This is a genomic window from Methylorubrum subtropicum, assembly GCF_038442325.1.
Taxonomy (GTDB): domain Bacteria; phylum Pseudomonadota; class Alphaproteobacteria; order Rhizobiales; family Beijerinckiaceae; genus Methylobacterium; species Methylobacterium subtropicum.
In genome coordinates this window covers 1-57671 of sequence record NZ_JBBXMW010000017.1, presented here as the reverse complement: position 1 = coordinate 57671, position 57671 = coordinate 1, and the positions used below count along the sequence as shown (strand labels likewise).

Here is a 57671-nt window from a genome sequence, read left to right as displayed (position 1 = left end):
CACGATCGGCGCGTCGTCCACCTCCGTCACCTGCTCGCGGCCGGACGCGCGCCGGGCGCCCTCGGCGACCTGATCGCGCAGGTAGAGCTTCAGCTCGGCCCATTGGACGAGCCCGTCGCCGTCGCCTTGCGCCTCCTTCGCGTCGGCCTGTCCCGAGACGCCCATCAGGAAGCGGCTGGTGAGGAGGCCGAGGCGGTTCGCCTCGTCCCAGTTGGCGGGCGTGGCGCCGGAGGTGGCGACCACCCGCACGATGCCGCTCTCCGCCTTCGGCTTGGCCGGCGCGAAGCCCGGAGCCGAGACCGCGAGCAGGCTCTCGCCCTTGCGTCCGGTCTCGCCGGTGAAGCAGGCATCGACCATGACGACGAGCTGGCGCTCGGGCCCGATCTTGCGCTTCACGAGGTCGAGGTTGCGGTAGAGCGTCTCCAGGCTGTAGCCGCTCTCGCCCTGGTTTGGGTTGCCGTCCTCCGGCAGCAGGAAGGGCTGCTTGGTGGCGAGGTCCGGCACGCCGTGGCCGGAGAAGTAGACGAAGACGTTGGAGCGGCCCTCGCGCACGCTGCGCCAGAGGCGCCCGGCCTGCGGGTTGCGCTCGGTGCCGAAGGCTTGGTTGAACTCGTTGAGCGTCGCGTCCTTGAGGACGAAGACGTTGCCCTCGCGGTAGCCGAGCCGCCCGATCAGGTACGAGCGGATCGCCTCCGCGTCGTTGTGGGCGTAATCGACCGGCACCGTCTGCTTGTAGCTGCGGTTGCCGATCACCACCGCGACGGAGTCGGCGTTGTCGGCGAAAGTCGCCGGCGAGGAAGACGGATCGGGGGCGGCGCGGGCGGGAGGACCGGAAAGGCAGGCGAACCCGAGGAACGCGGCGGCGTAGAGGGCGATCCGCCGCGGGGCGGGCGCCGGGGCCTGTCTCGGCATCAGGGTCCTCCTGCCGGCTCGCGGGCCGGATCGTTCGTCCTTGACAAGGGGCACGCCCGAATCCGGGCACGGCACAGGGTTAGCCGCCAGAACCCTGAGAAACAATGCCGCCCTCATCCGCCCGCGAACAGCGCGAGGACGAGGCTGAGGGCGGCCAGATGCAATGGCGAGAGGGCGGTGAGCAGCATGGCGGCGCCCCCTCACGGCAGGTAGAGGCCGGAGCCGCAGCGGCGCACGCGGCGCGCCTCGACATAGCCGGTATAGCGGTTGAACACCTCGACGTTGCGGTAGAGGCAATACCGCCCTGAGTTGCGGCCGTTGTAGTAGACGCCGCCATTGTCGAGATCGACGCCGATGAACTCCTGGTTGCCGCGCGGCGGGGCGCTCTCCTGAGCGGAAGCTGGGTTCGTGGCGGTGAGAAGGCCGGCGGCGGCAAGTACGAAAATCATCGTCCGGGTCATGATTACATCTCCCTGTTTGGGCGGTGTTTTCCGCCCTCGACGGGGGCATGGGCCGGCCAGAGCGGCTTTCGCCGACGCGCCCGAAAAGTTTTTCGGATTTTTCGTTCAGGGGCCGGCGCCCCGCGGCGGAGCGAGGCGTGGCGGCGTACCCGCTTGACATAGACGCAAACTGCATCTTAGTTATTCGCACGATGCGAATAAGAGGTGGCCATGAGTGAGGACGCGTTTCTCGCCGCCTACGATCCGGACGCCTACGGGCGCCTCGCGCTCACCGTCGACGTGGTCCTGATGGGGATCCGAGACGGGCAACCGGCGGTGCTGCTCCTGAAGCGCGCGGAGCCTCCCCAGGCTGGGCTGCGGGCGCTGCCCGGCGGCTTCGTCGGCGTGGAGGAGACGCTGGAGGCGGCAGCCGAGCGGGTGCTGTGCGACAAGGCGGGGCTCTCGGGCTTCCATCTCGAACAGCTCTACACCTTCGGCGCGATCGGCCGCGATCCGCGGATGCGCATCGTCTCGGTCGCCTATCTCGCCTTGCTGCCGGAGGCCGCGTTCGCCGCCGCGCAAAGCAACGGAGCGGGCCTGCTTCCGGCGGTGATCGAAGTGCCCTGGGCCGGAGAGGCGGGCGGCCCGGTCGCGGTGCGGGCGCCTGACGAGAGCGGTTCGCTCAGGCTCGCCTTCGACCACGCCGACATCCTCGCGCTCGCGATCCTACGGCTGCGGGGCAAGCTCGCCTACTCGGGCGTCGGCTTCGCGCTGCTGCCGGAGCGCTTCACCCTGCGCCAGCTCCAAGCGGTGCACGAGGCCATCCTCGGCACGCCGCTCAACAAGCCCGCCTTCCGCCGCCGGATGCTCGACCGCGGCTGGCTCGAACCAACCGGGGAGCGCGAGGCCGGCACCTCGTTCCGCCCGCCCGAACTCTACCGCTTCCGCCAACCGTAAGGAGACTGCCATGGCCACGATCCGCAATCTCGGCCCGGTCGCCCAACTGCGCAGCGAGGCGAGCCGGCACGTCATCCGCTATCGCAACGGGCGCATCCGCCAGAGCGGGCGGGGCCTCGTGTTCTGGTTCCGCCCGGAGAGCGCGAGCATCAGCGAGGTGCCGATGGACGACCGCGAGATGACCCTGTTCGTGCGCGGTCGCAGCCGCGACTTCCAGAGCGTGACGGTGCAGGGCACGATCGGCTGGCACGTCGTCGACCCCGAGCTGCTGGCGAGCCGCATCGACTTCTCGATCGGCCTGTCCAGCGGCCAGTTCCAGGGGGAGCCGATCGAGCGGATCGAGGCGCGGCTGTCGGGAATCGCCGGTCAGGCGATCCTCCAGCACCTCGGCGCGAGCCCCGTGCGCGCCCTGCTCGATGCCGGGCCGGAGCCCCGTGCGCGCCCTGCTCGATGCCGGGCCGGAGCCGCTGCGGCTGCTCCTCGAAGCGGTGTTGACGGAGGCCCCCGCGCTCGCCGAGATCGGCGTCAGTCCGGTCTCGGTGCGCCTCACCAACCTCGCGCCGACGAGCGAGCTGGAGCGCGCCCTGCAGACCCCGACTTTTGAAGCTCTGCAGCAGAAGGCCGACGAGGCGACCTTCGCCCGACGCGCGCTGGCGGTCGAGAAGGAGCGCGCCATCGCCGAGAACGAACTCGCCACCCGCACCGAGCTGGCGCAGCGCGAATCCGGCCTCATCGCCCGCGAGGCCGAGAACGCCCGCGACCGCGCGGCGGGCCTGGCGCAAGCGCGCGGCCTGGAGGCGGCAGCGGAGGCCGAGCGCATCCGCCTCGTCGAGGGGGCGCGGGCCGAGGCCGAGGCGCGGCGGGTAGCGGTCTACCGCGATCTGCCTCCGACCACCCTGCTCGGGCTGGCTGCGCGGGAGCTGGCGGGCAAGCTCGACACGATCGAGCATGTTAACCTCACCCCCGATCTGCTGGCGAGCCTGATGGGTGAGTTCCGCCGGGCGGCGCCGCTCACCGCCCCCCGCTGAGGACGCGACGCGATGGCGGCGATCCCCCCGCGCGCCGTGTTCGTCACCCGCGACACGGATTACGAGTTGCTGCTCGCCCGGCACGCGACCCGCGGTCAGGCGAAGTTCTTCCTGGAGAGCCGCGGGCAGTCGCTCGGTGAGGTCGAGGACCGCCATGCCCGCTTCCACGCGGTGCTGGCCCAAGCCCGCGCCGCGGTTCCGGGGGAGTGGCGCCAGGCGCTGGCGCGGCGGAGCGACCTCGACCGCTTCCTGTTCGCGCCGGAGGACGTCGTCGTCGCCGTCGGCCAGGACGGTCTGGTCGCCAACGTCGCGAAGTATCTCGACGGGCAGCCGGTGATCGGCCTCAACCCGGCGCCCGACCTCTACGACGGCGTGCTGGCGCGGATCGGGATCGAACGGCTCGGCCCCCTTCTGCCCGCGAGCGTCGCGGGCGCGGCTCCGATCGAGCGGCGGACCATGGTGCGGGCCGTGCTCGACGGCGGGCAGCGGCTGCTGGCCCTCAACGAGATCTTCGTCGGCCACCGCAGCCACCAATCGGCGCGCTACCGAATCGCGGCTGGCGCGGCGGCGGAGGACCATTCGTCGAGCGGGCTCATCGTCGCGTCGGGCACCGGGGCGACGGGCTGGGCGCGCTCCATCAGCGAGGCGACCGGCCTCGGCTTTCCCCTTGGCCCGGAGGAAACGGCGGTCGGCTACTGGGTGCGCGAGCCGTTCTCCAGCGTAGCCACCGCCACGCATCTGCGAGCGGGGAAACTGCTCGCGGCGGCGACGCTGTCGGTGGTCTCACGGATGAACGAGGGCGGCGTGGTCTTCGCCGACGGCATCGAGCAGGATTTCATAGCCTTCGATTGGGGCCGGCATGTCGAGATCGGGCCGGCCACCCGGACGCTCAATTTGATCGCATCTTGAGGTCAGTGACATCTTGTCAAAATATTATTCGGGATGGTTTCGGATCGAATATCATCATTCAAATTCGGTATATATGTATGCGTCATTTTACAATAAATATGGATCGACGGACTTGAGCTTCCAGTGTTGATACTTATAATATTTCGACAAAATGTACAGTGACTATATTATAAAATGCGAATCTGCCAATTTTGCATTGTGTGAGTCGAGAATTTGATAATTTAGTTCCTACCATATGCTGTCTTGGAAATTACGACATCGTTCACACCTACGCAAATCATAACGGACGCGTCGCTGCGGCGGTGGGCCAACACACGGACGATCTGCACGTCGGGATCGCCCACCGACAGGGAAGTGCCGGTCGCCGAGTGGAAGCCGACAACGATGCCGGTGCGATTGTGATTGAGTCCAGCATAAAGGCGTTCCATCTCGAAGATCCTGGCGCTCGCCCGGACGAAGTTCAAGAACGAGGCGGGTGGCAGCGGATATTTGAAACTCCCGCCCACCGCCCAATTTCCAGTCGTGAAGGCGCAGCCGTCGATGATGTCATAAGCACAAGCATCGCTTTTGGATCTACCGTACCGACCTCGGCACTCGCCGGGTAGGTCAGGAAGGCGTAGAGGTCCTCATCACTATCACCGAATCGTCAAGCACACCCATGCTTGGTTTTCGCTTTCAGCGCCGTGCGGGACAACGGTCCGTATGGCAGGCACGATATCGGCTAAGACGGATATCGTACAAAAACAAGTCAAAGCCCAAGGTCACGGCCAGGATGGTTGGCTAAGAGTTTTGCGCGACGGACGTAGCCGTGCATGGTCTTGAGATCGCGGTGGCGCGAGTGTTCCATGATCGCCGCATCGCGCGCGCCGGCCCGGTAGGCCTCGGTGATGAAGCCTGCCCGGAAGCCGTGCGCCGAGAGCCGTTCGCGCGGCCCGGCCGACAGCCCCGCTTCGACGGCGCGCTTCTTGACGATGCGACCGATCGAATCCGGGTGCAGCCCCGCCTCGCAGACCGTGCCGTCGGCACGGATAGCGCGGAAGACGAAGCCTTCGGTCGGCGCTGCCGTCATCCAGCGGCGCAAGGCCTGCACGGGGCAGGTCGCGGCGTGTTCGCCAGAAGGGATCGCCACGATCGTTCCTTCGCGCTCCTGATCGCCCTTCGAGGCCGGCAGGAAGAGGCGCAGGCCGTCGGGCCCGAAGGCGACGTCGCCGGCCCGGACGGCGGCGAGTTCGGAGCGTCGAAGGGCTCCGGCGAAGGCAACGAGGAACAGAGCTCGGTCGCGGAGACCCGCGAACCCGTCGCAGATGGCGACGAGACGGCGGGTCTCGGCGACGCCGAGGGCGGCCGCCTTTCGCGTCGGTATGCCGTGACGGCGGAACAGGCCGCGCAGCGTCGCCCGGATGGCCGGATGCGCTCGAACCCAGGGATGGCCCGCGAGCTTGTGCGCCTGTCCGATCGTGACAAGCCGGCGCTCGATTGTGGCGCGGCCGTGGGTGGTCGCCATCGAGGCGAGATAGGCCGAGACCTGCTCAGGCGGCGCAGGCAGTGGTGCGAGAGCATGCGCCTCGCACCAGTCCATGTAGTGGTTCCAGTCCGCCCGGTAGGCGCGGCGCGAAGCGGGCGCGAGCGCCTCTTCCGCGAAGGAACGGGCGGCGGCGAGAGCGGTCGCGGGGAGGGTCTGCATCGGGTCGGCCTGGTATCCTCCTGCGATTCGTACGGCAAGGTCTGATAAGGAAGCGTTATCAGACCTAAGCTCTCGTTCAGAGCCGCCCGCGGATCACCGGGCACGTCCGTCGCAAATCGCAAAACACCTCCGAGTAGGGGAGGGCGCGGGACCGTACGAAGTTCCACGCCGGCCGGGCGATGCACCGAAAGATCGCCATACCGTAAATCCCCCGGCGAATCTGACCCGCGACTCGACTCTCGCTCGAGAATCGGTCCACGACTCGTAGCGCTACGAGTCGTGGATGGTGCCACCGATGCCCGACGTCCGTTCCCAGGCCCGCGTGAAGCGTCTGCGGGAGAGCCGCAAGGCCTCCGGCGAGGTCGAGACGAACGTCTGGTTGCCGGCGGCGGTGCGCGAGGCGATCGACGCGGCCGTCAAGGCCGGCCGGTTTCCTAATAGGCGAACCGCCATCGTCCACGCGCTTCAAAGCACGTTCGCGGAGATGAAACAGATGTAACCGGCAAAGCAAAAGGCCCCGGAGCTGGGGAGCTCCAGGGCCTTTGGACCTCAGATGCCTGGCGGGGAAGCCGGGGCGATCAAAGGCGATTCGCACCTCCTTATCCCCCGAACCCGCCGAGCCGTCAAGAACATCCTTCGGGGTGAACGGTCCCGCTTTGCCTCCAGGATGGAGGTTGAAGGTGGAGAGGGTTCATACCGGTGGGAGGCCGCTGACGCGTGCCGCTCTCGCCGGCCGGGGACGTGCGCTCGATGCGGGCCGCACAATCTCGAGACGCGAGCTCGCGGGTCACGCCCGCGATGCCGCCAAGGCTTTACGCCTGCGTCCGGCACTGCGCCAAGTACTCGCGGAGCTTGCCGCCGTTTGGGGCGAGCAGCCCTGGGATCGGTTGCTGGTCTGGCCATCAAACGAGCGTCTCGGCGAGCGTACGGGACTGTCGGAGCGGGCCGTGCGCTACGCGCTGCGCGATCTCATCGGACTGGAGCTGGTTACGCCCAAGGATTCGGCCAACGGGAAGCGCTACGCGATCCGCACGCCCGACGGCACGATCGTCGATGCCTTCGGATTCGACCTGACGCCTCTCGTCGCACGTGCCGGTGAATGGGCGGAGCGGTTGAGATCGATGGCGGCCGAGACCGAGCGCAAGCGCCGTTCGTTCGATCTTCTGACCGTCTGTCGCCGGGCATCCGAGGAAGCCCTCCTGGGTCTGGCTACACGATACCCGGAAAAGCTCTCTCACGACCTCGTCGCGCGGCTCGCGCACCTACAAACGTCCTCGCCGAAGCGTCGGAGCGGAAGCGATGTCACGCCGGAGCTGTTGGCAGCCTGGGGAGATCTTCGCCGTATTGCCGAAGAACGCTTCATGGAAGCCGGCTGTGCCGGCAATTCCAGCCCGCACAAAGAAACAGACAACGGATGCTCTAGCGATTCTTGTCCAAAAGGCTTCCCGAAGGAAGCTGACGCCGTTCTTCCAAACGAACGGGAAAGGGTGGATCTGGACCCGACGCTGGTGGCTGGAGCCTGCCCAATCATCACCGATTTCACCCCCGACGAAGACGTTTCTGCTGAAACGCTGGTGGTGCTTGGGCAAGATCTGCGTGGCTCGATCGGTGCGCACCCTTCGGCCTGGACCGAAGCGGTCGGGGACCTCGGCCGGTTGCGTGCTGCGCTCCTCGTGTTGATCGTTGCGCAGCTGCACGCGGATGATGCGGAGCGCGGCGAGACGAGGATCCGGAACCCCGGCGGCTACTTCCGCCAGCTTGTGCGGCTCTGTGCCGAAGGCCGCTACGATATCCCAGCTGAACTCATGGCGATGCGACGCAGGAGGATGACATGAGGGATGCCTATCCCGTGCTCAAACCCGACGATTAGACGCGACCCTGTGGCATTGTCGGAATCGTGAGGCAGTCGTCACTGCCAGTCGCCGCAATTCATGATTTTGATGCCCGTCCGCTCGTCGGTCGGCTGTCGTGCTGAGGCCGCCAGTGGGGCGGCCTACTGAGATCGGGTCGGTCATACCCCGCTAGGGAGGGCCAGCCCGAAGGTAACGCCGGTCGTCGGCGATCCCGCCGAAGTGCTTCATGCAGGACTTGATCCAATCGCGCTGCGCAGCCTGCACTTTGATGATAGTGAGGTGTTAGGCGTCGCGCGTCCTACCGGCGAGCTGCTGTCTAGGCATGCGCTGAAGCTGAAGGAACCCGACCGATTTCCGAGCCGACGATCCGCTTTCTCTGTGCCTACCCCAAAAGCAAGTATGTCAAGCTGATTACCTCTGCTTTCGACGGGCATCATACCTACGCGTTCTCTAACATCCAGGCCGTCGACGCGCTTGGCGTTGGCAGCGTCGTGCATGTCCAGTGGGAAGAATTCGCTCTGACAGGCTGTGCCGACGAGCTCGAGGCGAGGCGACGCGGCGAGCGTTTCGCCCATGTTCTCGAAGCCTACCAAAACCGTGGCGGGCGGGTGGTGCTGACCATTCACAATGAGGAGCCCCATTCAGGGGTATTCATCGATACCTTCATGATGCTGCGGCGTGCGGTGGGCCGACTGGCCGATCTCGTGCTTGTGCACGACGCACACGCCGCGGAACTCATGCGGCGGCAGATCGGCGACGCGGCTCGGATCGCGATCCTGCCGCATCCATCCTCCCTCGACGTCTACGAATCCGCGGCGACACTGACGGCGGCGCTTCCGGCAGCTCCAAGTCGGACCCTTCTGGGGTTCGGCGCCATGCGCGCGCAGAAGGGCTTCGCGGACATGATCAATCACCTCCCGCCCGAGTTCCTAGCGGAGAGGGGCGCGCGCCTACGATTCAGCGGTGTCGGCGACGTGGCCGCCTCCCTCGCGGAATGCCACGGAGACCGCACCGACATCGACTTCGACATCCGCTACGTGCCCGACGACGAGGTGCCGGCCCTGTTGCGTGGCAGTGCCGCCGTCGTTCTACCGTACAAGCGCATGCTGACCTCGGGCGTCGCCCTGTTGACGATGAGCTGCGGCGGTGTCATCGTCGCCCCTGATCTTCCACCAATGCGCCTTCTACTGCCGGAAGTGGGCCACAACTTGCTCTTCCGGCCGGACGACGCCGACGACTTCCGGCGCGCGGCCGATGCCGCACTTACTTTGAGCCAGGACGCGCGGCGCCTTCTTATTGCCGAGGGGCTCGACATCGCGCGGGCGCATCATCCGCGCATCGTCAGTGCACGGCTATCGACACACTATGATATCCTGCTCTCGCGAAAGGTTTAACTGCAATGACGGTGATGTTGCCTGATGGTCGCTTGTACGGCAAAACGCTGCTAGTTTGCGTTGGTGCGCAAAAATCAGGAACCACTTGGCTTCACGCCAACCTACGCCGCCATCCCGAAGTGTATCTCCCGCCGCTGAAGGAGATGCACTGGTTCGATGCGAGCTATCCGAAGCAAACCGAGCGACTTGAGCGCTACATGACGCGGGCGAAGCGAGCGATGACCGCACTTCGCATCGATAGTCCTCCGAACGCGTTCGATGAGGTCTCTGCCATGCTCGACTACTTCCAGCTGCTTGGCGGCGGCCTGACACTGACAGACTTCTTCGCACGTCACGTGCGGCCCGGCCACAGGGTGTTCGGCGATTTCACTCCAGCTTACGCGGAGATGGACATTGATGCGTTAATTCGAATGCGCGACGCTTGGCCTGATACGCGCGTCGTCTTTCTCATGCGCGAACCCGTGGCAAGGCTCGTTTCGGCTGCACGGATGAATGGGCGTCAGTTGGGTCGGCGGGCGACCGATACCGACGTTCTTGCCAAACTCAATAATCCGCGAGACGTGGCCTATTCACGCTACGATCTTCTGATCGAACGGCTCCTGTCGGTGTTTGGCGAGGGACGAGTCTACACAACCTTCTATGAGACCATGTTCAGGCCTCAGTTCAGCACTCATCTATGCCGCTGGCTCGGCATTTCCGACATGCCCTTCAACAACGAGGAGAGAGTGAACTTCGCGGCCGACCCCTATACTGTCGAGGGGCCGGGACTCCAAGCAGCGCGCGAAATTTTAAAGCCCGTCTACGATTACTGCGCCGACCGCTTCGGCGACGCCGTACCGGCAGAATGGCAACAGACGGGCTGAGCCAAACCAGCAAATCCTGAAGAAGGAACCGCCGCAAGGCACGCATGGTGACGGTGGCATTCGGGATTGGCGCTTCGAACGATGCCGTCTCAAGATTGCTCCTCCGATAACGTGAGCCGCGCCAGTACACGGTGCCGAACCTCGGGAATTCCTCGCGAGGCCTGCACGGTTCGCCACTGGGCTTCGCGCTCTTCGTTGGTCGCCATACGCAGGATCTCGCGTACGCCACCGCGACGCTGATCTGGCAGAGGATTCGTCACCTCAATGCAATCGAAGATGCCCAACCGCCAGTTCGTCTCCGAGCCGAGATAATGGCAGAACCACCAATCGATACCCCAGCCTATTAACGATCCGTCATAAATGTAGAGAAAATCGCGCAGCTTGTCGGCGCGGAACAGGGGGCACGTCACCTCAATGAATGTCGTCAATCGAACATCGCAGGTCGGATACTGTGAGTGTGTGATGAGGTGCGGAGCTTTTCCATTTTTGTTGAAGGACGGCTGCGCCGCCCACAAATCGAGCCGCTCGCTGATTTCGAATGTTCGAACAATCTGGTCGGAAGACATTATGATATCATCGTCGCAGGCCCAAATGTAACTGTAATTTTCAAACAAATCAGGACGCTTGTCAGCAAGCCATTTGAGATTCTGGAACTTCGATCCTTTGATCCGGATGCAGGCCCTGGAGACTTGCTTCAACTTTTCGAACTCGTCATCGCTGTCACCATAGAAGGCAATGATCAAGTCCGTTGGCACGCTGGTGCCGATTTGCCAATTAGAGACGTGGCTATGATCGCCGGCACTGGTGAAGATACACCAGCGGTTAGCCGGAGGGGACAAGTACGTAGGATGTGAGGCTTTAGGCTCCGCCTTCAGACGCCGACCGGCATGCCAAGCCAGGATCGTGCGTCCTTCGGTGTGTGCCCTGGCCGTTTCGATCAAGTTCCGCCGCCGCGATGCGGCTATGAAGGGGCAAGCTTCGAGCAAGGCGAAAAGGTCAACCATGACCTCTCCCGGAGCTGATACTCCAACGGCAGGGTCGATTCGTGCGCCGTTTCGCGCGTCGAGCGGAGCGTAGTTGGCGTGGCCGATCGAGGCCCAGTAATCATGGAATTTAAAGTCATCGCCTAGCGGGCGGTCGCTTATCTTCATCCAAGTGGCTGGCACGCCGTAGGCGTGGCTGACGATGAGCCCGTGCAGAGAGCTGGATAGGATGCGACGGCAAGAGAGCACAGCATCGATGACTTGCTTGATGCCACCGGTGATGTCGATCAAGCGCACGCTGGTGCCTACTGGAAGACGCGGAAGCGGCTCGGTCCCAGCCTCGCGAAAATGCTGAATGATGCCGATGTCGTAGCGCGGCTCGATCTCTGGACGGTAGAACAGAGGCAGCAGCAGGGCAGGGTCGCCCATTGGTAGTGCCGTGTCGCCCCCAGCCTCTGCGATTCGCCGTGCTGTCAGGGGACCGCGGACCGCGCGGATCCTGTTCACCGACGCACGCAAGGGCAGGCCCGCCTTGATGAAACCGCTGCCCCAGATCAGCGCTTCGGCACCAGCGCCTCCGAGGCCGCTTCCAATCACGAAATGCATCGAGGCGTTGCGGTCAGCATCAGGATGCGACGCGTTGATCGCCGGACGTCCGGAAAGCAGCTCCACGAGAAACGGGTTGAGATTGTCGCCCCAGTTATGACCGCCAGGCGCTGCATCGGGCCAACAGACGACAATCGGAACCCCGCCTCCAGCCGTGGCGGCGGCATGGGCTGCGGCGAATGGATCGAGGTCGGGCTCGGCCTCCGATAGGCGCGTCATCTCGACCGGTGCTACAAAGGCGCGCGGTTGCTCTTCTATCTCCGCCGGCATACGCGGCTTGGGCGTATCCATGTGCCAGCGCAAAAAGCTCTCGGCGTAGGTGGACCGCAGGATGTTGCTGCCGAAGGCGTCGAAGCCGCTCAGGGCGCTGGAAGTAAGCGAGGCAGGATGGCGCAGGCCCACCGTCAGCACATCGGGCGAGGTAACGACCGCATCGCTGCCGTACCGTGCGCGCAAGCGCCATTGGAACTCGGCATCGGCGCTGAATCGGACCGGATCGAAGCCTCCGGCTTCCTCGATGATCTTGCGGGAGAACAGGCTCGACGCCCTATTCTCCATTGGCGGCGTCTCCAATCGGCCGGAGCGGTCGATGCGGACCCAACGCGAATAGACGCACGCGATGCGTGGAGTGGCCTCGATGATGGCCATCGCTCGGCCAAGGCGCTCAGGATGCATCCAGTCGTCGGCATCCAGAAAGGTATAATAGTCGGCGGCTACAAGTTTCAGAGCCGAATTCTTGGAGCGGTAGACCCCAAGGTTTGCTGAATTCTCGATGATCGAAACCCGTGGATCGGCGGCGGCGATTGAGCGTATGATGTCGCCCGTACCGTCTTTTGACCCGTCATCGACAAGAATCAGCCGGAAGGCTTCGTATGTCTGCGCCAGCACACTTGCGACCGCGGAACGCAAGGTATCTGCCGCGTTATAAGCGCATAAGATCACGGCTAGACGCGGGGCGGGCGCGACAGCGGGTGGAGCCGGTGCCTTCTCCCGGCCGAACGAGGTGAGGATATCGCCATCCGCTGTCTTGCAGATGCCCAACTCCGACCGTGAAGCCAGCCGCAGGTATCGATCCATGGCACTCGCCCAGGCGACGCGGTCGCCGACACCGGCTTGGGCGTTGACGAGGGCGTGCAGCGCATTGAGTTCGTCGCCCATTGTGGCTTCCGCGCGGGCCAAGGCCTCGCCCGGGAGACCCGAAGCGACAAGCACGTTGCCGCGCAGGACCGCTCGCCCTTCAAGGCATCGTGCAAGAACGGGATCGGCCTCAATGCGGCGCAGTAGAGCGAGGGCCTCCTGCGGATCGCTCTTGGCGAGGAGTTCGAGATGCAGGACGAAGGCATGGCAATCGTTGGGCCAGCGCCGTTCGGTATCGGCCAGCATTGCGAGCGCCGCCTCCGAACGGCCAGCCTTGAGCTGACAGTGTGCTAGTAGCAGGCGCAGATCAATCTGAGCCGGACCGGAGAGCACGCGCTCGGCCTGTGGAGCCAACGAGGTCAGGATGTCGGCAGCCCTGCCCGGCACGAACGCGGTTAGCAGGGCGCGCGCGTAGTTGCGACCGAGTACGACCTGCACGTCATCGGAAAGGTTCGCCCCCCGGCCGCTCGCCTCCACCGCTTCAGCAAGGCGGATGATGGGGTGAATTTCTTTGCGCGCGTTCAGACTTTCGAGCGCCATGGCCAGGGCGGCTGCGTCGATCCGACCCGTCAGCACTGCCTCGCATGCATCGGAGTCGCTTCGTTCGAGAAAGCGAGCCAGGTCAGACGCTGCAAGCTCCGGCGGCGTAACCAAGCGATTCAACCGACTAGCTCCGGCGCGACGATATTTGCGGCATGATTCGGCGAAGAAGCACGCCGTATCCAATGTCTGGCCGGCTTACCAGCGCGCCGCAAGGACTCTGAGTCCGCTTCATGACCGTTTGTCGACCGGTTGCTTGAGGCGGCAGGCGAGCAGCGTCAGCGTTGAGAGCGGGCGGACGCACCGTCCTGGGCCGGCATGCACGTTTGCGCCTGGCCCTTCCCGGTGCGGCGGCGCGGCGGATCGGCCACGACGGCTGAACCGGACCGGTGCAGCAGGGCGAATGTCTGGTCACCTCGCATTCGCGGGCGGTCCACTATCGCGGCCGGTCGAGCGATACAGCCTGAAATCGTTCGCCTTGAGCAGATTGATGACGCAACGGGCGTCACCGAGGTAGGCGGCGACGGTCAGGTGCCACAGATCGAGGGCCATTCCGGAATCGCACGTGACCGTCTGGGCGGGCTGTGCCAGGTTGCCCTCCGTTGGCCAGGCGGTTCGATGGTGGAGCCATTCCCGGAACGTCGCCTCGTCGCGTTCGGACAGCGTTCTCGCTCGGCGCAGGGTGTGGACAGCCAGCGCGAAGCGCTGCAGCCTCTCCGTGTCGGCAGGGGCGGTATCCCACCTTGGTCCCGTCGGCGCCCGCGCGTCAACGAACCGAGTCTGAAGGAGAGTGACAGCGCGCTCGGCCCCCCGCACAGCGCCCATGAGCGTCGACGCGAGCGTCGAGCTGTCGATGTCGTCGATGGCTTTCTGCGCACGGGTCTGGTCGTCACGGTGCTCCCATGGTTCGCTGCCTTCCTCGCGACGGCCTGACCCCTCGCCCCCTTCAGGAGTCGACGGCTGAAGTCCGGCCTCCCAGTCTTCGCGCAGCAGGCGCTCATCCAAACTGTCGATCATCGAGAGGATGCCGGAGCGCCGCGCGCGACCGCGCAACAGCATCGCCTCTGCCGTCACGCGCTCCTGTTCGGGGTGCCCGGAGAACAGACGTGCGACCCAGCCGGCTTGGGCGAAACGACCGGCATCCAGGGATGGATCGGGCTGTTTCAGCTCCCAGGAATCGATCTTCCAGTAGTCCCATACGCCAGGTACGCCGAGGCGCATTAGAAGCTCGACCTTCGGCCGCGTTCCGTAGCGGAAACGTTCGTCGAAGGTTTCGCGTGCATCGGACCGGAAGAGTACCTGCGGCTCATGCGTGGCCGGGACCACGAAGTCAGGCTCAAGAAGCGCGGCGTTGTCGATAATGCGCGCCATCGGCACGATGAAATAGGGAAGGTCCGGCTGCGCCAGGACATGCTCTCTGAGTTGATCCCAGGCGGAGGCGGTGAAGAAGCAGTTTCCGTCGAAGGGGAGCACCCAGCGTGCTAGGGAGCGTCCGAGGTTTAGCGCATGGTTGCGCGCACCGTTGTTGTTCATAACGTAGAGGTTCTTGAACTCGTAGGTCTTTTCGTTGATCCGCTGTTTCTCCAATTCCGACAGTGCGTCCCAAGCCGGCCCTTCGAGGTATCCTGTCTTGGACATGTGTTCGAAGCTCCACCCGACACGGCGATAGGCGTCGGCGTCGAACGGAATGCGGTTGTAGCGCCGTCCATGCCGTTCGAGCAGGCCGATCAATTCGGCTTCGACGCGCGGGCATACGATGCGGTTGAGGATCCAGACCTTGCTACAGCCAGTGAGCTGCGGCTCATGCTCCAGGATGAAGCGCAGATTTCGTACCGTCTGCCCGCTCTCGTGGCGAGGTGGAAGATCGTTGCCGAGGATGCGTAGCAAGACGAAATCGCTTTGTACGGTCACGTCATAGCCTTCCAATGCGTGCGATACCTCGTGGATCGCCCCTCAATCTATTTCATCAGCACGAAGCAGTATCTTTCCCGACGCCCGTCTCGCTGCGGTGCGGATATCGCACAGGCATGTTGGTGCGGCTCAGTCTGGCGTGCCGATCCGGGAGGGCCGGTTCCCAGTCATGCGTCGCGTGCGGCTCCGACGGGTCGAACGTGGCCGAATATCGGTGCGGCGACCCCTTTGGCCGGGACGCCTCGGAGCACCGGACATCTAGTCTGAGGGTATGTCAGGCCATAGAGCCAGTCGTCGGCATCTTCGCGTACGGCGATCCATGCAGCGGTCTTCATGAAAATTGTCTTTGCCACAGCTCGTCTACGCTGCGAGATATAAGCCATAGCGGCGGTCCCGATACCGGCCTTCGCGACCGAACGCTGATAATCGAGCGCACACAAACAAGCCACAAAAATGAACGAACGCTTCCTTCTCTGGCCGTGCCCAACCTGCTTGTATGAGGCTAGGCACCGTATCAGTCCCGCATGAGGCCACCGGTGTGATCGAGCTCGCCCGAATCGAAATGCATGTGGCTCACAGCTGCAACCTAGCGTGTGAGAGTTGCGCGCACTTCTCCAATCAAGGTCATAAGGGTCTCACCAGCCTTGAAGAGGCAGAAAGATGGATGGCTAGCTGGGCGCCGCGGATCGCGTTGAACGAGTTCTCACTTATGGGCGGCGAGCCCGCCATTCATCCGAATTTCCCCGAGTTCCTTCCGCTGGTTCGGCGGCATTGGCCGGACGCGCGTATTCGTCTAGTCAGCAACGGCTTCCTCCTGGCTCGGCACCCCGACTTGCCCCGTGTCATGGCTGAACTGGGAAACGTACGCCTCTACGTTTCGATCCATCACGATTCGCCCGCCTATACGGAGCGTCTTCGCCCAACGATGGAGATGCTCGACGAATGGCGAGCCAACTACAATATCTGGATCGGTACGTACGCATCTGCGAAAAAATGGACGCGCCGTTATCTGGGCGAAGGCTCGGCCATGCGGCCCTACGCGGACGGGCTGCCGGATCAGAGCTGGGAGAAATGTCCGGCTCGCTTTTGCATGCAACTCTTCGAGGGAGCGCTTTGGAAATGCCCTCCTTTGGCGTACCTGCGGATGCAGCACGAGAAGTATAAGCTCGACGATATCTGGGCGCCTTATCTCGCCTACGAGGCCCTTCAGCCGGACTGTTCCGAAGCGGAGTTGCGAGCGTTCCTCGCACGCAAGGCTGAGAAGGTCTGTGGGATGTGCCCGGCCGAACCTGAGCGCTTCGATTTGCCGATACCAATCCATTCCGAGCGACGGCGTGAAGCATCGTAACCCAATCTGCGGTGTGCACACGGGCTTCCACGCCGGCTCTGTCCATTTCACGGTCCGCAGTCTCGGTGTCCTGATCCTGATCGGCAGTCATTAGCTGCAAAGTAGCAACGCGAAATCTGGGGGGAAGCCGCAAATCCTACTGGCGACGCGCTAGCTAGCCTGCAGCGTGTTCCCCGTCTTCCGAATAAAACGCCCGCACACCGGCCTTCGTACGGATCTGCGTCCTAGCAAAATCCCGCGTTCCGCCGGATGCGTTACGTGCCAACAACCTAGTTGCGCTCAGACACATCTGTCAGTTCGGTTAGGCGCTCAAAGCCGACCGCTATCAATCGTCTATTTGACCTTTTTACGTCTTTCAGACGTAGTCAAAGTTAGCTCGGACTAGTTTAAGTCGCCGAGGTTGATCGGCCGACATTTGAGCCAAGACCAACGGCCTTGCAGAGATACGCCGTGTTGTCGGGAGCGCATAGCCAAGCTTGTCGATATGCTTCTCCTGCCTCCGGTCGCTGTCCAGCTTGAAGGTATGCGGCGCCGAGTAGTGCCCAGGCAAGCTCTCCAAAGAGCCGCAGGTCGTAGGCGACTAAACCGATTTCCAGAGCGCTGGCATCAATACCCACCAGTCGCCGGCCCTTCTGTAACGCGTCTTCTGCATCGCCACGTAAAAGAGAAGAGCGACCTGCGAGATAGAGTGAGCCAAAATCGTCTGGGTCTTCCCGCAGCAGCGCCCCGATCAGGTGAGTGGTGTCCTCGCCCCTTTCAATGAGAAGGCGCGTGAGCGTCTGAGCGAGCTGACGCCGATCCATACGATCCTTGTCGGTACCGACGTCGCGCGTGGCCGCCAAACCCCGTCGACAGATCGTAACAGCTTCGTCGTGGCGTCCATCCAGCGCGAGCATCTCTGCGAGATGATGCCAACAATAGGCGCGGCCAGGGCACGCCTCCACTTCCGTCTCCAGCAACGGAATGTTGCGAACGACCTTGTGGGACTGATCTCCTTCAAAGCCAAAATGATCAATACAGACCGAAGTTACGGGAATCTTTAAGCGATGCTCTTTAGCATACGAGAGGAGATCCGGTACCATCGTCTCATGGATCCGCCCCCGGAAGCGGATAGCCGGGTCCGATCGAAACAAGCGCGGCTCGCGGTAGCAAGAATAGCCGGGACGCGGTCGGAACCGCACATAGCCGCCAGCGTGTTCAGCCAGATTAAGAACCTGCCCGATCCCGGCCCCGCCCGGTACGGACACCCTCTCGTCAGCGTCGATATAGAGAGTCCAAGGAGTCGTGACTCGTTCGAGCGCCTCATTCCGAGCTGCAGCAAAATCGCCGTTCCAAGTGAACGACGACACGGCAGCTCCGGCGGCATGGGCGATATCGATCGTATGATCGGTCGATCCAGTGTCGACAATAACAACTTCATCGACACAGCCTTCCAGGCTGCGAAGGCAACCCGGAAGGAAGCGCTCTTCGTTGAGAACGATGAGCGCGGCCGTAACTGACATCCGTCAGATGTTGCCGATCATGCTGATCGGGCCGGTCTGATCATGCCCCGAGATCGGGAAGGACTTGACGGCAGGAGCCTGGTAACGCGTGCGCGCCATGATGCTCCGAGCCCGATCACTCACCACCCGGCCGCGAGGCGCCGGGGTTGCAACCTGCTCCTGTTTCTCGACAGCGTTCGACTGCATGTGGCGTCTCCCATTCATAGAGAAATTCCTGACGCACCTCGCCCGGTTCGTCAACGCGCATGTGGAAGATCTGCGTGGCAATGAGAGCAGCAGCCGAGATGGGATCCCCCATCGTCAGGCGGAACGCATGAGCGTTCTCGCTCATCGTGCGAAGACCAATAAGCGCCCGCACGTCGGGCCGCTGCGGATGCCGCGTGTTCCGTAGCAGGTGGGCGAACGCCGTCTCGGAACGAAGACTCGTGATCGCCGAGCGACCGCCCTCGTTGCGTTCGACGAACAAGACCACTCCGACCGGCCCCTCCATCACCGACCACTCGACGCCATCCATACGTGGGTCGATCGCGCAGAATGCTGCGTTGGGATTCAAGTCGGCGTCGGCGTGCAGCGTGGGCAGCTCGCCGTGGGCATGCGAGAGACCGACCGCGGCGAGGCGGAAGTGCCTCAAGCGGGGTTTGGCCGGATGGGCCACGACTCCGCCGACGCGCAAGAAGATACGGGCGATCCCCTCGAACGCGGCACCGCGGCGGATCAGGGCGACAGCGAGATCGCTCAGGTCGCCGTCAAACTCCGTGACGAGCAGGCAACGAACCTCACCGATGCGAAGGATGCTCCCATTCAAGGCCGCCGTCGGCCCTTCGTCCGAAGCTGCCAGACGGTAGATCGAGTCATCGAGGGCTCGAGCGAGCGCGCGCGCCGATCCGGTCGCTTGGCGCCCCCAAGAGCAAGTCATCGACAACAATCCGTCGCTGCGCAACTCTACGTCGATGATCTCCGTCCGCTCCGTTGAGGTCGGAAGACGTGGATCGGCATGCAGGAAGGCGAAGCAATCACCCGGCAGGGGGCCGCGCAACAGGAACGTCCGCCTGAGCGTGCGGGCTAAGATCATCCCAGCCGGCGGATCAAATGCTCTGCTTCGAGACTTTCGAGGCACTGCTCCACCTCGTCGAGCGGTGGTGCATCGAGCCCGAAACCGTCGCTCAGTTCCCCCGCAATGTCTGCGAGGCTGCTTCCGCCCTTACAGAGTTCGTAGACGATCGCCGCGGTCGGATTCAGGAAATGCACCCGGTCGCGGAGTTCGTCGTAGAGGACATACCCATCGCCTGCCTCGAAGGTTTCGAGTGCAGATGTATGTTCGAATCGCGTATCGGCAGGCACTGCTTTCTCGACTTTTTCCTCTCAGGGGATCGTCTCACCACAGGGATGCCAGAAGCGCAAGCTGCCGGGCAAGGCGAGCGATCACCGCCGTCCGATCGTACAGCATGCGTGCGATGGTCCGGCCGGACGCTTCGCGCACGCTGCGGCCTTCATGGTCCCGCAGGGCTTCGGCGCAGGCTATCGCAAAGTCGGGCGTGTTACCCGCACTCCAGCCGGCTTCCGCCAAGCTCCTGTTGACGCTTGCCTCATGCGTGACACACGCGACGCCGTGCGCGGCCGCCTCGATGATTTTGGTCCGTGCTCCGCCGCCGAACCGCATCGGAGCGATGGCGACCGTCGCTCGAGCATAGAGTGGGGCGGTGGCCTCGAACCCGCCGACGATCTCGACGCAGGGACGCAGGCCGAGTTGCAAGACGCGGTGCGGCGGTCCGTTTCCCGCGACGACGAGGCGAAAGCCACGCGGCACGCGCAGCCGTGGAGCCACATTCTCGGCGAACCACAGTATCCCGTCGACATTGGCAAGATGACCGAACGCCCCCACGAACAGGAGCGTTCGCCCGTCGTGGCGCCGCTTCGGCGCGCGAGGGATTTCCACGGCATTGTTCACGATGATCGGGTGCAGACCGGGATGGCGCCGCCGGAGCGTAGCCGCGTCGTTCTCGCAGGAGATGAAGGATGCGGACAGACGGCTCTGGTGAAGCGCGATGATCCGGTCCGTGGTGGTGGCGTCCGCCAGCAGCCAGGCGGCGTGCCCACTCTGACGACGTGCGAGCGCGATCCGTGACTGGCTGTGCGCCGAGCCAAATTCGTCCTCGTCGAGGTCGAGTGCAAGGGCCGTCGTATCCCCAACCGCCTGCGCCAGCGGCAGCATGTAGCTGCGCATTACGACGGCCAGATCGAAGGATCGCGTCGAAGCGAGACGGGCGACGAGTTTTCGGGCCTCGTCAGTTAGGCAGCCGCTCAAACTGGGGCGCCCGTAGGCCAGAAGGGCGTCGGCCCTCTCACCGACCGGTATGCGGCTCATCAGGGACAGGGCCCTGCAGGGATAGGCCGGCGCGTCGTGCAGGCGCGTCGTGTCCCGAAAGGCCGGAAGCGGAGCGGAAATCGCCCCTGCGACGGGAACCACGACGACGTCGACATCGGCGAAGGTTTCGGCGGCCTCGACGAAGAGCGAGACTCGCATCGCTAGGCCGTTGCCGCTTCTTGCCGGGCGGATCGGCGCTATCACAAGGACGCGCGGGCGCGGTTTCATACCTAGGTACATGGAACCGGACCGGTGCTTCTCTTCTGTGTCGCCGGTGGACGACCGCCGCCAAATCCCGTCCTTCCGTGTGCGTGCCATCGTCGATGCATCGGGCTCATCGGCGATCTGTATCATCCATCGTCGCCGTCAAAACTATAATTCGACTCTGACCAATTCCATCTTCTGTCGGGCGCCGCCGGGCGGTCGTCGGACCGCGATCCACGCCCCTCGATCAGGACCGACGCCGATGCGTGTTCCTCCGCCCAGCGCCCCCCACCGGCGGACTCGAACCTCGTCGAGTTTTGGAAGCGATCGATCAAGACCAGCGTAACAGGGTTGCTGCCGATGCAATACCAATGGACAAGCCCAGAGGTGCAATCGTCGAAGATGTCGCCGCCCTGAAGTAGGTCGAGTGCGACCGGGGCTTGGCCGGGCGTCATGAGTTCGACCGATCCCACCGCTGAGAGCCGCGCCTCCTCCTTCTGTGCCTCGGGCGAACGCACTGGTGCGTTGAAGACGCGACCGCTCCACGTGCGCCGCAGTGTCGCGAGAGCCACTTCACACGCCTCCTGAAAGCGAAAGCCGGGTACGGCCATCTGGGGATCTCGGTAGCGCCATTTTGCGCCGCATCGATGCTGGAACAGCCGTTCGCCCGCGAAGTCCCGTTGGAACAGACACCATGGCTGGTCGGTGTAGGGTAAGTGTGGAACCAAGTGGTAAGATTGGCCTGTGATGAAAAATCCCATCAGGAACAAATCTTTGTCACCATAGACAATGCGATAATAGTGTTCCCGACGTGTATTAAGAAAAACGATGATCTGCAGGGCGTCCCAAGCGCGGGATTTGTCGATCAACACCTGCCCGCTTTCCACGGCACGCGTCGTACGGGGCGGAAGGCCGCACGCGGCCCAGATCTGGTTTTCGGCCGAGATGGAACAGATGTCGGGCCAGAGCACCGCACCAGCCGCCTCGAATTCCGGCCACGCGAACAGTTCTGCCGGATCCCGTTCCGGCACGATGTCGGCATCGAGCAGCAGGACGCGCGCGAATGAAGAATGGGCTAAGGCGAAGCTCTTCAACTGCCAGCCGTCTTTGATCTGCACTCCTTGAGCTATCATGACGGCTTCCGCATCCACTGGTTCGGCCGAAAGATCGCGTAGTAGCCATTTCATCCGCGCCGACATCTCGCCCGCGCCGATATGCCAGACCTCGATCGGGAGCGCGCAGCGAAGGACGGTCCGCAGGAGGCGGATCAGGACGTATGCATTGGTGAAGACCGAGGCGCCTCCGGCGCAGACGACGATACCGTCGCGCCTGAAACGGCTCTGCTGGTAGGGCTCCAGCCTTTCGCGGTGGGCTGCGAGTTCGGCCGCGAGCGTGGCGGGATCGGTCATGGAGAACATCGCCGGTTGCTCGGAGGACATTGACTCTGGTCGGACCGATCCGGCATCGCATTTGCCGATGGCGAGACCTGCGGGGAAATCGTTACCGATGGACGAACCGTTGCTCGAAGCGCCCGTGGTTATTTTGACGCCGATTAAGGATTGCGCCTCCCACCTACCGGCATACGTCGAGCGTATCGAGGCCTTGCGGTATCCTGTCGAAGCCTTGTCGATCGGCCTCTTGGAGAGCGACAGCACCGATGCGACATGGCCTCTTGCGCAAAGCCTCGTGGAGAGGCTCGAACGGCGGTGCCATCGCGTCAGCCTAGTGAAGCGGGACTTCGGTTTCAACATGCCCGCCCAGGTTCCGCGCTGGATGCCGGCCTATCAGAAAGCCCGTCGCACGACGCTCGCCCGGGCGCGCAACCACCTGCTGTTCTCGGCCCTGCGCGATGAGACGTGGGTTCTGTGGCTCGACGTCGACGTCATCCGTTTCCAGTCGGACCTGATCCAGCAACTGCTGGCCACGGGACGCGAGATCGTTCAGCCGCATTGCGTGACACGCCCCGGCGGCCCGACCTTCGATCGGAACGGCTGGACCCATCACGGCACGCGCTGGCTCGAAAACTATCGCGGACAGTCTTTAGTGCGGCTCGATGCCGTCGGTGGCACCGTCCTGCTCGTCAAAGCGGACCATCACAGGGACGGCCTGATTTTTCCAGCATTCCGCTACGGCGTCTCAAACGAGAACGTTCGCCCCGTCCATTCCTGCTGGGAGCGCGGCGAGATCGAAACGGAAGGGCTGGGGATCATGGCGTCCGACATGGGAATTCAGTGCTGGGGCATGCCGGACCTCGAAGTCATCCATGCACCGGAGTAGACGGGAACACCCGCGACGTTGTTCCGGTGGATAAGCGTTATCAGAATGACCCGCGTAACGCAGCATGACAGCAGCAGCCATCCGCATGCCCTGCAACGAATCCAAGAGCCGATCGATCACATCACCGAGCGCCGCCGGCACATTTTCCATGAACCGATATGAAGCATGCCTAACCTGCTTGGGCTGATCTTATGTCCTTTCCATCGAGCGATGCGATGCATGCTTTTTCACAGAAAATCAAAGAACGTCTATTAAGTTTCTTGTGGACAATGGCGCCGGAGCGCTTGAAGGATTGGAAGAGACAAATCGACGCCGTGAGGCTCCGCTATCGGACTAGGCTGAACCGCGAGCTGAACCTTTTTAGGCCGGTGCGATTTAGCGAGAAGATGCAGTGGAGAAAATTATTTATTGAATCTGCGCTGTTTACGCAGCTGTCGGATAAAATTTCCGTGCGGCATTACATTGCCTCGCGCGGCCTTTCATCCTTGCTAATTCCACAGCTGTGGATTGGTGAGGACCCAAAAGATATTCCTTTTGATGAGCTTCCTCGGCCCTATATCATCAAGAGCTCGCATGGCTTCGGTCATACGGTGATTGTAGCGCAAGACCAAATCGTTGATCGAAATCAAGTCATAAACAAAGTTAGGAAGTGGCTGGCCCATTGCCACGGTACCGTTGCACGGGAGCCGGGATATCTCGACGTTCCCCGCCGAATTGTCATCGAGCCGCTCTTGGTCTCCTCCACAGGTCAGCCGCCACCGGAACTCAAGGTTTTTGTCTTCGACGGAACGGCCAGATACGCTCAGTACGTCGAATTGGGGCTTGATCGCAACCAATTGTTTGGATTCGTTGATCGAAATTGGCAACGGTATTCATGGCGCGGTCGATACAACCTCTCCTCACTTCCCGAAAAACCTTTGTGTTTCGATCTGGCGTTGGCGGCCGCCGAGAAATTGGGTGCCGAATTGGACCACTGTCGTGTTGATTTTTACCTTGTGGACGAATGTGTGTATATTGGTGAAATAACTTTGTATTCATACAGCGGAATGGTTACTTTGCAGCCCGACGATACGGATCTCGTGATGGGATCCTATTGGAATATACGTTGGCCAAGGACCAGAGCGTGGCTGGCAATCGCGACGCGTCGCTGGGGGCAGCCCCACCGTCGGATGTAAGTCGGCGTCGAAGTAGGCCTGACGCGTGACTATGTTCCTGTCACTGTGATTGATGCTCAATAGCCTGGGATTTGAGGTGGCGATGTGCGCTGATCGCGACACGACAGCAAAGCAGAGTTCTTCTATCTTATGAGGCCGTTGACGGCGGAAGCGCTCGGTGACGGCCGGCTTGTGCGGGTAGCGCTCCGCTCTGGATACAGGAACTGGCGTCGGATGGCGCTGTATCGGCCCTGTGTCTGGACCCATGACCAACCCTCACATCATCGTCGCCGGTACGCGCCGGAACCTGTCGCCCGAGGCGAAGCGGGCCATCCTGGCCGAGGCGGACGATCCCGCCACGACCGCCTCGGCGGTGGCGCGTCGACATGGCCTGCATTCCAGCCTACTGTTCCACTGGCGGCGCGCTGTGCTGGCCTAGCAGCAAGCCCGGACGGCCTTCGTCCCACTCGCCCTGCCGCCTCCCGCCGCTGCGGCTATCGAGAGGCCGGCCGGGTCGGGCATCATCGTGATCGAGCTGGCCGGCGGTCACCGGCTGCGGGCCGAGGCGGGTGCGGGCCTGACGCTGCTGCAGGGCGTGATCGCGGCGCTGCTCCACCGATGATCCCGGTCCCGTCCGGCTCGCGCGTCTGGCTGGCCACCGGACACACCGACATGCGCAAGGGCTTCGATGGTCTGGCCGCCCTCGTGCAGGACCATCTCTCCCGCGATCCGTTCTCGGGGCAGGCCTTCGTGTTCCGCGGGCGGTAGGGGCACCTGATCAAGGGCTATGGTGGGACGGCCAGGGCCTGGGCCTGTTCGCCAAGCGCCTGGAGAAGGGCCGCTTCGTCTGGCCGGCCACCGCCGGGACCGCGGCGGCGTTGACGCCGGCCCAACTCGCCATGCTGCTGGAGGGCATCGACTGGCGCGCGCCGCTGCGCACCGACCGGCCGAGGATCGCGGGCTGAGGCAGACCACCGAGGCGGCCGTATGCGGGACCGAGGTTGTGGGGAGCCCCCTCGGCCAGGCTCAAGCTGTTGGCGTGACTCTCGATCCTGCCCTGCTGCCCGACGACGTCGACGCACTCGAGCGTCTGATCGTCGGCATGGCGCGCGAGGCGGTCCAGGCCGACACCCTGGTCGAGAAGCTGTGCTTCGAACTCGACCGGCTGAAGCGGGCGCGGTTCGGCGCCTCCTCCGAGGAGATCGGCTAGCGGGTCGAGCAACTCGAACTGCTCATCGAGGCGCTGAAGACCGACGCGGCCGAACGCTTGGCCCCCGCGTCGGCCGTCGCCGAGGCGGTAGAGACCGCCCGCCTCAGGCCGGCCCGGCGGAGCTTGCCCGAGCACCTGCCGCGCAAGAGCGTGGTTCATGCCGCCCCCTTGCACCTGCCCCGCCTGCGGCGGGGGCTTACTCCGGATCGGCGAGGATGTGACCGAGAGTCCCGATTACGTGCCGGGCCGGTTCAAGATCGTGCGCCACATGCGCGAGGCGTTCGCCCGCCGTGCCTGTGAGCAGGTGGTGCAGGCGCCCGCACCCCACCACGCCGTTCCCCGCGGACGGGTCGGACCGGGGCTGCTCGCCCACATCGCTGTAGAGAAGTTCGACGATCACCTGCCGCTCTACCGTCAAGCCGAGATCTATGCCCGTGACGGCGTGGACCTGGCCACTTCGACGCTCTCCGGCTGGCTCGGCGCCACCGCGGCCACCTTTGAGGCCGCTGGTCGATCTGCTGCGCCGGGAGGTGATCGCCGGCTCGGCCGTCCTGCACGGCGATGATACGCCGATCCCGGTGCTGGCGCCGGGCAGCGGCACGACCCGGACCAGCCGGCTCTGGACCAATGTGCGCGACGAGCGCCCCCGCGGTGGCGCCCGTGCGTCGGCGGCCGTGCTCTTCGCTTCGCCCGACCGCCGGGGCGAGCGCCCGTTCGCCCATCTGGCGGGCCTCTCCGGTGTGCTCGTGGCTGACGGCTATGCCGGCTTCAATGAGCTCTACGAGGAAGCCCGCCCAGATGGTGCGCTCACGGAGGCAGCCTGCTGGGCACACGTGCGCCGCGGGATCTTCGACGTGCATGCCGCGACCGGCTCGGTGCTGGCCGCAGAAGCGCTGGTGCGGATCGGCACGCTCTACGGGATCGAGCGTGAGCTGCACGGCAAGACGCCCGACGCCCGCACCCGTGAACGGCAGGCCCGCGCGAAGCCGCTGGGGGCGACGCTGAAGGTGTGGGCGGAAAGCAACCTGACCCAGTTGCCCGGGCGGTCTGAACTGGCCAAGGCGCTACGCACCATGATGGCGCGCTGGCCAGCACTGACCCGCGCCTTCGACGGGCGCATCGCGCTCGACAACAACGCGGCCGAGCGTACGCTGCGCGGCGTGGCGGTCGGGCGCAAGAACGACCTGTTCGCCGGTTACGACCTCGGGGCCGAGCGCACGGCCGCCTTCTACATCCTGATCGAGACGGCCAAGCTGAACCGGCTCGATCCCGAGGCTTACTGCGCGACGTGCTCACACGCATCAGCCGGTTGGGATCGATCGTGGTGGCGCGCACCGCCGTGCGGATGGATGGCGGCCGTCGATTTGCGCACGGCATCGAGGACGGCGGCGCTGGCGTTCTCCATCAGGTGCCAGCGGTCGGCGACCTGGGTCGCCACGGGCAACGCCCGCGTCGCAGCCTCGCCGTAGCAACCGCCGCGATCAAGGGCGAGGACGGCGATCTTGGGATGGGCGGAGAGCCATGCCTCGACGGTGCCGCTCTCGCGATCCGACAAGAGGGCAAGCTCGCGCCGCTGCTGCAGATCGCAGATCAGCGTGCCGTAGCGGCGCCCGCGGCGGAACGCCCAACCGTCGATGCCGATCACGTTGAGGGGTTCCCTCGGCCTCAGGGCCCGGCGGCGCACGGTCCGCAACATCGTGTCCTGATCCGACGCACCGGAAACGGCGGACGCTGACCGTGTTGACGACGCGCCGGCCGGCGACTGACAGATCCGACAGGGTGCGAGTGTAGCGGCTGTGCATCCGAGACGAGATGCCCTCACACCTCGGACACCGGGCTGAGGCGGCTTTCGGCTGAGCGGTGATGGTCAGGCACGCTCCAACCTTGATGTGATCGATGACGAGATCTGGAGGAACGATCGAACCAACACGAAGGCTATGAGGCATGGCAGGATCTCCGACGGCTGAATCCGAGATCCATCAACCCGCCTGCACCAAAAGTGAGTTATAGCTAATTTTAGACGCAGATCAGGGGTTGATATTCCACGCTGTTCGACAGCCTATGGCAGTCGTCATGCAGCATCACCCCAGCCATTATGTGCTTATTATCGCAGATATATTGCATTGTTTCTCAAGTAGCACGATTCGCTTTGATAAGATATAGTTATATAACGACCGTCTTAGGATGCAGCCTGTCTTGCACATATCGGCGCATATCCGGGTCGTATCCTATTCGCTTTTTCATAGATTGATGCATGTGATAGATTTCGTTCCCTTGAGGGTCCTTTTGAAGTACCATGACTCTATCGAATATAAAACTTGCGAAGTATCTACTAAATTCATGGTCCCCAAGGCGACCATCTGATAGGCGGGAAAGCAGATGGTCGAGGTTTATCCTAAATGAAGGAATATCGCACCCAGCCATTGCGGCGAACATGCGGCCGAGCAAATAGGGCTCAGAACGACATAGACAAATCCCGAACGTCCAGTGATATCCGTGATCGAAAAGATAATGCACCGACGCCCACAAATCATACGATATGGCCATCAGACCGCTGTCTTCGGCGAAATTTTCTATATCTTGGAGCTTGCTACGGATGTGACCCATATTAACATTTTCGCTGAGAAGAGGCCGAATGTCATCCGCGTCGATGTTCCAGAACCAGCGCGATTTAGTCTGTGCAAACGGTGTTAAATTTGCTATACTTTCCCAACCCAACAGATTCAAGGGGCGACGCGATTGCAAAAATAAAGTATGCGCCTCGTTAAACCCGTCTCGAATGCTGTGGCTGGCGCTGGGGCTATATTGACTGTAGTGATCTTTGAGATTGAGACCGGTATCGTCGAGGACCACGATCCTGTAGCGGTCCGGATCATTGAAGCACTCCATCCAGAATGATACGAACGGATGGATATCGAATGGTCGCTTGACGCATTTCAAGAAAACGTCGATCCGGCCATCGGATCGATATACGGGCTCTTCGGACGGAAACGGACGCACCGACGGCGCAACTACGCTGTCGGTTACAGCCTGTTCGGGACGCAGCGCTCTCAAGGATTCGGCCCAACCCGGCCGGTTGCGGGCGCGGATACCAACATGAGATGTGATACGGCGAAAGCCGGCTGTCGTGCAGGCCGTGACTTGCTCGAACCGCCGAGCGTAGTGAAGGGCGGCTTCCATCGCATCGCGATGGACCGCAGAGGCGATTGCATAGTCCAAGATCGCCGCTTTGGATGTAATCGAGAGCCGCTCCACTGTCAGGTCGAGAAAGGCAATTGCGCAGGCGTCGCGCCCCAGCACGAGAAGATGCCGCAGCGCGCCGAGCACGGCCGCATCGAGGTAAAATCCGTCAGCTTCAAGAGCATCGGCTAGAGGCTTTGCAAAACTACTATCTAGACGACCGCAGTGTTCCGCAGCTCCTATTACCGCCTGGGTTACAACGCTGTGATGCCATACACCGCGCTCATACAAATCAACACTCTGTAAACTAAGCTTATTTGGATCTAATTGGAGTAGTTTTAGAACTTTCCTTCCAATTTTGACTGTTTTTTCGGCGTCTATATAGCTAAGATTCGTGATTTTTTTTAGCCTCTGTAACGTCAAGGAGGCGTCTTCGAACTGTCCTTGATTGCAGGAAACGGTTAGGAATGTTTCCAAGACGGATAAATCGGATGATATAAGCGCCAAGGGCCTTAGAAGGGCATGGCCATCTTTTGCATTGAGAGCACGTGACAGAATGTTTGCGAGAAAATCCTGGGTCATCGGGGTGCCTGACAGTGTTATAGTACGTTCGCGCGTCTAGAGTTGGCGAGCCGAAACGCCCTAAATTAGATCGTAAACAACTGCCTCTCTGGGTAGGTCAGCACGTAGAGTCTTCAAGATAAAACAGACCTAGCGCGTAAGCAGCGATGACGGAATCATAATCATCGACAGCAAATCCACTCAAAGATAGCCAGATTAGCGCATGAATGGTTCTGATTGCGGCCAAGTCATCACCTAAATGGCGTTCGATGACGGGTTTTAGATGCTTCCATCCATGGTTGTCGATGGCAATTTTGATGGAATTTCCATTAATATGCAAGTCAAACCGCTTTGAATTGAAGTTATCAAAGCCGCCGACGACGGAGTAGTAAAGTTTCGCCCAATCGTAGCGTGGATCACCGTACAGAGATAGATCTCCAAAGCGACCGCGTGGGTCAATGAACCAAGGGTTGCCGATCAAATCAATCAGGATGTTCGAGAAAGTTGGATCCCCGTGGATCGGCGTGAATGGTTTGACTCCGAGCGTATCGACTTGTTCGTGGTACCACGCGACGTTGCGGGGATGGAGAATATTGCGGCAGCTGCGGCCATTGACGTGCAGCACTTCGCGATCCGTCAAGTTCGGCGCAAGCTTCCGGACTGCCTCCAGGCGTATCAAAGGCTTCTCGCGATACATTTGCTGGGTAGATGTCACTGATCCGGGATGGGCGCCGCGGCGATGCAGGTCGGACAACGCCTCGACGATGTCACCCAGGACGCGTGCCTGGCTAGCAGGATCGAGCGCAAGATCGAAGGGATGAGAGCCAGGCATGCGTGCTAGCGTCAACGGGACTTCGGTGAGAAGCGTAGGAATATTTGAAAATCCTAGTTCGGCTACGGATTTGTACCAAGATATCTCATCATCGATGAGATGAGAGAAGTGCGGATCCCGCGCGTACTTTCTGACAGTGCTTTGATGAATTTCTACGACGTTAAAATAGCGGGCCGAACTTGAACTTCGTACTTGTGCTGCCAGTGACGCGACCGTGCCGATCTCGGCTGCATTGTCTATCATTACCGGATCGAGGGGGACGTTGCTCTCGGCTAGCCACTCAACGAATTCGCCTGCGTCTGGGCAGCCCGCTAGAAGGCGGCGGTCCGGTATGCCGAATAGACCCATGACGCCGAACTTATCGGAGGTTATTTCAGCGAGTCCCGCCTCGGTGGACCACGACCACCGACAAGAGAACGACGATGTCAAGCCGAGGCGTAAACAATCGCCGATGATGGTATCGGGTAGGTCTCCCAACCGTAAATCGCCCCACACTAACATGAACGGCTCGTTGTCGGAAGGGAGTAACGCGGCAGCGCTCTTCAATCCTGCCAGAGTACCTTTCTCGCTCGCCCGCACGGTCATGACCTGTACGTGGGGCGGGAAAAGCGCAATGTATCGCTCGAATACATCGGCTAAATGATCTATAATAACGACAAAGATAGCATCGGGAAACCGATCGAATAGGGAGTAGATGATTGGTCGACCGTTTACCGATAGTAGGCATTTTGGCTTGTTTCGCGTATGGCGGCCCAGACGTGTTCCGAGGCCACCGGCTTGTACAATTACATATCTAACATCAGCAAGTTTGAAAATTTTAGGATTTCGGCTATCTATTGGCATGTGCAGCGAAAACCCTACTTAAGTTCGCATTCGATGCATCCAGAATGCAATGCGGGCGATGCGCGCCAGCAAGCGTGTAGCTCCGTCAAGCCTACGAGCATTTTTCAATGTGCCAGATATCTATTCCTCCCCGCCAAGCTGGTGGGTTACTTCTGGGGGCGATGGACGTGGGTTAATCGCGTCGGGCAGCCGGATCAAGCCTGGAACCACACCAAGGCATGTGTCGGGGACCGCCCCACCACGATCGGTAACAAGCCTGCGAGCCGACGTTCCGAGCAGCCGAATTGGGTCAAAAGCAATGACCTGAATGGTCGAACTGATTCGGTTTTGATGCTATGACGGTGTCCACCAAACCGGTAGCATGTCGGTTCGTCACGCCTGCAGCATCGCCTGCTGCTCCGGAACGAATGCCGGGACCCCGCGGAACAACTCCTGTCTTCGATTTGCGCCATCGGAAGCGCGCCCTTAAAACCGAAGGCGCTCAGTCCCGTGCCGGCTGACACGGTTCCCGAGGGGATTCGGAGTTTTGGTGGCTGATCACGCTGTGGCCATGCCTGAGGCGTTGCGCGATTGCAGCCAGGGCGGCTTAGATGCCTGGGTGGAGTCGCTTCGACGACCGTTCCAATCGGCAGATCTCGCCTCCGCGCTTCAGCGCTTGCTGGCGAACCGAGACCTTTACTCGATCCTCCGCTTGGCTTTTGCGCTGAAGGTACGTGGGATCGCGCTTCCAGACTACGGTCACTTCACGCTTGGCCTTTATCAAGCCCGCGCGCTGATGGTGTTGTCTTTGCCACGGCAGGCCATCGATGTCCTGACGGAGGTGATGCCCCGTGCAGCCCGCGCGTCGTCTGATACGGAGCAGGCGGATCTGTCTATCCTGCTTGCGCGCTGCCAGTTGAAGGCTGGACAGGTCGAAGCCGGCTTCGAAACTCTCGCCGAGGCCGAACGGCGGTGGCCCGACGATCATCGGATCGTCTTCGCCCGTCTTGAAATACTCGCCCGCTCCGACCACAAGGAAGCACTGGCGCTACTGCGCCGCTTGGAGGCCGATCCAGTCAGAGCCGCGGGCCTGAGCCACAGGCGGGTTCTAGTCGGCGATGTGCTCATCGGCGCCGGATTGGCTGACGAGATCCCGGTCGAAGCGCTCGCGAAGACGGCGGACACCCTTTCGGCGTTGCACGCTTTAGTCAACGCCTATGCCGGACGAGGCGACCGGGTCGCCTGGGCCGAGGCGTTGACGCGTTACCTGAAGAGGGTGTCTCATTCGGACGCCGGCGTTTGCGCTCCTGTCAATGCGCATATCCTCCAGGCGTTCCGACGGGAGGGCCCATCCAACCCGCCCCCGGTAACTCCTGTCGCCCGCCTCGCCGTGATCATGTGCGTCCACAACGCCGCCGACACGCTGGCTACAGCGATCGCCAGCGTTCTTGCTCAGACCTATGCGTCGTTGCGGCTGGTCATCGTCGACGACGGCTCCACTGACGGCTCGGGGGCGGTCATGCGCGCGATCGCGACCACCGATCCCCGCATCTCGATCATCGAGAGCCCGGTGAACCAGGGCGTCTACCGCTCCAAGAATCTCGCGCTCCGCCTCGTTGCTGCGGAGTTTTATACCTTCCACGACGCCGACGATTGGATGCATCCTGAACGCTTGGAGCGCGCGATGGCTCTGATCGATGCCGATGCCCGGACCATCTGTGTCTATTCGCGATGGGTGCGGATCGACCGGAACGGTCGGCTCGAATCCGCGCCGCTCCTGAACCGGGCTTCCAGCCTGTTCGCCTGCAGCGTTCTCGACGCGGTCGGACACTTCGACGGCGTCCGCTTCAGCGGAGATGCCGAATTTGAATGGCGCCTGCGCGCGCATTACGGCTCTGCTGCGATCGCTGTCTCTCCCGACGTCATGACCGTGGGCCTGCGCCTGCCCACCTCCCTCACCACGGCGCCGGACACCGGAATCGATGCGTTCGGCGGCAATGCGTCGCGAGCGGCCTATGCGGACGGCTTCGTCCGGTGGCACTTGGAGGCGCAGACGCTGCGCATGCCAGCGGACACCGACGGAGCGCCGCGGGCCTTCCCGGCACCGCCGGACATGACAGCACCGCCCTCCGGCGAGGAGGGCGCCGATCCGTTCGCCCATGCCTGCACGGTGGCAGCGGAGCGGGGCGAGGCTCCCGTCCTAGCTTGCTGGCCCGCCAACCTGCCGGTCACGCGCAATCGGGGCGACAAGCTCAACGCCGCACTCGTGGCGGTGCTGGCGGAGCGGCAGGTGATCAACAGTCAGCATTCCGACGCAGCCGAGTTGGCCCCGATCTATCATGCCTTCGGAAGCGGCATCCGTACCGCTCACCCCGAGGCCGTCGTCTGGGGAGGCGGCTTCATCGGAAGCACCGATGCATTGCGTATTCCGGTCGCGAACATCCTTGCTGTGCGCGGCCCGTTGACGGCACGGCGCATCGTTGAGGCTGGAGGCGAGGCCGGACTCCCAATGGGCGATCCAGCTCTGCTCCTTCCGCTATTTTATGCCCCTGACATCGCCTCGTGTTACGACATTGGCATAATCCAACACGGTTGCGAGGCCGGGACCGAGCCCCTTCCCCGCCTGCCTGCCGGCCTCAGTGTACGCCTGATCGACATCACCGGGGGCATCAAGCCGGTGATCGACGCCGTGCTCTCCTGCCGCCGAATCCTGTCCAGTTCCCTCCACGGCCTCATCGTCAGTCATGCTTACGGCATACCGGCCACATGGCTGAAGATCTGTGATCGGCCGCTCGATGATGACTTTGAGTTCAACGACTATTGGGCGTCCATCGGACGCGCCGACGTGTCCCCGATTGAAGCGAGGAACGGTGCGTTGATCGATCCGGAGGCGGGCATCTCGACACCGGGCGAGGCACTGATCGACCTGTTCGCCCTTCTTGACGCCTGTCCATTCATCGACGAGCCGCGTCGCCAAACCCTGATCGCGAGGGCGAAGGCCCGCGAGAGCGACCACACGGTGTTGGGCTGGCACGGGGGCCTGCGTTCGGGCACGCAGGCCCGCTTAGGGCCGGGGCACGGGCGCTGCGACGGCTGAGGCGACGAAGCGCGGCGTGGCGTTCGCTCGGGCGTCACGCCCGCCTGTTGTTACGGTCGGCCCTAAGTGTTTTTAAGGCAGACGTCAATCACGAGGCGCCGCAGATCAAAAATGGCTCCAGGATCGTCCGTGGCTGCCCGCACCGATGCCACCGCTCCGTCCTCGGCGGGCCGGTCGACGCTTGGAACGGGCCATTGTGGCTCGGCGTCGAAACATGACCGCAGCGCTCTGCGGTTTGTAAGCGCTCAGTGAGAGGCCGGCAGGTCGGGCGGCGTGCGCCGCCGGCTGAGCGGACGTCCAGTTCCAGGGTAGCAGATCTGTTAGCCGTTTCGCAGGATGATCGGCGACCTGCGCCAAACGTCTGCAGTACGAGGGCTACCGGCGGCGGATGGCGACTGCCGAGGCGATCCTGACGCTGTCACGACAGGGCGTGCTGATCCGGCAGATCGCCCGCACGACCGGCCACAGCCGCAAGCTCGTGCGCGACGTGTTGCGCGGCATAACCGGCGACGTGTTCCGAACGCGTCAGAGCAGCCTTGAGACCTATCGGCCTCGGCTCGACGCCGAACGGCCGAAGGCGCAGGCATGCTCGGCAACGATGCGGCCGTCCTGGCGGATCTCAACACGCTCGGCGTAGGCGCGTACCTCGACCGGACGGCCAATGGCCGAGGCGGCGACCGAGTACTTGTTGTTGTCGAAGCGCACGAGGCAGGTCGAGGAGACGGCGGCCGGCACGGCGTGGAAGCCGTCGAAGCAGCCGGCATAGGGCACCAGCGCCGCCCGCTCGGCCTCGAACCGCTCCCAGACGCTGCGCTCGCGTTCCTCGGGATGAGGATGGGCCTTGGCGTAGGCGATCACCCCGTCGAGCAGCAGGGCGTTCAGCTCGTCGTAGCTCTTCACCCGGATGCGCGGGGTGAACAGGCGCTCGGGCACCAGCCCGACTTAGTTCTCGACCTGGCCCTTCTCCCAGCCCGAGGCCGGCGTGCAGGCCACCGGCTCGACGAGGTAGTGCGAGCACATCTGTGAGGCAAGCGGCGATTGTAGGCGCGCTCGCGCCCGACGAAGATCGTCTCCACCGCGGTCTTCATGTTGTCGTAGATCCCGCGCTGGCAGGCACCGCGGAAGAAGGCGAACGCCCGGTCATGGGCGTCGAAGACCATCTCCTGGCTCTCACGCGGGTAGGCGCGCACGAACAGCATGCGCGAGTGGCAGAGCCGGACGTGGGCGACCTTGACCGTCGTGGTCACGCCGCCGATCAGCACGATCTCGTGGCTCCAGTCGAACTGGTAGGCCTCGCCCGGCGCGAAGGAGAACGGTACGAAGGCGGGCGCCGTGATGGCGGTGCGCTCCCGCTTCCAGCTCTTGGCGTAGCGGCGCACCGCGTCGTAGCCGCCCTCGTAGCCGAGCCCGCGCAGCGCTTCAAACACCCGGATCAGGGTCAGCCGCTCGCGCGCCGGCCGGCTGGCGTTCGTGGCCAGCATCCGGTCGAGGTCATCCCGCCATGGTCCCAGCTTGGGCAGCGGCTGCACCTCGCGCTCGTAGGCGAAGCTGGTAGCTCCCGAGCGGATGACCTTGCGCACGGTGTTGCGGGAGACGTGCAGGTCGCGGACGATGTCCTTGATCGACCGGCCGCGGATGAAGAACTCGCGCCGGATGCGCGCAATCGTGTCCACGCCCTTCATCCCCCACCACCCGTCCGGTCGTCCCGGAGGGCAGTCTGCGAGAGCAAGCTTCAGGGGGGCAGAATTGGACGCCGATCCCCCGCATCACGGGGTCAAAGTTGGGCTCTGACTCACTTTTGGTGCAGGCGGGTTGATGGATCTCGGCTTCTGCCGTCGGAGATCCTGCCATGGCCCGCAGCATTCATCTCGGATCGATCATCCCGCCCTGCCTTGTCGTCGATCACATCGAGGTGGGAGCGGGCCTGACCATCACCGCTCGGCCCAAAACCGCCTCGGCCCGGTGTCCGAGGTGTGAGGGCGTCTCCTCTCGGGTGCATAGCCGCTACACCCGCACCCTGTCGGATCTGCCGGTCGCCGGCCGGCGCGTCGTCATCACGATCAGCGTTCGCCGGTTCCGGTGCGTCGACTCGGAATGCCGGACGAAAGTCTTCGCCGAGCGGCTCGAACCGGACCTCGCCGTCGCCTACGCCCGCCGCACGAGACGGCTGGACACCATCGTCCATCATCTCGGCCTCGCCCTCAGTGGCAGGCCGGCGGAGAGCTTCGCCCGCCGGCTCATGGTGCCAGCGAGCCGGGACACGATGTTGCGGACCGTGCGGCGCTGACCTGACCGGCTGGCTTTGGGCCGGGCTGATTGAGAGGATCAGCCAGGACTGAAGGAGTCGGACATGCGGCGAGGTCAGAAGACGAGTGCGGAGCAGGTGGTTCTGAAGCTGCGCCAGATCGAGGTGCAGACCGCCCAGGGCAAGAGCTTGGCGCTGGCGTGCAAGGAGGCGGAGATCTCCGAGCAGAGCTATTACCGCTGGCGCAAGGAGTACGGCGGCCTGCAGGTCGATCAAGCCAGGAAGATGAAGGATTGGCCTGCTGCCGGTTTCACGGACACCCGGTTTAGGTGTGATGATGAAGCCGGAGGTGCTCCATGCAGCGACGCAAGTTTGGACGTGAGTTCAAGGTCGAGGCAGTTCGACTGGTTCGGGAACGTGGCGTCAGTGTTGCGCAGGCCGCGCGCGATCTCGATGTTCACGAGACGATGCTGCACCGGTGGGTGAAGCAGGCGGCGGTCGATCCGCACCATGCCTTCCCTGGTCAGGGCCAGATGAAGCCTGAGTAGATCGAAATTGATCGCCTACGCAAGGAGGTCGCTCGTCTGAAGGCGGAGCGTGACATCCTAAAAAAGGCCGCCGCATACTTTGCGAGGGACGCGATATGAAGTTCGCCTTCATCGCAAAGCATCGAGCTGTCTGGCCGGTCGCGTGGATGTGCGCAGCGCTGGGCGTGTCGCGCTCCGGCTTCCACGCGTGGCTTACCCGGCAGCCCAGCCAACGTGCGCGGGACGACGAAGCGATCCTGGGCAAGGCCCGCGCGAGCTTCGTGGCCAGTGATCGCACCTACGGCGCGAGGCGCGTCTGGCGCGACGTGCTGGCCGAGGGTGTCGCGTGTGGGCTGCACCGCATCGAGCGGATCATGCGCGAGAACGCCTTGCGGGCACGGCCGCGCCGACGCGGGCTACCGAAGGACGAGGGAGAGCGGGCCACCGCCTCGCCCAATCTCTTGGAGCGGCGGTTCGCGGCCGACGCCCCGAACCGGAAGTGGATCGCCGACTTCACGTATATCTGGACCGCTGAGGGCTGGCTCTACGTCGCTGCCGTCATCGATCTGTTCTCGCGCCGTGTCGTGGGCTGGTCGATGCAGGCCAGCATGACGGCTCAACTCGTCACGGATGCGCTCGTCATGGCGATCTGGCGCAGGGGCAAGCCGGATGCTTTGCTGCATCACTCGGATCAGGGCTCGCAATACACGAGTGAAGCCTTCCAGCGTCTGATGACTGAATACGGCGTGACCTGCTCGATGAGCCGGTCGGGCAACGTGTGGGACAACGCGGCGATGGAGAGCTTCTTCTCGTCGTTGAAGACCGAGCGCACAGCACGGCGGACCTACCGCACGCGGGACGAGGCCCGCGCGGACGTGTTCGACTACATCGAACGCTTCTACAACCCGGCGCGGCGGCACTCGACCTTGGGCTATCTCAGCCCTGTCGAGTTCGAAAACCGCGCCCAATTAGCTTAGGACGGTGTCCACCAAACCGGCAGCAGGCCAATGGACCGGCTGCTGACGCACGCCCAGAAGGGCGAGCTCAACCGGTCCTGCCTCGCCACCCACCGTTTCTCCCTTGAGGACGGAACGCGCGGCTACGACATGTTTAAGCACAAGACGGACGGCTGCTTGCGCGAGGTGTTCGCGCCTTAAACGCACGTGTCGTCCGCGGATGGAGGGAAAGGCATGGAGCAGCGCCCGTTTGGTCCCGTACCGCGTGATGTTGCGGTGATCGGCCAGGGAACCTGGTACATCGATGACGCGCACCGGCCCACCGCGGTCGCAGCGCTCCGCCGCGGCCTCGACCTCGGCATGACGCACATCGATACCGCCGAGATGTACGGCGACGCTGAGACCGTGGTCGGCGAAGCCATCACCGGGCGGCGCGATGACGTGTTCCTCGTCTCCAAGGTTCTCCCCAGCAACGCCTCCCTTGCCGGGACGGTGGCGGCCTGCGAGCGCTCGCTCGCGCGCCTGCGCACCGACAGGCTGGACTGTTACCTGCTGCACTGGCCTGGCTCGCATCCCCTTGAGGACACCTTCGCCGGCTTCGAGCGGCTCCGCGAACAGGGCAAGATCCTGTCCTGGGGGGTGAGCAACTTCGATGTGCCCAACCTTGAAGCCGCCTGGAAGGCCGGGGGCGAGGGCCGCATCGCCTACAACCAAGTGCTCTATCACCTGGAGGAGCGCGCGATCGAGCACGCCGTCCAGCCCTGGTGCGAGGATCACGGCATCGCCGTCGTCGCCTACAGCCCATTCGGCCATGGCAGCTTCCCTGGCCCACGAACACCGGGCGGCCGCGTCCTGGATGAGATCGCGGCGAACCACGGCGCCACCGCCCGTCAGGTCGCGCTCCGGTTCCTCACGCGGAGGCCGTCCACCTTCACGATCCCCAAGGCGTCCAGTCCCGAGCATGCCGCCGACAACGCCAGCGCTGGCCCGCTGCGGCTGACGGAAGACGAGTTCATGCGGATCGACGCAGCGTTTCCGCAGGGTCCCCGACCACGCCACCTTCCCATGTTGTAGGCCCGTGATGCCCGCTTGGTCAGGGCAGATGATCGTCCCGCCGTCTCGCATCCCCACCCGGCCGCGGACGATCCCGCCGCTGGGCGGGGATTCGCGGATCGGCGGATCGTCCGAACGACCCACGCTGCCTGCCGAGAGGTGAAGGCGCCTAGAACATGCGTCGTGGCGACCGTTCGGCGGATGGGCGCCCCCTCGGGCCGCAAAGGAACTCTTTCGTATCCCGGGAGATGACTTTCCGCCCAGCGCACAGTCTGGCGGCGCACCGGCCGCTCGGTTCGGTGATGCCGGCGCGTCTCCGAGTCTATCGGGCGCTGAGTGCCGTCCGCCACCGCGAAAACGGCGTCGCGGCCGGGATACCTCCGGCATCGACCGCATCCCGTCGTGAGGAACGGCGCGACGGTGCCTCCGTTAGGTTCCGACACTCAGAAGGACGATGACATGAGCTTGCAGGGCAAGAAGATCGCGATCCTGATCGCACCGCGCGGCACCGAGGATCCGGAGTTCGCCAAGCCGCATGAGGCGGTGAAGCAGGCCGGGGCGACCGTGACGGTCATCGGTCTGAAGGCCGGCGAAGCCGAGACAGTCAACAACGACCTCGATCCCGCCAACCGCTACAAGGTGGACAGGACCATCGAGGGGGCGTCAGCCGCGGACTACGACGGCCTCGTCGTGCCCGGCGGCTGCGTCGGCGCCGACAAGCTCCGGGCGAGCAAGGATGTCGTGGCGTTCGTCCGGGACTTCTTCGCCGCGGGCAAGCCGGTCGGGGTCATCTGCCACGGGCCGTGGACCCTGATCGAGGCCGACGTCGTGAAGGGCCGGACGCTGACCTCCTACCCCACCGTTCGGCGGGACATCGAGAACGCCGGCGGCACCTGGGTCGACGAGGAGGTCGTCTGCGACAAGGGGCTTGTCACCAGCCGCACGCCCAAGGACCTGCCGCCCTTCTGCGCCAAGATCGTCGAGGAGTTCGCGGAGGGCCGCCATCCCGACCAAGCCCGGAGCGCCTGAGGAGTCAGGAAGCTGAAAATTGGATCTTGAGACCCGGGGCGGCCCATGGGCCGCCCCGGGTCATGTCTTAAGGACGTCCCGCGGCCGGGACGCCTTCGCGGAAGCCTCCGTCAAACCTCGATGGCGCCGATCTGCTTCAGGATGCCGAGCTCGTCGGACGAGCCCCACCGCTCGACCATCTTGCCGTCGACGAAGCGGCCGATCTGCATGCCGCGGACCTTGATGGCCTTCCCGGTCGGCTTGTGGCCGTTGAAGTCACCCTGGTGCGTGCCGGTGAGCGTATAGGCGAAGGCGACGCTGTCCCCGTCGGCGACGAGCTTATTTACCTCGACCTGCATGTCGGGGAACGCCGTGCGGAGTTCGGTGAAGAAGGCCTTGTATCCCTCGGGACCCATGTGCTGGCCCGGAGCCGGGTCGTGATCATGGCAGTCCGGGGCGACGACCTCGGGGAAGGCGTCGAACTGGCCACCGTTGACGAGTTCTCCGAACTTCTCGGTCGCCTGGATGCTGCTCTCGCGGGACATGGTGCTCCTTGGGTTCGGATCGGTAGGATCGGGGCGTCTCAGTCGAAGGCTAGGAAACCCGCGCCATGCCCGGTCGTTGCACGCCGCCCTCGCGAGGCTGCGCTTGGACCCGGTGCCGGAGCGACGCGGCGCGCCGGCCCGCATGTCGGCACGGGTTGTAGGCGACCGAGGACGCATCCTCGGCGCCACGTCGCATACTCACCGACTTGGCGGCCTCGGAGGCTCGGAGCGCGGTTTCGAGCAACTTGCCCCTGGTGGTGGTGACCCACGCCCGATGCCGGCCGGGGTACACACCGGCCGCTCGGTTCGATCCTGCCGGCAAGGCCGAGGTTGGCCGAGCGCTCTCCCGCGCGCAGCAAGACACTGACACGATACAGTCCGTCGCCTCGGTCACAATCGGCGACGTGCCGATCTCCGTGATCGGTTCAGCGCCGTACCGGTACCGGCCCGTCCATGCCCGGCCAGTCGGAGTAACCGGTCGCACCGCCGCCGTACCAGTATTGCTTGGGTGCCTCGGCCAGCGGTGCCCCGCTCGCCAGCCGCCCGACGAGGTCCGGGTTGGCAAGGTAGGGCCGGCCGAAGCTGAACAGATCGGCGCGGCCCTCGGCCAGTTCCTTCTCGGCGAGATCCAGGGTGTTCTGGTTGTTGCCGATATAGGCGCCCTCGAACCGGCGCCGCAGGTCGAGGAAATCGACGCAGTCCGGCACATCACGGGTCTGCTGCGTGACGCCCTCGATCGTGTGAATGTAGAGCAAGCCGAACTCGTTGAGCGCATCGACATAGGCGCCGAAGGTGGCATGCGTCTCGGAATCGAGCGGTGTCTCGCCGGGCTGCGTCGTGGCGGGCGACAACCGGATGCCGACGCGGCTTCCGCCGTCCCAGGCCTCGGTCACCGCACGGACCACCTCAAGCGGGAACCGCAAACGATTCTCGATCGAGCCACCGTAGCGATCGGTTCGCTTGTTGGTCGAATCTCGCACGAACTGCTCCAGCAGGTAGTTGTTGGCCGAGTGGACCTCGACCCCGTCGAAGCCGGCGCGCTTGGCGTTCACGGCCGCGCGCCGGTAATCATCGACGATGCCAGGGATCTCGTCGGTCTCCAACGCCCGCGGGGTGACGTGGGGCTTCATCCCCTCCATCGTGAAGGCAGTTCCCTCCGGCTTCACCGCCGAAGCTGAGACCGGGAGTTCGCCCCCTGGCTGCAGGTCGGGATGGGATATCCGGCCGGTGTGCCACAGCTGGAGGAAGATGCAGCCGTCGTTGGCGTGGACCGTCGAGACGATGCGCTTCCAAGCCTCGATCTGCTCGTCCGACCAGATGCCCGGCGTGTAGGCATAGCCCACGGCCTGCTGCGAGATATTAGTGGCCTCTGAGACAATGAGGCCGGCGCTGGCACGCTGGCCGTAATAATCGGCGGCGAAGTCCGGCGGTACGCCCGCGGTCGAAGACCGGCTGCGGGTCAGCGGCGCCATCACGATGCGGTTCTTGAGGTGCAGATCGCCGATTGTCACGGGTTGGAGGATCGGGCTCGTCGTCATGGTACCTCGGATTGTGTGTGCGGGGTAATGGTGAGCGGAGCGCGGGTCAGCCCTTCAGGAAGGTGATCAGATCCGCGTTCAGCCGTTCGGCATGGGTGAACGGCACGGCATGCGGCGCGCCGTCATAGACGACGAACTCGGCGCCGGGGATCGCGGCGGCTGTGGCCTTGCCCGACACGTCGATCGGCACGGTCCGGTCGGCATCGCCGTGGATCACGAGGGTCGGCACGCGAAACGCGGCCATGTCGGCGCGGAAGTCGGTCTCGGCGAAGGCCGTCACGCAGGCGGTCGTCGCCTTCGGCGACCCGCGCATCGCGAGGGTGCCGGTCCATTCGATCAGGTCGGACGAGACCGGCGATGAGAGCATCCCAACCCCGAAGAACGTCTTTGCGAAAGTCGCCATGAAGTTCGGGCGGTCCTTCTTCAGCCCGGCGATCATGCCGTCGAACACCGCTGGGTCGACGCCGTCTGGGTTGTCGCCCGTCTTGAGCATATAGGGCGTCACCGACGAGACGAGCGCGGCCCGAGTGACCCGGGCGCCGCCATGCCGGCTCATGTACCGGGCGATCTCGCCGCCACCCATTGAGAACCCGACCAGCGCCACGTCCTGCACATCGAGGGCGTCGAGCACGGATTTCAGGTCGTCGGCGAGGGTGTCGTAATCGTAGCCGTCCCAGGTCTGGTCAGAGCGGCCGAAACCGCGGCGGTCGTAGGCGATGGTGCGAAAACCAGCCTCGGTGACCGTCCGCTGCTGGAACTCCCACATGTCGGCATCGAGCGGCCAGCCGTGGATGAGCACGACCGGCCGACCGCGTCCCCAGTCCTTGAAAAAAAGCTGCGTGCCATCGTGGGCCGCGATGAAGGGCATGATGGTCTCTCCGGTCGGACGATCGTCTCTCACACGACCGGTTCCGGGCCGCCTTGGTTCCCCGGGGTGAAACCTGCGCGGATGGCGCACACCGCATTAAGTGCGCTGCGGAAAGCGCCGGTGGACCGCCGAGGAAACGCGCCGGATCATCTAGCGGCAACGGCTCGTCCGCACCTGACGTGTTCGTTCAGCCCGCAGCGTCAGACGAACCGGTGTCTCCGACCCACCAAGCCAGCGATCACGATCGCTAAACGACTGCCTTGAGCGAGCGTTTATCCGCTTTCAAGCGCCGGATCTGAAGCGGTGAGCGGCTGAGTTGGGTCAGAAGTTCACGCGCCACTTGTTCGGCTATGCGCCATAAGCGGAAACTGACTCGACGCCCCATAACGGACATTTAGCGCCTAAGGGTCGACCGTCCGGGGTCGACCAGTTGCAAGCTTAGGAAAGACTCCCCCTCTATCTGTCGATAGCGCGATTTTTTGACTTCATCACATGACACTGATGTTTTTTAGTTTATTTTCTAACAAGTGCAAAATCTTTTGTTCCGAATTTCAAATTTAGAGATCTGGATAACGAACTAATGTTCTGCCGATACGAAAGTGCGGATGCTCTGAACGAGCTTGCCTTGGTCGAACGGCTTGTCGTGGAACACGCCGCGCGCCGGGATGCTCGACAGATCGGGCTTCACCGCACCCGTGAGGATCATCTCGATCGGCGGCCAGCGGTCGCGGATCATGGCCGCCAGTTGCAGCCCCATCACCGACCCGCGAACGTCGAGATCGGCCACCACGACCCGGATGTCGGTGCGCTGTTCGAGGATGTGAATGGCCTTCGCGGCCGTCGTCGCCTCGACGACGTCGCAGCCCGCCTCCTCGATGAGGTCGGACAGCACCATCATCTGGATCGGCTCGTTCTCGATGAGAAGCACGACGGGCCGGCGTTCGGTCGATGCCATCACAGAATCCTCCTTCGAGGACCTGAGTCTGCCCCGATCACAACGCTACCACCTGGGAGATGGGCGCGCGGAATTCCGCGTCTAGCCCCGTGTCCGAATAATCCAGACGTGTGTCGCGTGTCCCCACGAGGCCGGTCAGGATCAACCGCGCCCCGAAGCCGCGCCGCGCCGGAGCGACGGCGGGCGGCCCGCCGCGCTCCCGCCATTCCAGCACGACCGTACTCTCCGCCCCTTCTTCGACACGCCACGCCACATGCACCATGCCGCCCTCGACCGAGAGCGCGCCGTACTTGATGGCGTTGGTGGTCAACTCGTGCAGGAGCAGGGAGAGCGACAGGGTCGCCTGCGGCGCGAGAGCGAGGCTGGGCCCCTTGATCCGGAAGCGGTCGAGGGACGTCTGCAAGGCCAGAACCTTCTCGACGACCGACAGGAACGGGGCCGCAGCCCAACTGTCCTGCATCAGGACGTCGTGAGCCCGCGACAGGGCGATCAGACGCTCGGTGAAGGCCCGGATCGGTGCCTGATCGGGCACCCCCCGCAAGGTCTGTCCCGCGATGCCCTGGACCATCGCCAGCGTGTTCTTGAGCCGGTGCGACAGCTCGCCGTTGAGGAGCACGCGCTGCTGCTCGGCCTGAACGCGCGCCACCGCCACCTGCACGCGGTCGGTCACCGTTCGGACGAAGGCGAGTTCGTCGGGTCGGAAGTTGCGGCCTTGCGCGTAATGAACGAACCCGAGGCCGACGAGGCGAGCCCGTTCCATCACCGGAACGTTGATCAGCGTGCGGATGCCGATGGCGAGGAATTTGTCCGCCGTCGCCCGGCTGCGCGGGTCGCGCTCGACATCGTCGATGAGGACGATCTCCCCGCGCTTGAGGTCGTCGATATGGCTGCCGTAGTCGCGGAACCCGTGCCGTCCGGCAATGGAGCCGACTCCCGGCGCGCACCAGTCGGTGGGGATGTCGAGGATCTCTTCAAGCGGTTCCACCAAGCCGTAGCCGGCCCGCGAGGCACCGAGGATTTCCGCCATGATCTCGGCCGCGGCCTGGACGAGGGCAGCCACGGTGTCGAGGTCGCGCAGGCGGTCGCCGAGCCGGAGGAGCGCGCCCTGGCGCAGGTCCGCGTACTTGGCCTCCGTAATGTCTGTGGCGACGCCGGGATAACGCAGGGGTTGGCCTTCGGCATCGTGGTAGCAGCGCCCGCGCGCGAAGATCCAAGTCACCGTTCCATCGCTCGCGAGCAGGCGGTACTCCTCAGCGAACTCGCCAGCCGTCGCGACGGCCTGCCGGATGCGATCTCCCACCCAGTCCCGGTCGTCGGGGTGGATGCCCTCGACGAAGGCATCCAGCGGTGCGCCCCCAGCCGCCAGATCGGGATCGACGCCGTACATCCGGGCGAAATGCTCGCCCGCGTACAACCGGTCGTTCCGAATGTCCCAGTCCCACCAACCGAGCGAGCCCGACGCCTCGAAGGCGAGGCTCAGCCGCTCCTCGCTAATGCGGAGTGTCTCCTGGGTGATGTGCCGCTCGGTGACGTCGCGGACCGTGCCAAACCAGCGGACGATGGTGCCCGCCTCGTCGCGGGTCGGCTGCCATTGCCGGGTGATCCAGCGCAGCGACCCGTCATCCACACGTCGGATGCGGTACTGGATGGGCTCGGCCGCGCTGCCGTCGGCGCGCGATGCGGCGGTAGAGAGCTTGGCGCGATCCTCCGTAAGGATCGCGTCCGTAACCACGGCCAGCGGGTAGACGGGCGCGACGGGCAAGCCGTGCAGACGGCAATATTCCGCCGAGACCACGATGTCGCCGCTCGCGACGTCGAGCTCGAAGGTGCCGACCTGTCCGGCCTCCTGAGCCAATCGCGAGCGCGAGTCGCTCGCCTGGAGCGCCACCTCGGCCGCGCGCCGGGCCGAGATGTCGTTGAACAGGATGGCGACGCGCCGCTCCTCCGGCTCGCCGACACGAAAAGCCTGGACGTCGTACCAACGGTCGAGGGATGCGGCGGCGTTCTCGAAGCGGACCGCCTCGCCGGTGAGGGCGACGTGGCCGTAGAGGTCGAACCAGTGCTGCTCATGATCGGGCGCGAGGTCGCGTATCCAGCGCCCGGCGGCGTCGACGAGACCCGTCTGCTCGACGAAGGCCGGATTGACCTCCAAGAAGCGGTAATCGGCCGCCACGGGCCCGCCGGGCGCATCGTGGAAGCGCATCTCGATGACGCAGAAGCCGGTATCGAGCTTCTCGAACAGCGAGCGGTAGCGGGCTTCGCTCCGTCGCACGTCGCCGACAAGGCGTATCTCCGCCGCGATCGCGGCGTCCCGCGTGCGCAACGCACCGCGCAACTCCAGTTGTGCCACGACCTGCCGGGCCAGAGCGCGCAGATCGTCGGCCTGCTCGGGGGTCAGCCCCTCGGGGCGCGGTACGGTGTCGATGACGCAGAGCGAGCCGACCACGAGACCGCTTTCAAGGCGCAGCGGCGCACCGACGTAGAAGCGGATATGGGGTTCGCCGGTCACCAGCGGGTTGTCGGCCGTGCGCGGATCCGCGGTGAGATCCGGGATCGTGAGGAGATCGGAAGCCGACAGCGCGAACTTGCAGACCGAGCGGTCGAGATCAGTTTCGCTTGCGGGGAAACCGATCCGAGCTTTGAACCACTGCCGGTCGGCGCTCACCAAGCTGACGAGCGCGACCGGCACGTCGCACAACCGGGTCGCGAGACGCACCACGTCGTCGAAGCCGGGCTCGGCCGCGGTGTCGAGGACCGCCAGCGCATCAAGCGCCGCGAGGCGGTCGGGCTGGCAGACGGTCCAGTCAGGGATCAGGGTGTTCATGGCAAGGGTCGGCGGGGCTTTGTGACACCCACGCAGGCTTTTTACAGGAAGCGGAGCCGACAGCTAGTGATTGCTGACGCGCAGGTAGGAAAAAGATCGGAAGCAGAACGTCCGCATGTGAGCTCGGCGTCGAAGCCTGCTACCCACCGAGGCTGTGTGAAAACGCTGCTGTTCTGATAGTCTCTGCGGGACGGCGGAGGCGGCTATGGCGCGTTTTGTTTGTGGTGCTGATCGCCATCAAGTTACGCTTCTGCCGAACCGGCTGGACGATTACGTATCCGAGGACAATCCGGTGCGCGTCGTCGATGCATTCGTCGACGAACTCGATCTCGCGGCTCTGGGTTTTGACGGCGTGGTGCCGGCCACGACGGGCCGGCCCGGCTACCATCCCGCGACGCTGCTGAAGATCTACCTCTACGGCTATCTCCACCAAGTCGCCTCCAGCCGCCGCCTGGAGCGCGAGGCCGGCCGCAACGTCGAGCTGATGTGGCTGACTGGCCGCCTTGCCCCGGACTTCAAGACCATCGCCGACTTCCGGCGCGACAACGGTCCTGCGATCCAAGCCGCCTGCCGCCAGTTCGTGGTGCTGTGTCGCCAACTCGGCCTCCTGGCCGGTGGTGTCGTGGCGCTGGACGGCAGCCGCTTCAAAGCGGTGAACGCCCGTGATCGCAACTTCACCCCAGCCGCGGTCCGGCGCCGCATCGAGCAGATCGAGGCGAGCATCGCACGCTATCTCGCCGCCCTCGACACCGCCGACCGCCAGGAAGACGAGGTCGCGCGCGTGCGCAAGGTGCGCATCGCCGAGCGTCTGGACGCCCTGCGGACGCGAATGCGCGAGTTGCAGGCGATGGAGACGCTCGTCGAGGCTGCCCCCGACCGGCAGATCTCGCTGACAGACCCGGACGCGCGGGCGATGGCCACGAGCGGTAAGGGCACGGGGATGGTCGGCTATAACGTGCAGGCGGTCGTCGACACCGAGCATCATCTGATCGTCGCGCATGACGTGACCAACGTCGGGCACGACCGCACCCAGCTGGCGCACATGAGCCGCCAGGGCCAGGTGGCGACCGGGCATGAAGGGCTCAGCGTGCTGGCCGACCGGGGCTACTTCTCGGGCGAGGAGATCCTGGCCTGCGAGCAGGCCGGCATCGCGGTGACGCTGCCCAAGCCGCTGACCTCGGGCGCCAAGGCGGAGGGGCGCTTCGGCAAACAAGACTTCGTCTACGAGCCAGAGGCGGATGCCTACCGGTGTCCGGCCGGCGAGCGGCTCTCCTACCGTTACACGAACGTGGAGGGCGGACTGACGCTACGCCGCTACTGGACGACGGCCTGCCACGACTGCGCGATCAAGGCACGCTGCACGCCGGCCAAGGAGCGGCGGGTGACGCGGTGGGAGCACGAGGCTGTCCTGGAAGCCGTACAGCGCCGGCTCGACGCGGATCCTCATGCGATGCGCACGCGGCGCCAGACGGTCGAGCACGTGTTCGGGACGCTCAAAGGCTGGATGGGTGCGACGCACTTCCGGATGCGACGGTTGAGAAACGTGGCCACCGAGATGAGCCTGCAGATCCTGGCCTACAATCTGAAGCGGGTCATGGTGATCCTCGGAACCGGGCCTCTCCTCACCGCCCTGCGGGCGTGAGGGCACGCGGCACCTCGCCCCCCGTCACCAATCCGCGCCGACACTCCCAACCGCGTTCTCACACAGCCTCCACCCTTCGCGGATGGATGGGAGGTCCGTGCGACGGCCAAAGGGGCCGCCGCGAAGAGTGTCAGATGTCGGCCTGATCCGACACCGGCCCTCTGCTCGAAGCTCGTCTGCCAGCCAATGGTGCTGGCGACACCGACCCCGAACTGCACCGCCGCCTGACGGCGCGCGGCCGCTCCGGGACGGCCTTCACGACACGGCCGCGCAGATCCGACGACAACGATGATGCCTTCAGCCCTCCTGTCGATCGCAGACAGGGAATCAGATCACGCGCACCGAGGAAACCCTGATTGCCTCCGCACGGTCGGCAACAGCTCTAGGAACTCAAGCCTGCGGCGGGCCGCCTGGACGGCAAGATGTTCGCACCGTCGAACGGGCTATCTTTCTGCGTTCGAAAGGCGCAAAGTCGCGTCACCATCGGAAGATCGATCTTCAGGCTCCGGTGGCTGAGGGCACATGATGTCCCCGCCTGGATCGAACCGGTGGGAATCATGACGAATATTATCCAGTTGCAAGACCATATCGGCCACTCGTCCGCATACCGGCTCTACGATGTCGGGCGGGCGGGCCGCGAGGGAGACGGACGCACGCTTCGGGCCCGGTCCGACACCGAGGCCAAGGCGCTCGCCCTGATGTTGCTGGATGATCGTCCACTCGAGTTGTGGGACCGGACCCGCTTCATCGCCCGCTACTGGCCGGGCAACCTCCCGATGGCGGCCTCGATCGAGGCCCGTCACTGAGCGATTGCGCGTGCCGTCCCGACACGATTCAACGAGGAGTCATCCACATGGCCAACGAGAAGAAGCGCGGCAACCGCGAGACGAAGAAGCCGAAGAAGACGGTCGCCAAGGTCATCGCGGCTGCGCCCTCCACCAAGGACGCGGTCTCCGCCGCAGTACGGTCGGCCAGTCGTTAGGTCGTATTCCGAGAGGCTCGTTGCCCCTTCGCAAGGAGGGGAAACAAAGCGATGACCGTGCAATGCATCCCGGCACAACGTGACCGGATACGGTCTTAAGTCGATTCTCGCATTCGTATCCGCATGCTGCGCTGCTTGTTTCAGAAGCCGAGGCATGTGGCTAGGCTGCTCGATGCTGGACCCCAGCGATCGACACTGTCGTCTTCGCTGAGGGCGGGAGGGGGCAACCATCCGCCTCATTCGGGTCGAGCAGCCGTATTTCTGATCCTGAAGAAGTGCGGTCTTGGTCGCAGCAAGCGGTCAATCGGGGCGAATGCCTCGACAGGCGTCTCCCTGTTCGGCTAACCGTCGCCTTTTGGCATGCAACGGGTCAATCAACGACTTCTTCGGTCGTGACGCGGAAGCCTGTGAGCGTGTTGATGCCGAATGTAAGGGTCAATGGAACGTCAGCCGCGTCGCGCCCGTACGCGATCAGGATGCGGCCTATGCGCGGGCTGTTGTTGCGTGGATCGAAGACGTGCCACGCGCCTGACAGGTAAACTTCCATCCACGCGGCGAAGTCGCCGGGCGCATGCGGCAGCGGCAGACCGATGTCGCTGACATAGCCGGTGCAATAGCGGGCTGGAATGTTCAGGCAGCGGCAGAACGTGATCGCCAGGTGCGCGTAATCGCGACAGACGCCGCGTTGCTCCTCGAATGCATCGGCGGCGGTCCGGGTCGGCCGCGAGTGTTCGTATCCGAAGGCGATACGGTCATGCACATAGTCGCAGATGGCCTGCACCCGGAACCAGCCTGAGGGCAAATGTCCGAACAGGTTCCAGGCGGTTTGCGACAGGCGATCGGTCTCGCAATAGCGGCTGCCCAGCAGGAACATCAGGACATCGGACGGGAGGCGTTCGACCGGCGTTTCCTGCGACCCCCGTACGGCGGGGTCCCACAGACCGTCGTCGCGCACGACCGTGTCGGTTCGGAGCGTGAACCGACCCGACGGTGCGATCATGCGACTACACCAGTTGCCGAAGCTGTCGCGGTAGCCTTCCAATGCCACGGAGGGCGAGGTCAGGAGATTGTCCGGCCGTTCGAGATCGGAGAACCGGGAGAAATGGACGTTGAGCAGCGCAATGACCGGTGTATCTTGCGGGAACTCGTAGATCATTTCGCAGCCGATCAGAATGCGCATTTATTTCTCCGACCGAGTCATGATTCATCGAGATGCTGAGAGCTGAAAATCTTATCTCAAGTAGAAGCAAGTTGCGCTCGTACGGCATCCCGCACGGAATCTCAGGCGCGAGGGTGCCGCTCGTCGCGCCATTCCTTCACCGCGCGCCGCCGTGCATCGTAGGTTTCGCGTAGGCGCGTTCCAGCCACACCGCTCGCGCTTGGTTGGAAGCCGTGGCGCAACACGGCGTCAGGCCCATAAGCGCGGATCATTTCGGCGCGCCAAGCGCGATCCGTGACCGTCAAGGTAGCCTCGGTTTCAGTCAGGCGGTTCGGCGTCATATTCGCTCTTCCTGACGAGACGGGGCTGTTGAGCGAACGTGCAGGACGACGAGATGATCCGACCGTCTGCCATCGACCATCAGAAAGGACCGGCGCATCGAAGTCCGATCGACGCGGTCGCAGCCCGGTTCAGGCCGTCAGGACCCTGTTCGCGCCTGCAAAGCCGACCATCTTGCGTGTCTCCTCATCCCACAGCGCCAGCCTGAGGCAGCGAAGGCTGTCGCGCAGCGTGAGGCGGCCCACCCGCCCGAGCATCTCATGACCGTCCAGGCATTCCTGCAGGCGGTAGTTCGGGATGCGGCTGTTGAGATGGTGGACGTGGTGCAGGCCGACATTGCCGGTGAACCACTGCAAGATCCACGGTAGGACGTAGTACGAACTGCCGCCGAGAGCGGCGCGGTGGAAATCCCAGGCGTCCGCTTCCTCCCACACGGTCTCCTCGTACTGGTGCTGGACGTAGAACAGCCAGCCCCCGATCCAGGCGGCGACGCTGATCACCGGCAACACCACCCACAGCACCGGAGCGAGGCCGCCGACCGCGAGCGCCAGCAGCGCCAGGGTGGCGAGGAGGGCGCCGTCGAGCGCCAGCACGTCGCGCCACGCCGTCCGCCAGGGGAGCCCGACCCCAGAAGGCAACCGCTGCAGCACGAGAAAATTGATCGGCGAGCCGAGCAGGATCAGGATGAGCGGGTTGCGGTAGAAGCGATAGCGCAACTGGCCCCAGCGCGTCAGGGTCAGGTATTCGCGCACGGTCAAGGTATGGATATCGCCCGTGCCGCGGCGGCTGAGATCGCCGGTGGAGGCATGATGCAGGGCGTGCGCCCGCTTCCAACTGTCGTAGGGCGTCACCGTGAGAAGGCTCAAGGCGCGGCCGAGCCAGTCGTTGCGGCGGCGTGAGGTCAGGAACGAGCCGTGCCCGCAATCGTGCTGAATGATGAAGAGCCTGACCAGGAGGCCGCCCGCCGGCACGGCGAGCGGCAGGGTGAGAAGCGCATAGCCGTTCGCCGCCATGCCGAGCATCAGGGCGCAGAGGGCGAGATACGGCAGCAGCGTGTCGGCGATCTGGCGAACAGCCAGCCGGGTGATCGGCTCGCGGAATGCGGCGCAGTGGCGGGCGACCTCCCGCGCGAGCGTGGTCTCATCGGTCCGTGATGCTTCGTCCACGAGGCCGTGCGACGCGGATGGGTTCGGGGACGCTTGCGCATGAGTCACGATGATGAGCGATCCTGTCTGTCGAGCGCTGTGGGCGGGAAGACCCGCATGCGGTGGGGACGTGCTTTGGCAACCGGTCAGGGCGACACCTCGACCAAGCCCGCCCAGGCCTCCGCCAGAATCCGCTCGCGGCGCTCGGCGCGGTCGGGTGCCGTGGCACAGATTTGGTGGCGCACGGCCTCCAGAGCCCCGCTTCCGCCAGCGGCGGCAGCCTCCTCGCCTTTTCGGCGGATGGCGGCCCGGTACGCCTTGGTGGCTGGGCCCACGGGCTGTGTCTCGACGGCGGCGATGAGGGCGAGGAGCGCCGCCACGGTTCCAACGACCGCCGCCTCCTGCCCGAGCGGGCGGGTGGGAAGGACGCTTTCAGGCAACGGCACGGCGAGGTGGCCGGTGGTGCGGGGACGCTTCATGGCATGTTCTCCAGCCGAAATCGCGACGCCACAGCCGAAGCCTTGCTCCACGACGAGGCCGTGATCGCGGTGCAGCGCGGAGCGGCCCGAATTCTCACGCGCATGGGGCCAGGCCCACATCGCCGAGCGCAGTCCGTGAGCGGTGTCGCCCCCAGGGATGACGACCGATCCGGTGTGAGCCAGTGGCGTTGGGGTGCGACTTCACGTCGATGGGCGTTGCCTGCGCCTCAAACAAGGCTCTGCGCAGCAGGCTTATTCGGTCTCGGCTTCGGCTTCGGGCTTCTCGGCAACCGGGGGCTTGCTCGGCCGCGGTGCGTTGCGTCGCTTCTCCGGCGGTTTCTCGATCGCCGGCGTCGTGGCGACCGCGCGCTTCGCCCGCTCGTTGAAGTCGGCCATGGACATGGTCGCCGAGCGACCATTCGAGTTCGATCCTGCCATGTTGGGCCTCTGTTCCGCTGCCCAAGGCACAGGATGATGCAGTGGGATCGTCCGTCGTGCGCGCGCCGGCCGCGTCGTTGGCGACCGGCACGAACGATCGTCTAGCCGATCTTCAGGTTCCTTGCCGAGGTTTTGCCGCGGCGCCGATCGACAACCATCTCCTACGGGATTTTGTGGCCGTCGGCGAGGTCGCGCAGGCGGCGATCTCGACTGCGGAGATAGGCTCGCCTCGGGCTGGATGACGTCACAGCCCTCGGTTCCCGTGCGCCGCGTCATCGTGCCGATCGTATCGACGCGCCTCCCCTGCCGGGCGAGCGTTTCACGCCATCCAGCAGCTAACGGTCTTGCGGACGATCCGCTCCCTCGGGCGCATAGCCGAGCCTTTGCCTCCAAGCCGCAGCCTCCGGCCCGTGGAGTGGATCGCCCAGCGGGTGCTCCACCCTTCCCCCGATGGCGCTTCGCGGACGGTCCGCCTGCTCCGCGTCCGGGTAGATCAGGGAAGCCGTCGGCCCGAAGGCGGTCCACACCGGAAGCGAACCCTCCCGGGCGAACATCGCGACGGCCTCGATCGCCTCCCACCGTTCGAGAGCCTCGGGGGTGTGCACCGCCCGGCACACGATGCGGGCGCGCAGGAAGGGGTCGTCCGCTGCCGGGTCCGTCTCGAGGGAGAGCATCACGCCGGCCCGATCCGGTCTCAGCGCGTCCGGCAACGCACCGATCTTGCGCCAGAGGCAGTGCCACGTGGCGCAGGCCGACGGGCGATCACGGTAGATGCCGCAGGCCGTGCCGGTGCTGTGTTCGCACAGGACGCCGGCTGGCTTGGCCAGGGTCTTCACTTCGAGAACATGGCAACAGACGGTGCAGGAACCGCAGGTACGATCCGGAACGAGGGCTTGCGACATGGACGGGGCTTCAGGCCACCACCTCTTCACGAGCCTCGTCCCTCACCTGATCCCGAGTCTCGATCTCGGACCGCTGGGAATTGTGGATGGGCGGAAACAAGTCGGCCAGCTTGCCCGCGACCCCGTGCAGGACGGCATCGTAGGCCGAGCCGAGGTCACGAACGTGCGGATTGGCGGCCGACTCGAAGCAGGCGGGTACGACTTCGGACATGGCCTGCCGGGATGTGAGAGGCAGCCGTTCCGGGCTGCTTGAACATTGTTAATCCCACAGATCGTGTTCGGTTCAGGCAGAAGCCCGTTTCTTCTTTCTCATACAGGCGAAAACGATCGGTCGGCACGACTTTCTCTCTCCACCGTACCGGTCGAGAGCTTCTTCGTGGCCTTCCCACGATTTCCGTACTGGCCTGTCCCCATGATGCCTTGTCACATGCCCTGACAAGGATCGGACATGACGCTAAGTGTCTGTCACGAAACTCCCGGCCCGCCGTCGAGTTCGGATTGGAAATCGGCGGCAACAGGCGTTTCGTAAGGCACTCCGACTTACCGGCCCGCCGGAGCCCTCCTTCCCGCCACGGAGCTTGACCAAGCCGATGACCGAGCCTGAGACGAGCCCCCGGACCGGTGAGGCGCTTCGGATCTCGACCGGGGTGCCTGGGCTGGACAACGTCCTGTGCGGCGGCCTGACCCCAAGCCGGCTCTACCTGCTGGAGGGCACGCCCGGGACAGGCAAGACGACGATGGCGGTTCAGTTCCTCAGACAAGGGGTGGAGCGCGGCGAACGGGTCCTCTACGTCACGCTCTCGGAGACGACCGACGAGCTTCGGGCAGCGGCCGCGACCCACGGCTGGACCCTCGACGGCATCGACGTCTACGAGCTCATCGACGAGATGGGCCTCAACCCGGACAGTGAGCAGTCGATCCTGCACCCTTCCGAGATCGAGCTCGGCGAGACCGTCAAGGAGGTCATCGCCCGCGTTGAAGACCTCAAGCCCGACCGGGTGGTGTTCGACAGTCTGTCGGAACTGCGGCTGCTTGCCCAGAACCCGCTGCGCTACCGGCGCCAGATTCTGGCCCTGAAGCGCTTCTTCGCCAAGCGCGCCTGTACCGTACTAATGCTCGACGACAAGACGTCCGAGACGGGAGACGTGCAACTCCACAGCATCGCCCACGGTGTGGTGTCCCTCGACCAAGCGCCGCGCGAGTACGGCCCTGAGCGGCGGCGCCTTCGCATCGTCAAGATGCGCGGCATAAAGTTCCGCGGCGGCTACCACGACTTCGTGTTGGAGACGGGCGGTATCCGGGTGTTCCCGCGCCTGATCGCGGCTGAGCACCGCTCCACCTTCGATCCGACAGGGAAATCGACTGGTTCGGCCGAGCTCGACCTGCTGCTCGGCGGCGGCCTCGTGCCGGGCACCAACATGCTGTTGCTCGGGCCCTCCGGCATCGGCAAGACCACGACGGCCATCCGCTGCATGCTGGCCGCCCTGGAGCGCGGCGAGGCTGCGACCTACTATCTGTTCGACGAGGGGCTCGCGACCCTGCTGACGCGCTCCGCGAATCTCGGCATGGACCTGAGTCCGCACATGCGGTCGGGCTTGCTCACGATCACGCCGATCGACCCGGCGGAACTCTCGCCGGGCGAGTTCGCCAGCATGGCTCGCGAGGCCGTCGAGGAGCGCGGTTCGACCTTCGTCGTCGTCGACAGTCTGAACGCCTATCTTCACGCGATGCCGGGCGAAGAGTTCCTGATCCTGCAGATGCACGAACTCCTGAGTTACCTGAACCAGCAGGGCGTCACCACGCTGCTGGTCCTGGGTCAGCACGGCGTCGTCGGCGAGGTCCGCACTGATGTCGACCTGAGCTATCTCAGCGACTCGATCCTGCTTTTCCGCTTCTTTGAGGCCAAGGGGCAGGTCCGTGGCGCTCTCTCGGTGGTGAAAAGCCGGGTCAACGCGCATGAGCGCACCATCCGCGAGTTGAAGTTCTCGTCGCGGGGATTGCAGGTCGGCGAGGCGCTCGACGATTTCGAGGGCGTGCTCTCGGGACTGCCCGCCTATCGCGGCCGGGTGGCGATGCTCGCGGGCGAGGCCTCGGCCCGGGACGGGGAGCGGTGATCGCCTTGGCCCCCGACGAGGAGCGCGTCCTGATCCTTGCGCCGCGAGGGCGCGATGGCGCGGTTGTCGAACAGGTTCTCGCCCGTGCCGGAACGTCTGCCGCCGTATGCCCGGACCTGCAGATGTGGCTCGCCGGCCTGGAGGCGGGCGCGGGCGCTGCCCTCGTGACCGAAGAGACTCTGAGCGAAGCGGCGCCGGAGGCACTGTTCGCATGGCTCGATGCGCAGCCGGCCTGGTCGGACTTCCCCTTCATCGTCCTGGCGACCCGCCAAGCCGGGCGTCGCTCCGAGAGTGCCTCCCGGCTGCTCGCCCGCCTCGGCAACGTGGTGCTGCTGGAGCGTCCGGTGAATGCCGAAACCCTCGTGAGCGCCGCATCCTCCGCCCTGCGGGCGCGCCGCCGCCAGTACCAAGCCCGGGCTTTCCTTCGTGAGCGCGAACGGGCGCAGGAGGAACTCCGGTATGCCAACGAGGGGCTGGAGCGGCGCGTGGCCGAGCGAACGCAAGAGGTCGAAGCCGCGCGCGAGACGCTTGCCTTCGCCCTTGAGGCCGCCGGCATGGCGTCGTGGGACGTCGATTACGCCGCCGGCACGTCGCGCCGCTCGCCCCGCTTCGACGCCGTCTTCGGCTACGAGGGGACCGGGCCAGACTGGAACCGGGACGCTTTCCTCGCGCACGTCGTGGAGGAAGACCGTGCTAGCGCCGAGGCGGCCTTCTCCACCGTTCCCAAGACGGGCAGGCTCGACTTGGAATGCCGAATCCGGCGGACGGACGGAACCGTCCGGTGGATCGCCATGTCGGGCCAAGTGAAGCGAGACGAGGCCGGCAAAGCGCTCCGCATCGCCGGCATCCTGATGGATCGTACCGATCAGCGCCTGACTGAGGAAGCGCTGCGCCAAGCTCAGAAAATGGAGGCCATCGGGCAGTTGACCGGCGGCGTGGCCCACGATTTCAACAACCTGCTCACCGTCATCGTCGGCGGGCTCGACATGATGCTGCGCCGCCCCGAGCAGGTCGAGCGCGTGAAGCGCCTGGCCGAGGCCGCCATGGGGGCGGCCCGCCGCGGCGAGCAGCTCACGCAGCAGCTGCTCGCCTTCTCGCGCCGGCAGATGCTGCGGCCCCAGACGCTCAACTCGAACCGGCTGCTCCTCGACTTCAAGCCGTTGGCCGAGCGCGCCGCCGGCGCCGCGGTCGAGTTGGCCTTCGACCTCGACCCCGCTCTCGACCCGATCCGCATCGATCCGGCCCAGTTCGAGGCCGCGGTGCTGAATCTGATTGTCAATGCGCGCGACGCGATGGAGGGCCGCGACGGCCCGGCCCGCATCGCGGTGGAGAGCCGCAACGTTCGCCTCGGCACGACCGACGTCGCAGACAAGGGCGTCCCGCCCGGCTCCTACGTGGCAGTGTCGGTTCGCGACACCGGCAGCGGCATCCCGCAGGATCTGCTCGGCCGAATCTTCGAGCCCTTCTTCACGACCAAGGAAGTCGGCAAAGGCACAGGGCTCGGCCTCTCCCAGGTCTACGGCTTCACCCGCAGCGCCAAGGGCTTCGCGCAGATCGCGTCCGAGGTCGGACAGGGCACGACGGTCAGCCTGTACTTCCCGCGCTCGGAGGACCCGGCCGGAGAGGAGACGGGCGGTTCCGTCGGTGCCATCCCCTTACGTCGCGCGGGCGAGGGCGAGACGATCTTGTTGGTCGAGGACGACGAGCAGGTTCTCGGCATGGCGATCGAGAGTCTGGAGGAGTTGCGCTACCGGGTCATCGTGGCCCGTCACGCCGCCGAGGCGCTGGAGCACCTTAGGGGGGTGGAGCGCATCGACATCATGTTTTCGGACGTCGTCATGCCGGGCGGCATGAACGGCTCCCAGCTTGCCACCGAGGCGCAGCGGCTCCGGCCCGGCATCAAAATCCTGCTCACCTCCGGCTACGTGGCCAACCTCGACGATGGCCAGATGATCGGACGCGGCGAACTTCCGGTGCTGAACAAGCCCTATCGCCGGGACGAACTCGCCCGGTCCCTGCGCCTGGTAATGGGGGTTGCGGAACGCTGAATGTGGAGTGTCCGTCGTCAGATGATTTGAGACGGTTTGGGCTGCTCAGGAACGGAGGCTCTGGTCCATCTGGGTTGAGAGGTTAGGCGGCCTGCGCGTGATGGCGCAAGCGGCGATCGATGAGGGTCTGACGCT

General features: G+C 64.2%; 46 protein-coding genes and 8 pseudogenes (1 of these 54 running past the window's edge). 29 read left to right on the top strand and 25 right to left on the bottom strand.

Translation table 11 applies throughout. The features are described from left to right. A protein-coding gene (locus AAHG03_RS20655) for a caspase family protein (RefSeq protein WP_342152856.1) crosses the window boundary here: on the bottom strand, positions 1-912 show its 5' portion. Its footprint begins 1191 nt before the window's first position; 912 of the gene's 2103 nt are visible here — the first part of the coding sequence; the start codon lies at positions 910-912; its stop codon lies beyond the left edge, outside the window. Positions 913-1112: 200 nt separating this feature from the next. After that, complete coding sequence (locus AAHG03_RS20650; RefSeq protein ID WP_342152855.1) at positions 1113-1373, bottom strand: hypothetical protein; 261 nt, start codon at positions 1371-1373, stop codon at positions 1113-1115. 210 nt (positions 1374-1583) lie between these two features. Between AAHG03_RS20650 and AAHG03_RS20645 the strand changes: the two genes are divergently transcribed. From AAHG03_RS20645 to AAHG03_RS20635, 3 genes are all read left to right on the top strand, one after another. Next, complete coding sequence (locus AAHG03_RS20645) at positions 1584-2309, top strand: NUDIX hydrolase (protein ID WP_342152853.1); 726 nt, start codon at positions 1584-1586, stop codon at positions 2307-2309. 416 nt (positions 2310-2725) lie between these two features. Further along, on the top strand, positions 2726-3337 hold the full coding sequence (locus AAHG03_RS27130; protein ID WP_412759775.1) for a hypothetical protein: 612 nt from the start codon (positions 2726-2728) through the stop codon (positions 3335-3337). A gap of 12 nt (positions 3338-3349) precedes the next feature. Beyond that, entirely contained in the window at positions 3350-4246 is an 897-nt protein-coding gene (locus AAHG03_RS20635; RefSeq protein ID WP_342152852.1) for a diacylglycerol kinase catalytic domain-containing protein, read from the top strand. 748 nt (positions 4247-4994) lie between these two features. On the opposite strand, the gene AAHG03_RS20630 is transcribed toward AAHG03_RS20635, so the two are convergent. Continuing rightward, complete coding sequence (locus AAHG03_RS20630) at positions 4995-5930, bottom strand: site-specific integrase (RefSeq protein ID WP_342152851.1); 936 nt, start codon at positions 5928-5930, stop codon at positions 4995-4997. A 295-nt stretch (positions 5931-6225) separates the two neighbouring features. On the opposite strand from AAHG03_RS20630, the gene AAHG03_RS20625 reads away from it, so the two are divergent. The 4 genes from AAHG03_RS20625 to AAHG03_RS20610 all read left to right on the top strand — a co-directional run bounded on the left by AAHG03_RS20625 (position 6226) and on the right by AAHG03_RS20610 (position 10040). Next, a complete protein-coding gene (locus AAHG03_RS20625; protein ID WP_342152850.1) occupies positions 6226-6429 on the top strand; it encodes a hypothetical protein in 204 nt (67 codons plus the stop codon). A gap of 142 nt (positions 6430-6571) precedes the next feature. After that, entirely contained in the window at positions 6572-7765 is a 1194-nt protein-coding gene (gene repC, locus AAHG03_RS20620) for a plasmid replication protein RepC (RefSeq protein WP_342152849.1), read from the top strand. Between the two features lie 509 nt (positions 7766-8274). Then, positions 8275-9177, top strand: coding sequence for a glycosyltransferase (locus AAHG03_RS20615; protein WP_342152848.1), 903 nt, complete (start codon positions 8275-8277; stop codon positions 9175-9177). A 5-nt stretch (positions 9178-9182) separates the two neighbouring features. After that, entirely contained in the window at positions 9183-10040 is an 858-nt protein-coding gene (locus tag AAHG03_RS20610; protein WP_342152847.1) for a sulfotransferase family protein, read from the top strand. An 89-nt stretch (positions 10041-10129) separates the two neighbouring features. On the opposite strand, the gene AAHG03_RS20605 is transcribed toward AAHG03_RS20610, so the two are convergent. After that, positions 10130-13429, bottom strand: coding sequence for a glycosyltransferase (locus AAHG03_RS20605; protein WP_342152846.1), 3300 nt, complete (start codon positions 13427-13429; stop codon positions 10130-10132). A gap of 288 nt (positions 13430-13717) precedes the next feature. Next, entirely contained in the window at positions 13718-15232 is a 1515-nt protein-coding gene (locus tag AAHG03_RS20600; RefSeq protein WP_342152845.1) for a hypothetical protein, read from the bottom strand. Positions 15233-15713: 481 nt separating this feature from the next. Between AAHG03_RS20600 and AAHG03_RS20595 the strand changes: the two genes are divergently transcribed. After that, entirely contained in the window at positions 15714-16565 is an 852-nt protein-coding gene (locus AAHG03_RS20595) for a radical SAM protein (RefSeq protein ID WP_342152844.1), read from the top strand. 386 nt (positions 16566-16951) lie between these two features. Here AAHG03_RS20595 and AAHG03_RS20590 read toward each other — a convergent pair whose 3' ends face one another. From AAHG03_RS20590 to AAHG03_RS20570, 5 genes are all read right to left on the bottom strand, one after another. Then, positions 16952-18067, bottom strand: a complete 1116-nt coding sequence (locus tag AAHG03_RS20590; RefSeq protein WP_342152843.1) for a glycosyltransferase — start codon at positions 18065-18067, stop codon at positions 16952-16954. A 115-nt stretch (positions 18068-18182) separates the two neighbouring features. After that, positions 18183-19103 carry a hypothetical protein gene (locus tag AAHG03_RS20585; protein WP_342152842.1) on the bottom strand — a complete coding sequence of 307 codons (921 nt, stop codon included), beginning with the start codon at positions 19101-19103 and terminating at the stop codon, positions 18183-18185. Between the two features lie 32 nt (positions 19104-19135). Continuing rightward, positions 19136-19408: a PqqD family protein gene (locus AAHG03_RS20580; RefSeq protein WP_342152841.1), complete on the bottom strand. Its 273-nt coding sequence runs from the start codon at positions 19406-19408 to the stop codon at positions 19136-19138. 34 nt (positions 19409-19442) lie between these two features. Then, the gene (locus tag AAHG03_RS20575) at positions 19443-20786 is read right to left on the bottom strand and encodes a glycosyltransferase family 4 protein (RefSeq protein WP_342152840.1); all 1344 of its coding nucleotides are present in this window, start codon (positions 20784-20786) and stop codon (positions 19443-19445) included. Continuing rightward, positions 20783-22045 (bottom strand): alpha-mannosyltransferase, encoded by a 1263-nt coding sequence (locus AAHG03_RS20570; protein WP_342152839.1) that lies wholly within the window; start codon positions 22043-22045, stop codon positions 20783-20785. Before AAHG03_RS20570 ends, AAHG03_RS20575 begins: the two co-directional genes overlap by 4 nt. A 97-nt stretch (positions 22046-22142) precedes the next feature. Here AAHG03_RS20570 and AAHG03_RS20565 point away from each other — a divergent pair, with 97 nt between their 5' ends. The 9 genes and pseudogenes from AAHG03_RS20565 to tnpC form a co-directional block, all read left to right on the top strand. Next, on the top strand, positions 22143-22913 hold the full coding sequence (locus AAHG03_RS20565) for a glycosyltransferase family protein (RefSeq protein ID WP_342152838.1): 771 nt from the start codon (positions 22143-22145) through the stop codon (positions 22911-22913). A 215-nt stretch (positions 22914-23128) separates the two neighbouring features. Next, positions 23129-24088 carry an ATP-grasp fold amidoligase family protein gene (locus tag AAHG03_RS20560; protein ID WP_342152837.1) on the top strand — a complete coding sequence of 320 codons (960 nt, stop codon included), beginning with the start codon at positions 23129-23131 and terminating at the stop codon, positions 24086-24088. Positions 24089-24332: 244 nt separating this feature from the next. Then, complete coding sequence (locus tag AAHG03_RS20555; protein ID WP_342152836.1) at positions 24333-24506, top strand: transposase; 174 nt, start codon at positions 24333-24335, stop codon at positions 24504-24506. 179 nt (positions 24507-24685) lie between these two features. Beyond that, the gene (tnpB, locus tag AAHG03_RS27125; protein WP_412759774.1) at positions 24686-24835 is read left to right on the top strand and encodes an IS66 family insertion sequence element accessory protein TnpB; all 150 of its coding nucleotides are present in this window, start codon (positions 24686-24688) and stop codon (positions 24833-24835) included. A gap of 38 nt (positions 24836-24873) precedes the next feature. Further along, positions 24874-25032, top strand: a complete 159-nt coding sequence (tnpB, locus tag AAHG03_RS27120) for an IS66 family insertion sequence element accessory protein TnpB (protein ID WP_412759777.1) — start codon at positions 24874-24876, stop codon at positions 25030-25032. A 74-nt stretch (positions 25033-25106) separates the two neighbouring features. Further along, positions 25107-25277 carry a hypothetical protein gene (locus tag AAHG03_RS20545; RefSeq protein WP_342152834.1) on the top strand — a complete coding sequence of 57 codons (171 nt, stop codon included), beginning with the start codon at positions 25107-25109 and terminating at the stop codon, positions 25275-25277. A gap of 18 nt (positions 25278-25295) precedes the next feature. Next, positions 25296-25418 (top strand): annotated as a pseudogene (locus tag AAHG03_RS27115) (hypothetical protein); the annotation flags it as partial. 16 nt (positions 25419-25434) lie between these two features. After that, on the top strand, positions 25435-25842 hold the full coding sequence (locus AAHG03_RS20540; RefSeq protein ID WP_342152832.1) for an IS66 family transposase: 408 nt from the start codon (positions 25435-25437) through the stop codon (positions 25840-25842). Further along, a pseudogene (gene tnpC / locus AAHG03_RS20535) lies at positions 25808-26506 on the top strand (IS66 family transposase); the annotation flags it as partial. The gene AAHG03_RS20540 and the pseudogene tnpC, both read left to right, overlap by 35 nt. Here tnpC and AAHG03_RS20530 read toward each other — a convergent pair. From AAHG03_RS20530 to AAHG03_RS20520, 3 genes and pseudogenes are all read right to left on the bottom strand, one after another. After that, positions 26445-27223 (bottom strand): annotated as a pseudogene (locus AAHG03_RS20530) (transposase); the annotation flags it as partial. The pseudogenes tnpC and AAHG03_RS20530 overlap by 62 nt on opposite strands. A 217-nt stretch (positions 27224-27440) precedes the next feature. After that, a complete protein-coding gene (locus AAHG03_RS20525; protein WP_342152831.1) occupies positions 27441-29039 on the bottom strand; it encodes a hypothetical protein in 1599 nt (532 codons plus the stop codon). A gap of 97 nt (positions 29040-29136) precedes the next feature. After that, positions 29137-30693 carry a phosphotransferase gene (locus AAHG03_RS20520; RefSeq protein WP_342152830.1) on the bottom strand — a complete coding sequence of 519 codons (1557 nt, stop codon included), beginning with the start codon at positions 30691-30693 and terminating at the stop codon, positions 29137-29139. A gap of 529 nt (positions 30694-31222) precedes the next feature. On the opposite strand from AAHG03_RS20520, the gene AAHG03_RS20515 reads away from it, so the two are divergent. Further along, the gene (locus AAHG03_RS20515) at positions 31223-33769 is read left to right on the top strand and encodes a glycosyltransferase (protein WP_342152829.1); all 2547 of its coding nucleotides are present in this window, start codon (positions 31223-31225) and stop codon (positions 33767-33769) included. A gap of 346 nt (positions 33770-34115) precedes the next feature. Further along, positions 34116-34337: pseudogene (locus tag AAHG03_RS20510) on the top strand (ISL3-like element ISMex26 family transposase); the annotation flags it as partial. Here the strand turns inward: AAHG03_RS20510 and istA are convergent. Then, positions 34337-35451 (bottom strand): annotated as a pseudogene (istA, locus tag AAHG03_RS20505) (IS21 family transposase); the annotation flags it as partial. The pseudogenes AAHG03_RS20510 and istA sit on opposite strands and share 1 nt — an antisense overlap. Positions 35452-35618: 167 nt before the next feature. Between istA and AAHG03_RS20500 the strand changes: the two are divergent. From AAHG03_RS20500 to AAHG03_RS20475, 5 genes and pseudogenes are all read left to right on the top strand, one after another. Further along, a pseudogene (locus AAHG03_RS20500) lies at positions 35619-36053 on the top strand (transposase family protein); the annotation flags it as partial. A 66-nt stretch (positions 36054-36119) separates the two neighbouring features. Further along, positions 36120-36308, top strand: a pseudogene (locus tag AAHG03_RS20495) (transposase); the annotation flags it as partial. Between the two features lie 62 nt (positions 36309-36370). Continuing rightward, positions 36371-37518, top strand: a pseudogene (locus AAHG03_RS20490) (IS3 family transposase). 213 nt (positions 37519-37731) lie between these two features. Continuing rightward, entirely contained in the window at positions 37732-38571 is an 840-nt protein-coding gene (locus AAHG03_RS20485) for an aldo/keto reductase (protein ID WP_342152828.1), read from the top strand. 438 nt (positions 38572-39009) lie between these two features. Next, positions 39010-39579, top strand: a complete 570-nt coding sequence (locus AAHG03_RS20475) for a type 1 glutamine amidotransferase domain-containing protein (protein WP_342152827.1) — start codon at positions 39010-39012, stop codon at positions 39577-39579. Between the two features lie 110 nt (positions 39580-39689). Here AAHG03_RS20475 and AAHG03_RS20470 read toward each other — a convergent pair whose 3' ends face one another. The 5 genes from AAHG03_RS20470 to AAHG03_RS20450 form a co-directional block, all read right to left on the bottom strand. After that, positions 39690-40103: an ester cyclase gene (locus AAHG03_RS20470; protein WP_342152826.1), complete on the bottom strand. Its 414-nt coding sequence runs from the start codon at positions 40101-40103 to the stop codon at positions 39690-39692. A 425-nt stretch (positions 40104-40528) separates the two neighbouring features. Further along, positions 40529-41641, bottom strand: coding sequence for an alkene reductase (locus tag AAHG03_RS20465; protein WP_342152825.1), 1113 nt, complete (start codon positions 41639-41641; stop codon positions 40529-40531). 46 nt (positions 41642-41687) lie between these two features. Further along, entirely contained in the window at positions 41688-42509 is an 822-nt protein-coding gene (locus AAHG03_RS20460; RefSeq protein ID WP_342152915.1) for an alpha/beta fold hydrolase, read from the bottom strand. Between the two features lie 577 nt (positions 42510-43086). Continuing rightward, positions 43087-43464 carry a response regulator gene (locus AAHG03_RS20455; protein WP_342152823.1) on the bottom strand — a complete coding sequence of 126 codons (378 nt, stop codon included), beginning with the start codon at positions 43462-43464 and terminating at the stop codon, positions 43087-43089. 37 nt (positions 43465-43501) lie between these two features. Further along, the gene (locus AAHG03_RS20450; RefSeq protein WP_342152822.1) at positions 43502-46288 is read right to left on the bottom strand and encodes a GAF domain-containing protein; all 2787 of its coding nucleotides are present in this window, start codon (positions 46286-46288) and stop codon (positions 43502-43504) included. 205 nt (positions 46289-46493) lie between these two features. Between AAHG03_RS20450 and AAHG03_RS20445 the strand changes: the two genes are divergently transcribed. The 3 genes from AAHG03_RS20445 (at position 46494) to AAHG03_RS20435 (ending at position 48912) form a co-directional block, all read left to right on the top strand. Continuing rightward, complete coding sequence (locus AAHG03_RS20445; protein ID WP_342152820.1) at positions 46494-47930, top strand: IS1182 family transposase; 1437 nt, start codon at positions 46494-46496, stop codon at positions 47928-47930. 557 nt (positions 47931-48487) lie between these two features. Beyond that, positions 48488-48736 carry a hypothetical protein gene (locus AAHG03_RS20440; RefSeq protein ID WP_342152819.1) on the top strand — a complete coding sequence of 83 codons (249 nt, stop codon included), beginning with the start codon at positions 48488-48490 and terminating at the stop codon, positions 48734-48736. Between the two features lie 47 nt (positions 48737-48783). Continuing rightward, positions 48784-48912 (top strand): hypothetical protein, encoded by a 129-nt coding sequence (locus AAHG03_RS20435; RefSeq protein WP_342152817.1) that lies wholly within the window; start codon positions 48784-48786, stop codon positions 48910-48912. Between the two features lie 370 nt (positions 48913-49282). Here AAHG03_RS20435 and AAHG03_RS20430 read toward each other — a convergent pair whose 3' ends face one another. From AAHG03_RS20430 to AAHG03_RS20405, 6 genes are all read right to left on the bottom strand, one after another. Continuing rightward, positions 49283-50092, bottom strand: coding sequence for a transglutaminase-like domain-containing protein (locus AAHG03_RS20430; RefSeq protein ID WP_342152815.1), 810 nt, complete (start codon positions 50090-50092; stop codon positions 49283-49285). Between the two features lie 449 nt (positions 50093-50541). Further along, positions 50542-51576: a fatty acid desaturase gene (locus tag AAHG03_RS20425; RefSeq protein ID WP_342152814.1), complete on the bottom strand. Its 1035-nt coding sequence runs from the start codon at positions 51574-51576 to the stop codon at positions 50542-50544. A gap of 125 nt (positions 51577-51701) precedes the next feature. Further along, a complete protein-coding gene (locus AAHG03_RS20420; protein WP_342152813.1) occupies positions 51702-52034 on the bottom strand; it encodes a hypothetical protein in 333 nt (110 codons plus the stop codon). Between the two features lie 252 nt (positions 52035-52286). Continuing rightward, positions 52287-52430 (bottom strand): hypothetical protein, encoded by a 144-nt coding sequence (locus AAHG03_RS20415; RefSeq protein WP_342152812.1) that lies wholly within the window; start codon positions 52428-52430, stop codon positions 52287-52289. 377 nt (positions 52431-52807) lie between these two features. After that, entirely contained in the window at positions 52808-53374 is a 567-nt protein-coding gene (locus tag AAHG03_RS20410; protein ID WP_342152811.1) for a hypothetical protein, read from the bottom strand. Between the two features lie 10 nt (positions 53375-53384). Further along, positions 53385-53585, bottom strand: a complete 201-nt coding sequence (locus AAHG03_RS20405; RefSeq protein WP_342152809.1) for a hypothetical protein — start codon at positions 53583-53585, stop codon at positions 53385-53387. A gap of 379 nt (positions 53586-53964) precedes the next feature. Between AAHG03_RS20405 and AAHG03_RS20400 the strand changes: the two genes are divergently transcribed. Together AAHG03_RS20400 and AAHG03_RS20395 are read left to right on the top strand one after the other, a co-directional pair. Beyond that, on the top strand, positions 53965-55488 hold the full coding sequence (locus AAHG03_RS20400) for an ATPase domain-containing protein (protein WP_342152808.1): 1524 nt from the start codon (positions 53965-53967) through the stop codon (positions 55486-55488). A 5-nt stretch (positions 55489-55493) separates the two neighbouring features. Further along, positions 55494-57536, top strand: coding sequence for a PAS domain-containing hybrid sensor histidine kinase/response regulator (locus tag AAHG03_RS20395; RefSeq protein ID WP_342152807.1), 2043 nt, complete (start codon positions 55494-55496; stop codon positions 57534-57536). The last annotated feature ends 135 nt before the right edge of the window (positions 57537-57671 follow it).

What these genes read in the sequence shown, in the direction of transcription:
- AAHG03_RS20650 (WP_342152855.1), bottom strand. Translation starts at nt 1,373, where the DNA reads ATGACCCGGACGATGATTTTCGTACTTGCCGCCGCCGGCCTTCTCACC.
- AAHG03_RS20645 (WP_342152853.1), top strand. Translation starts at nt 1,584, where the DNA reads ATGAGTGAGGACGCGTTTCTCGCCGCCTACGATCCGGACGCCTACGGG.
- AAHG03_RS27130 (WP_412759775.1), top strand. Translation starts at nt 2,726, where the DNA reads ATGCCGGGCCGGAGCCCCGTGCGCGCCCTGCTCGATGCCGGGCCGGAG.
- AAHG03_RS20635 (WP_342152852.1), top strand. Translation starts at nt 3,350, where the DNA reads ATGGCGGCGATCCCCCCGCGCGCCGTGTTCGTCACCCGCGACACGGAT.
- AAHG03_RS20630 (WP_342152851.1), bottom strand. Translation starts at nt 5,930, where the DNA reads ATGCAGACCCTCCCCGCGACCGCTCTCGCCGCCGCCCGTTCCTTCGCG.
- AAHG03_RS20625 (WP_342152850.1), top strand. Translation starts at nt 6,226, where the DNA reads ATGCCCGACGTCCGTTCCCAGGCCCGCGTGAAGCGTCTGCGGGAGAGC.
- AAHG03_RS20610 (WP_342152847.1), top strand. Translation starts at nt 9,183, where the DNA reads ATGACGGTGATGTTGCCTGATGGTCGCTTGTACGGCAAAACGCTGCTA.
- AAHG03_RS20595 (WP_342152844.1), top strand. Translation starts at nt 15,714, where the DNA reads ATGAGGCTAGGCACCGTATCAGTCCCGCATGAGGCCACCGGTGTGATC.
- AAHG03_RS20590 (WP_342152843.1), bottom strand. Translation starts at nt 18,067, where the DNA reads ATGTCAGTTACGGCCGCGCTCATCGTTCTCAACGAAGAGCGCTTCCTT.
- AAHG03_RS20575 (WP_342152840.1), bottom strand. Translation starts at nt 20,786, where the DNA reads ATGATACAGATCGCCGATGAGCCCGATGCATCGACGATGGCACGCACA.
- AAHG03_RS20570 (WP_342152839.1), bottom strand. Translation starts at nt 22,045, where the DNA reads ATGACCGATCCCGCCACGCTCGCGGCCGAACTCGCAGCCCACCGCGAA.
- AAHG03_RS20565 (WP_342152838.1), top strand. Translation starts at nt 22,143, where the DNA reads ATGGACGAACCGTTGCTCGAAGCGCCCGTGGTTATTTTGACGCCGATT.
- AAHG03_RS20560 (WP_342152837.1), top strand. Translation starts at nt 23,129, where the DNA reads ATGCATGCTTTTTCACAGAAAATCAAAGAACGTCTATTAAGTTTCTTG.
- AAHG03_RS20555 (WP_342152836.1), top strand. Translation starts at nt 24,333, where the DNA reads ATGACCAACCCTCACATCATCGTCGCCGGTACGCGCCGGAACCTGTCG.
- tnpB (WP_412759774.1), top strand. Translation starts at nt 24,686, where the DNA reads ATGATCCCGGTCCCGTCCGGCTCGCGCGTCTGGCTGGCCACCGGACAC.
- AAHG03_RS20540 (WP_342152832.1), top strand. Translation starts at nt 25,435, where the DNA reads ATGCCGCCCCCTTGCACCTGCCCCGCCTGCGGCGGGGGCTTACTCCGG.
- AAHG03_RS20525 (WP_342152831.1), bottom strand. Translation starts at nt 29,039, where the DNA reads ATGACCCAGGATTTTCTCGCAAACATTCTGTCACGTGCTCTCAATGCA.
- AAHG03_RS20520 (WP_342152830.1), bottom strand. Translation starts at nt 30,693, where the DNA reads ATGCCAATAGATAGCCGAAATCCTAAAATTTTCAAACTTGCTGATGTT.
- AAHG03_RS20485 (WP_342152828.1), top strand. Translation starts at nt 37,732, where the DNA reads ATGGAGCAGCGCCCGTTTGGTCCCGTACCGCGTGATGTTGCGGTGATC.
- AAHG03_RS20475 (WP_342152827.1), top strand. Translation starts at nt 39,010, where the DNA reads ATGAGCTTGCAGGGCAAGAAGATCGCGATCCTGATCGCACCGCGCGGC.
- AAHG03_RS20470 (WP_342152826.1), bottom strand. Translation starts at nt 40,103, where the DNA reads ATGTCCCGCGAGAGCAGCATCCAGGCGACCGAGAAGTTCGGAGAACTC.
- AAHG03_RS20465 (WP_342152825.1), bottom strand. Translation starts at nt 41,641, where the DNA reads ATGACGACGAGCCCGATCCTCCAACCCGTGACAATCGGCGATCTGCAC.
- AAHG03_RS20460 (WP_342152915.1), bottom strand. Translation starts at nt 42,509, where the DNA reads ATGCCCTTCATCGCGGCCCACGATGGCACGCAGCTTTTTTTCAAGGAC.
- AAHG03_RS20455 (WP_342152823.1), bottom strand. Translation starts at nt 43,464, where the DNA reads ATGGCATCGACCGAACGCCGGCCCGTCGTGCTTCTCATCGAGAACGAG.
- AAHG03_RS20450 (WP_342152822.1), bottom strand. Translation starts at nt 46,288, where the DNA reads ATGAACACCCTGATCCCTGACTGGACCGTCTGCCAGCCCGACCGCCTC.
- AAHG03_RS20445 (WP_342152820.1), top strand. Translation starts at nt 46,494, where the DNA reads ATGGCGCGTTTTGTTTGTGGTGCTGATCGCCATCAAGTTACGCTTCTG.
- AAHG03_RS20440 (WP_342152819.1), top strand. Translation starts at nt 48,488, where the DNA reads ATGACGAATATTATCCAGTTGCAAGACCATATCGGCCACTCGTCCGCA.
- AAHG03_RS20435 (WP_342152817.1), top strand. Translation starts at nt 48,784, where the DNA reads ATGGCCAACGAGAAGAAGCGCGGCAACCGCGAGACGAAGAAGCCGAAG.
- AAHG03_RS20430 (WP_342152815.1), bottom strand. Translation starts at nt 50,092, where the DNA reads ATGCGCATTCTGATCGGCTGCGAAATGATCTACGAGTTCCCGCAAGAT.
- AAHG03_RS20420 (WP_342152813.1), bottom strand. Translation starts at nt 52,034, where the DNA reads ATGAAGCGTCCCCGCACCACCGGCCACCTCGCCGTGCCGTTGCCTGAA.
- AAHG03_RS20415 (WP_342152812.1), bottom strand. Translation starts at nt 52,430, where the DNA reads ATGGCCGACTTCAACGAGCGGGCGAAGCGCGCGGTCGCCACGACGCCG.
- AAHG03_RS20410 (WP_342152811.1), bottom strand. Translation starts at nt 53,374, where the DNA reads ATGTCGCAAGCCCTCGTTCCGGATCGTACCTGCGGTTCCTGCACCGTC.
- AAHG03_RS20405 (WP_342152809.1), bottom strand. Translation starts at nt 53,585, where the DNA reads ATGTCCGAAGTCGTACCCGCCTGCTTCGAGTCGGCCGCCAATCCGCAC.
- AAHG03_RS20400 (WP_342152808.1), top strand. Translation starts at nt 53,965, where the DNA reads ATGACCGAGCCTGAGACGAGCCCCCGGACCGGTGAGGCGCTTCGGATC.